The following is a 56358-nucleotide window of genomic DNA, read 5'->3' as shown; positions in this document are numbered from 1 at the left end:
TATTTCCTCACAGCTTCGATGAACCAGACATCTTTGGCGCAGCGAGCGGGACAGGACCTGCTCTGCCGCTGCGATGAGGCCGGGAGCGCCGTCGGAGATGATCAGCAGTGGCGGGCGCAGGCCGCGGGCGACGAGGTTGGTCAGGAAGTCGTGCCAGGCGTCGGTGGACTCGGATCCGGCGGCGGCCAGGCCGACGAAGACGGGCTGGCCGGCGGTGGTGATGCCCCAGGCTGCCAGGATCGGCTCGGCCCGCTGCCCGTCGTGCATCTTGAAGTGCGAGGCGTCCAGGAACAGGTAGTCCAGCTCGACGTTCGCCAGGTCGCGCCGGCACCAGGCGTCGTACTCGGCGACGATGGCCTGGCAGATCGTGGAGACCGTCGACTTGGACAGGGCGGCCTCCGGGCCGAGCGCATCAGCCAGGGCGCCCTCGACGTCGCGCACTGACAAGCCGCGGACGAAGGAGGCGATGACCAGGGTTTCCAGCGCGTGGGTGCGGGTCACCCCGGTGCCGAACAGGCGAGAGGTGAACTTCTCGGTGGTGCCGCGCAGCTTGGGGCGGGCGATGGTGATCGGCCCGGTGGTGGTCTTGACGGTGGTGGAGCAGTGGCCGTTGCGGTGGCCCTGGCGGACGACGGCCTGGTCATCGTCGGCTGCGACGGCGACGGCGCGCTGGTAGCGGGCGCGGCCGAGGAAGGCGTCCACCTCGGCCTCGACGGCGGTCTGGATGATCAGGTGGGCGCCGAGCCGGGCGACGTCCTCGATGACCTCGACCAGGTCACGGCCTTCGGTGAACAGGGCGTCGATCTCGGCGCGGATGGCCTGAACGGGCGGTAGTGTGCGTGACACGAGCGTAGGTCCTTGCGTAGTGCGAACTTTGGTCGGTTCCGCACGGCAACCTACGCTCGTTCACTTTTACACCGCATCTCGGACGCGACCCCTTCATCACCTGGTCCGTCGACATGGCCGACACAAAATCGACACCGTGGATCCGCGAACTCTTCAGCGCACCGCAGCGTCCCACCTACCGTTCGTGTTCATGTGGATTCGGAGAGGAAGCGCCATGACCCTCGTATGGATGACCGGAGCAGGCGACCGCTACCACGCCTCTCCGGACTGCTTGGCGCTGAAAGCCGGACAAGAAGGCGGCCTGGCCCAAGGTTACGAACTGCGGGATATCGACAACGTCGATCTGGACGAGGCCAGAACTCGCGGCAGGATCGCCTGCGGCACTTGTGGAGGCACAAGCATCCACGTCACGTAGCCGCCCGTAGCCGTTCGGCAGGCACAGGCGGACGATCACGCGGGTCACCTTGGACCCGTGCGGGCTCCCTACAAGGATGAACGAGAACTATCGTGACTGGTATGGAAAACCGCCCCTCGCCCATGGACTCCCCGCGGTCACATCTGCGTGCCTCGGACAGCAATAGGGAGCAGATCGCCGCCGTGCTCGGTGAAGCGATGAGCACCGGTCAGCTGAGCCATGAGGAGTACTCCGAGCGCCTGGACAAGCTCTACCAGGCCAAGACCGTGGGAGAACTCCAACTCCTCACCCATGACCTCCAGATCGACCAGCGCCACCCGGTCACCCCGAACCTGGTCTCCAACCCCTCGGCCACGAACTCCGAGCCCGAGAACATCATCGCGATCTTCAGCGGCGCCGACCGCAAGGGCCGCTGGCGAGTACGGCGCCGGACCAGGGCGCTCGCCCTTTTCGGCGGCGTACGGTTCGACCTGACCGATGCCGAGTTCGAGGCGAGGGAAGTCGAGATCAAGGTCACTGCGATCTTCGGCGGGACCGAGATCATCGTTCCCGAGGGGATGGAGGTGCGCTGCGAGGGCGTCGGCATCTTCGGCGGCTTCGACGTGCACGGCGGCCCTGACGTCGACCCGTCGGCGCCGGTGCTCGTGGTGAAGGGCCTGGCGCTGTTCGGCGGGGTGACGGGCAAGCCACGGCCCCGTCGCGAGCGCTGACCGAGACGGCAGATCACTCGTACGCGGCGAGCAGCACATCGGCCTACCGCGGGGATGCGCTACTCCTCGATGAGGATGCCCAACGCGCCGGCCAGGGCGAGAGCCAGTCCTTGCGCGTCACTGCCGGCCACGATCGCGCCCTTGAGACTGGTGACACCGCCGATCCCCAGCAGCACGCAGCCGGAGAAGTGCGCGCCGTCCATCTGCGCCTGCGAGAACTGCGCCCCGCTCAGATCGCAACGCTCGAAGCGGACTCCCCGTAGGTCGGCGTTCTGGAAGTTGGCCTCCCGCATGACGCAGTCGCGGAAGACGGCGTTCTTGAACGTCGAGAATCGAAACCCGGTCAGATCGGCGCGGCATGCGTCGAAGAGCACGTCACGGAACGTGCATTCGGTCCAGGTCATGCCGGTCAGCCGGGTCGCCGACGTCCGGGCTCGATGCATGCCCGACGTTCTGGCCGTCATGTTGGACAGGTCGCAGCGTTCCAGCTCCACGTCCACGAACCCGGCTCGACGCAACTGGGTGCCTGCGAAGCTGGTGGTGACGAACCGGCAGCCCTCGTAGTCCACCGCGTCAGCCTGGCGAGAGGTCAGGTTGCCGCCGTGGAACTCCAGGCCACGGTAGGTGCCGTCGTCCTCCAGGGCATGCCGGGGAAGTTCCGCCATGACCAGCGGCGAGGGCAGTTTGGGTGCCGCAGGTGCTTTGGGTCGCTTCGGCTGTCGGCGGGGAGATGGGGGAGACATCGGGCGGAGCCTAGCCCATGCCGCGCGCGGGGGTGTCGCTGCTCGGATCGCCACACCCAGAGACGCATGCATTTCGCATACACTTCGCCCATGGAGTCAGCTCTGGAAGAGACCATCGACGAGTGGCACACGAGCGTGAACGGCGGCGACCTGGAGCGTGCGGCGCAGGCGGTCAGCGATCCGATCGTCGTTCTGGGCCCGAAGGGCGCGGGTCCGATCACCCCCGAACAGTTCGCGGAGTGGGTCGAGCGTTCCGGGATCACGATGACCCCGCGGTCGTGGCACCCCATCAGCGACAGGCTCATGGTCGTGGAGGAGGACGCCATCTGGCCCGGGAGCGAGACCCCGACCAGGGTGGCCACGGTGTTCCGAGTGACCGGGCAGCAGGTGTCCGCCGCCCTCCGGCTGCCCGACCTCAGGTCAGCGCTCGAACTGGCCTACATCTGCCGTGAGATGGCGGCCACCGGATGAGCGGCCCGGGACAGGTCCTGTTCCAGTTCGTACGTCACTGGTCACGCAGGAGCGTGGACCATCGAGCCACTGAGCAAGGCCGGCTCGTCCTCGTCACCGAGGCGGTCCTCGCCCTCACCCGGCACGGCCGGGAAGCGACGGTCAACGCCATCGCCGACGAGATCGGCATCGACCAGAGCGGAGCGTCCAGGCTGGTGAAGAGCGCGGCAGACGCCGGATACCTTGAGATGCGGACCTCTGCGACGGACGGACGCCGACGCCATGCGACGGTGACCGCGTCAGGCCACGCGCTGCTGGAGGACGCGCACCGCTGGCAGGAGCAGGTCTTCGACCAACTGACGGACGGCTGGAGCGAGCAGCGGCGTCTCGACTTCCAACGAGCGATGACCAGCCTGATCGAACGCTCCCACGCCTTGACGCATGACACACCGACGCCCCATTGAGCGCTGAGAAGCTGGCGGAGCGGTATCAGAGACCCATCCCAGCAACCGTCTCCGGCATTGTTCGGGAAATCCTCTCCTTCCGTCGTCAGCGGAGTTAGGATTTTTCCTGAACATCGAGCGACTTGGAGAGCACCGATGGAGGCGAGATCACAGCCACAGAACGAGGTCGAAGTTCTGCGAGCCGGAATGGCTGTGCTAGGTGACCGGCTGCCACCCGGATGGGATGTCCAACCCCTGAGCCGCAGACCGCCCGATGCTCGCTTCGACGCTCTCTGGAAGGTGACAGCACCGGACGGAACCTCGGTCGTGCTGGTCGTGGAAGCCAAGCGCGTGGTGGAGAGACGTGACACCGCCACACTCCTCCAGCAGTTGAATGCCGCCGCGGACGAACATCCGGGCAGCCGTGGGGTCGTCGCCGCCCGATACCTGTCACCACCTGTGCGTAAGCGGCTCTCTGAGGCCGGCCTGTCCTACATAGACGCGACGGGGAACATCAACCTGAACGTCTCTCAGCCCGGTCTCTACATTGCCGATCGAGGGGCTGACCATGATCCGTGGCGCGGTCCTGGAAGACCGCGCGGAACGTTGAAGGGCGCTCCCGCTGCGAAAATCGTCCGTGCGCTGTTGGACCACGAAAGATCGTGGGCGATCCGTGAACTGATCGACGTCGCTGACGTATCCACCGGGTCGACCTACCGGGTGATCGAGTTTCTGGAGAGCGAGAACCTGGCAACGCGGACCAGCTCGGGTGCGGTCGTAGTTCCCGACTGGGTCCCGCTGCTGAGGCGTTGGAGTGAGGACTACGGGTTCGTACGAAGCAGTCGAGTCACACGGTGGATAGCCCCGAGAGGGCTGCCTGATCTCATGCGACGGGCGGGTGATAATCCCACCCAGTACGCCATCACCGGGACGTTGGCCGCAGCCACCTGGGCCCCCTATGCTCCAGCCCGCTCCGCCATGATCTACACGACGGATGCCGAGCACACCGCCCAGCTCTGGGACCTTCGCCCCGCTGATGCCGGAGCGAATGTGATGTTGGCCGAGCCGGAGAACGACGTCGTCTTCGTCCGTACCCTTACCGACGCTTCCGGTCTCACGATCGCCGCGCCACCCCAGGTCGCCGTCGATTTGATGACAGGCCCTGGACGCAGCCCCTCCGAAGCCGAAGAACTCATTGACTGGATGGCACGGCATGAATCCTCCTGGCGTAAGCAGTAGTGACATCCTCGTCCGATCTCGGTCCGCGCTTCTCGATGCATTGGCCGCGTTGGACGCCCATCGCGACGCAGTGATCGTGATCGGAGCACAGGCCGTCTACCTGCGGACCACACGAAGCCCTGTCGCGCTCGCCGAGACGACCAAGGACAGCGACCTCGTACTCGACCCGAGAGTCCTGGAGGACGATCCGCTTCTGGAAGAAGCCATGGGCCGCGCGGGGTTCTCCCGTGACCCCATCGGCGGACAACCCGGAGCGTGGCTGAACCCCGCGGGCATTCCTGTGGATCTGATGGTGCCCGAGGCCCTTGCAGGAGCAGGTACGAGGAACACGCGGGGAGCCCGCATCCCACCACATGATCGCCGTGCCACCCGCCGTGCTCGAGGCCTCGAAGCCGCTGTCATTGACAACACGGTGATGGACGTCACCGCCCTTGACCCGGCCGATGCCCGCGTATACGACGTCAGAGTCGCCGGACCCGCAGCCTTGCTGGTGGCCAAGGTCCACAAGATCGCCGAACGGGTTTCAGCCCCCCACCGGCTGAATGACAAGGACGCACACGACATGTACCGCATCCTTGTCGACGCCGACACCGCTGAACTGGCCGCCACGTTCAGGCTCCTAGCTCGTGACCCCATCAGCGGCGAGATCACCGAGCAGGCTGTCGAACATCTGGCGGCGCTGTTCGCGGCTGGACCGGACGCGCTCGGCTCGACGATGGCCGGACGCGCGGAAGAGGGAATCGGCGAGCCCGAGACAGTCGCTTTGGCAACGTCTCTGCTGGCCGCTGATCTCCTGCAAGCCTTGGAACGCACCAATCTCACACAGGGCTCGACCTCAACGTCGTGAGGACGACGCAGGCGCGTACTGACCACGGACCTCGCCGAGGGTGGGCGTTGTGGTCGCCTTCGACCCAACCCCCGGCGAGGCTCCTGTCTATGCCTGTCCGCGCCCGGATCTCACGCCCACGCGCGGCACTTTCAGCAAATCGCTCAGTTCACCATGAAGTCGTAGTCACGTGCCCAGCTCAAGTAGCCGCGCGCATCGATGCTCCACACCGACAGCGTGTGTGTACCGGCACTCTCGGGCGTGATGGTCACGGTGGGCGTGTCGGCGGAGGTCTGGAGCGTCTCACCGGAGTCCAGGCGGTAACCGTACGCGACGACGTCCTGTGCGCCGTTGGGCGAGAAGGTGAACTCGCCTGGCACGCCCGCGCCGCCGCCGGGTGTGTTCTCCGGGTAGACGGTCGAGACGACCGACGGCGCCGGGTTCCGCCCCGGTGTGAAGGAGTAGGCACGCTCCGGCCCGGCGTTACCGGCCCGGTCGACCGCTGCGACATACAGGGTGTGGCGGAACCAGACCGTAGGGGTGAGCGACACACTGGCCCGTCCCTCGGCATCGGCCGTCACCTGCCCGGCCAAGGGACCGCCCGGTGTGAGCCGGTACTTGTAGGACACGACGTCGGTGGAGTCACCGGGGGCAAAGGTGAACACGCCCGGCGTGCCGACCAGCCCGCCCGTCGCGTTCGCCGGATAGGTCTCGGAGGCGATCACCGGCAGCGTGGGCCGGGTCACGTCGACGGTGAACTCCTGCCAGGCCGTCCAGTCGCTGACGTCGCTGAGCATCTCCAAGGTCTCCGGCTCCTGGTAGTGATCCTCGGCGCGCACCCGCCACTGGTAGGTCTGGCCATCGACGAGTAGCCCTTCGGGGACCTCGGTGCAGTGCCTGCCCTCCTGCTGGGGATAGGAGGTCGCCGAGCCCAGAACGGTGCCGGAGGAGTCTGCCCACTCGAAGCGCGCCGACATCTGATCGCCGTGCTGCCGGTCGGCGTTGACGACTTCAGCGCCCAGGGTGGGCGTTGTGGTGGGGACGAACTTCGTCTCCGGGCGCGATCCGGGCCCGCAGAAGTCGTCGAGGCTGATGGCCGGATCCGTGGGCACCTCAGGCACGGTGTTGTACCAGAAACGCAGCGCCGGCGTGTCGAAGCGACCCCAGTACGGGTGGTTGACCTGATCGGTCTCGAAGACCCGCAGGTTGCGCGGCCCGACCTCACTGGCCGCACGCATCCCGAAGGTCAGGTGCCTCTCACCGCGTGCGACGGCATCCCGCACGAGGTCACCGATCCGCCAGCCGAAGAAGCAGGAGTCGAAGCCGTCGGCGACGGTCCCGGTGCCGAGATTCCGCTTCCAGGCCGGCTGGTTGCGCCAGGTGGTCTCCGGGCCGATCTGCCCGGTCACCCAGAGCTCGACGGTGGGGTCACAGGCGCCGCTTTTGAGATAGCCCGAAAAGGTGACGTGGAGCAGCTTCTTGCCGTGCATCGGGCTGATGTCCATGCGGAAGAAGGAGCGGAACACGCCAGGAGGCTGGACGCCCGTCCCCACGAGCGCGCCGTCCGCGCTGTTCCAGTGGGAGGCCTTCGGATCGGCCTGGGCGACGTAGGTCCAAGCGAGCTTGACAGTGCTGGTGGACGCCGACGCGTGTGCCGGCGTCGGCGGCATGATGACGAGCGTGACGAAGAAGGCACATAACAGCGCCAGGACGCGTTTCACTGTAATTCTCCCCGTTATGGTGCGTTTCCCTAGGTACGAGGGTCGCCCGGGAAGGCAACGCGGCAGGAGCCATTTCAGCGACGATCATGTAACTACGGGACCCGGAGGAACAGCGGCCTTCCCAGGCGACCCTGGCACACGGAGCAGTCTCTCTTCGACTGCTGGACAATCGAAATAATTCGTACGAGTGAGACATAACAGCTAATGCACCATACCCACAGACCCTCTCTGTAACATAGCGGCATGTCGACACATCCCCCAGTCGCCAGCTACGTCGGCAAAAGCGTGCGTTGGTATCAGATCGGAAAGAAGACGATAGAAAGGAGAAATTGGCTCAAATACCTGCGCTGGCAGGCCGTCTCCCGCGCGCTCAGCGAGGACGACACCATCCTCTCAGAGAGAGTGGGACAAGCGGCCACCGCCTTCTGCGACGCACTCGACATCACAGAATTTCCGATCGACCAGGACCGTTCCGGCGTCTTCAGGCGCATGAGCCGCTGGGCCAGAGAAAAGGTAACGTGGGGCGTTCGCTTTCCAGATTATCGCGGTCGGCTCAGTTTGACGTTCGACGACCGACTGAAAGCCTGGATAGGAGACGCCGCCGAAAGCCCCATGGGACAGAGAGCACTTGATTTCGCCCAATACCATGTGAAGGAAGAAGGACGTAGCGCGCTGTTCGCGGAAGCGGTTCTCAACGAAGCACACGGCGTGCTGATAGAAGCGCGCGAGGGGGAATCTCCAGGCGCCGCCCGATGGGAGATGGCCGCCGAGATCCACCGCTACGTCCCGGACAGCGAGATCAGACGGCGGCACCAGCGCTGGAGGAGTTCGGCGCGAGCCATCAGCGCGGGCGGCACGGCCGCGGTCACCACCCAGGTCTTCACAGACGATCTGAGCAGCTCACTCACTCTGGGCGTCGCGCTCACCGCCTTGGCCGCGATCGTGGAGTTGACCATTTCCACGCGCACGCTGACTGGTCAGCAGATCGCGGTCCGGGAGCAGGTGAGAGCGTGGCTGGAGGAAGCGCTGGTGGCACGACTATGGGCCAACCTGCAGTGGGCAGGCGGCCTGGCCAGGCAGGTCGAAGCAACGGGACGACCGCTGCCCGTCGGCGACCTCATCATGGCCATGGCCAGGAACCTGGTCACCATAAAACCTCTGGACGACGATGCCAAGGTATTCCGGGATGTCGACCGACTGAGAGAGCATGCCCTCTCTGTTTCGGACCCCGAGCTTCTCGCCTTCCTCGTACGCCTTGAAACAGCCTTACGGCACAAGCCTGACACCCTGCCACACGCGTTCCGAGCACTGATCACTTCGGTGCGAGAACGGAACACCCTCGGAGAAGTGGAACCAGGAGGCCGACAGATGATCATACGAGCGAGCGGGGACTAGCCCGCAGCGCCCATTCGGGACCTTGCCCGCCGCCTCCAAAGCGTCGAGCACTCTCCGGCGGGCTGGTCCGTGAGTCCGCGATCTACTGCACACAAGCCCCAACGCCCCTTCCGTCCAGGTCAATTCGGTCCAGCACGAAGTCGTCGGGCGACTTCACCCCGATCATCGGCGTCAGGAAGCTTCAGCCCTTCGATCAGCGGCTTGCAACCCTGAGCAGGTCACGCAGGGTGTTGCCGTACGACACGTTCGCGTCGTAGACCACCACGAATGTCATGGCTCAGATACCCAGCTCTTGCCCAAGCGCAGCGAGCTCATCGGCCGCGGTCCGGCGCTTGGCGTCATCGCGACGCTTGTATTCCTGAAGATCCTCGTACCTGATTCGGCGGTGCTTGCCGATCAATCGGAAGGGGATCTCTCCCGTCTCCAGAAGCTTGATCAAGTACGGGCGCGACACGTTCAGCATGTCCGCCGCTTGCTGTGTCGTCACCTCAGCATGCGACGGAATCACCGTGACTCCGCGCCCTTCGGCTGCTTGGGCAAGGATGAAGGCGAGCAGACTCACGGCTTCGCGAGGCAGGATCAACGGATCCTCACCCCCGTGTTCTCCGGCGACCCGGACGGTCGGCTGCTCGGGGTACCGCATGAGGTAATCCTTGATCCGGCGTACCGCGCGACCGGCTACCTCGGCATCGATGCTCCCCGGCTGAACTCGCTTGGCCTGCACGTCAGTCATGACGTCACCTCCTCTTCGCAGTATCCGCAACAAACGAAATAACGCAAGCGGAACCGCTGGCGGCTCGGTGGCACACACGGTCGAAGACGGCCATCAACGGAGCAAGCCACACCGGTCCCGCAGTACCCATACGGCACCTTGAGAAGGTGGTAGCGCTTGACTTCAGGTCATAGATGTGCCGCTCAGCAGAGCTTCGACCGGTGCTCAGCCCACATGTCGACGGCCTCTCGGAGTCATAAGCGGCGACGTTCTCGCGAGCCATCCCCCACTGTGTAGATCAGTCGGTCCGCAAGCCGATCCGGACCAGGCTCTCTAAGCGGCGTCTACTCCACACGAATGTGATCGGCGAGAGTACAAGGCGCTCGATCACCTGGCCGAGCTGGATGACCTCTGGACGGCGGGCATCCGCCTCGCGTACCCTCGCCGTCGCCTCGGCATAGACTTCCACGTCTGACACGGGTTATTCGTCGTCCGGGATGGCGGCGAGCGACTCACGGGGTGTGCCCGACTCGCTCCCCCGTATCCGTGACCGACCGAGCAAGGACAAGCGCCAAATCACGCAGATCGGGCGCAGCTCCAAATGGTCGAGCCGCCAGGCGCACAACGCCTCGCTGGGCCGCTGCGGTGACGCTCAGCTCAGTAGCATCGTGCCCGGGCTGCATCACACCACTTGCCGCCACACCGCCGGGTCCTACCCCGCGGTTCAGCTGGGCCGCCTCCCTTCGGTAACAGCGTGCTGGACGGCGCAGGTGTCCGTGAGATCCGGCAGCACGATATCCGCGCCCGCCGCTCGTAGTTCGGCGACGCTGTCGGTTCCGGTTGCGACCGCGACGATCCTGGCCCCGGCCGCGTGGGCGGTGGCGATGTCACGGAGGGTGTCGCCGATGATGACAGTGTCGGCGCCGCTGTGTCGGTGGCCGAGATGCCGCTCCGTGCGCTTGAAGGCGTGTGCCGGCAGGTCGGCGCGTTCGAAGGCGTCGCCTCCATACGCGCCGAGACGGAAGTCGATGTGTCGGTCGAGCCCGAACACTTCCAACTTCAACACCGCGAGCGAATACAGGTTGCCGGTCAGTACTGACTGACGCACTCTCGGGACGGCCCCCACAGCCGTCAGCGCATCGGCCGCACCTGGCAGCGCACGCCCGTCAGCGACCAGGTCGCCCGCACGGTCCAGGTGTTCCGCGATCAGCAGATCCGTGAAGGCGTCCAGCAGGTCGGCGTCGGGATCCAGGCCGTGAGCCCTCAGCGCATCAGTAGCGGCGGCCAGTTCGGTGCGGCCGTCGAACTGCCAGGGCTGCTCCAGCGTCAGGTTTGTCGCCTTACGGAACGCTTCGGCATAGGCCTGGCGCGCGACCGTACCGGCGTCGATCAGCGTGTGATCGATGTCCCAGAGCACCAGAAGAGGAGTCGGCGTGTCAGCTTGCATGAAAACCTCCATGATTGTCCCGCGCCCACACGATCAATCCCAAGACCATGAACACGGCGCCGGCCGCCGAGACCGCAGCCCATCCGCCGAGCCGATACGCCGCCGTGCCCGCAGCGGTGCCGGCCACGCCCCCAAGGGTGTAGGTGGTCATATATACGGAAGCGATCCGTGAACGTGCCACGCGCACAAGGCCATAGACCACGCTCATGTTCACCAGGTGTGTGCCTTGTACCGCCAGGTCCATCGCCAGGAGCCCGACGACCAGCCATACCAGCCCCTGCGTTCCGATCGCCATCACCCCGAACGAGGCCACGCCTACGATGAGGAGAATTCCGGTCAACTGGCGTTGCCATCCCCTGTCCACAGCACGACCGACCGTCCGTGCCGCGATCGCACCCGCGACGCCGACCAACGCGAACAGGCCGATCTCAGCTTCGCCGTATCGGTACGAAGGTCCTGACAGCAGGAATGCCACGGTCGCCCAGAACACCCCGAACGCGCCGAAGGTACAGGCACCGATCAGCGAGCGTCTCCTGAGCAGCGGCTCACTCACCGCCAGCTTGACGGCCGCCCGGAACTGCGCGGCGTAGCCGATCGCCATCTCGGCGGGGGCTGGCGGCAGGGTGCGTGCCAGCGCGCCGGTGAGCAGAAGCGTCACAACCGCGGCGCCCAGGAAGAGCGCACGCCAGCCGAACGCCTCGGCAGTCAGGCCGGCGATCGTCCGGGAGAGCAGAATGCCCACCAGGCCACCGCTGAGCACCATCGCGATGACGCGACCGCGCTCGTGCTCGCCGGCGAGGGCGGCGGCGTAGGGGATGAGGATGTTCACCACACTCGCACCGGCCAAGCCGATCACCGCCCCCGCGGCCAGCAGTACGGCTACGGTGGGCGCCGTGCTGGTCACGACGAGCGCCACGACGTCGACAAGCAGGAGCAGGCAGACCAGCGGGCGTCGACGGACGATGTCGCCAAGCGGCACGACCAGGACCAGCCCCAGCGCATAGCCCAGCTGCCCGACGGCAGGGAGGTACCCGACCTCCAAGGCCGAGGCGTACGACCGTGCCATGTCAGGAAGCAGTGGCTGGCAGTAATAGAGGTTGGCCATCGTCACCCCGTAGCTCACCGCCAGCAGCCACACCTGATGGCCTGGAGCGTGGACGGCCTGACCCGTACACGACGGGCGCCTCTCGATGGTCACCGTAGCGACGCTACGAGAGTATTGGGCCTGAATTAAGATCCACCAACATGTCGAATTCTTGGCCCACTTCCGGTATCGATCTGCATCTGGAACTCGACCCGGCGACCGGCCGCCGCGCCGCTCTCGAGCAGGCGTTACGGGCCGCGATCCAATCTGGACGGCTGGCACCCCATGCCCGGCTGCCTGCCAGCCGCAATCTCGCCGCCGAACTCGGGCTGTCCCGCGGAACCGTCAGGGCCGCGTACGACCAGCTCATCGCCGAGGGATACCTGACCGCCCGCCAGGGATCGGGCACGGCGGTGGCCGCGCTCCCCCAGCGCCACACGGACAGCACAGCCGGCCGGCATGACCTGGCATCGCCCGGCCCCCGGCACGATCTCCGCCCGGGCCGCCCAGATGTCTCCGCCTTCCCCACGGCGGCATGGTTGCGGTCCACCCGCCGGGCACTGGGCTCCGCCGCAGCCGACGCGTACGCCTATGACGACCCGCGCGGCCGGATCGAACTGCGTACCGCACTGGCCGAATACCTCGGACGCACCCGTGGCGTCCTCGCCCACCCAGACCTCATCATGATCACAAACGGGTACGTCCAGGCCCTGGCACTGCTCAGCCGCGTACTCAGCGAGACCGGCACGGCCACCATCGCGACGGAGGATCCGGGAGTCGCCTTCCACCGGGAGGTGATCCGTCGCAACGGCTCGGCGGTCGTCCCGCTCGCCGTGGACGAGCGCGGCGCCCGCACCGACCTACTCGGCGCCCCCGGCTTCCCGTCGGTTGACGCCGTGGAAGTGACCCCGGCCCACCAGCATCCGACAGGACACACCCTCGACCCGCGACGCCGCCGGACGCTCATCGGCTGGGCGCGTTCCAGCGGCGCTCTGATCATCGAGAATGATTACGACGGCGAGTTCCGCTACGACCGCCAACCCATCGGCGCGATCCAGGGCACCGCGCCCGACCATGTCGCCTACGTCGGAACCGTCTCCAAGGCCCTCAGTCCCGCCCTGCGTCTGGGCTGGATCGTGCTACCCCATCACCTCCTGGAGCCGCTGGTCGAAGCCAAGCGCCACAATGACCGTCACACCGAGACCATCGGCCAACTGACGCTGGCGGACTTCATCGCTTGCCATGCTTACGACCGGCACGTCCGCGCAGGCCGGTTGCGCTACCAACGCCGGCGCGACCTGCTGCTGGCCCGCCTCCACGCTCAGCCGGGCCCCCTGCCGACCGGCTTCTCCGTCCACGGGATCGCCGCCGGCCTGCACGTCCTGATCAGCTTGCCGGCTGAAGGCCCGACCGAGCAGCAGATACTCCACACCGCGGCAGCCAACGACGTGGGCGTGGGACACCTGGGCGATCACTGGCATACCCCCGGAGACCACCCGCAGGGCATCATCGTGGGCTACGGAACACCGAGCGAGCGCACCTACCCGGCCGCAGTCGACGCCCTCGCCCACGTCCTACAGGTCACGCATCGCGCATAGACAGCCCTGCTCACTCACCAGCGGGAGCAACACCCACCGGACAGGAAACCCCGGTGCCGCCGATCCCGCAGTACCCATTGGGCACTTTGTACAAATACTGCTGGTGATAATCCTCGGCGAAGTAGAACGGACCGGCCTCGGCCAGCTCCGTCGTGATCCCCCCGTACCCCGCCTGGGCCAGCACCTTCCCGTACGCGTCCCGCGAAGCCTCCGCGGCCGCCTGCTGCGACGCCCCGTGGTAGTAGATCGCCGAGCGGTACTGGGTGCCGACGTCGTTGCCCTGGCGCATGCCCTGCGTCGGGTCGTGGGACTCCCAGAAGACCTTCAGCAGCTGCTCGTACGAGATCTCGGCCGGGTTGTAGACGACCCGGACGACCTCGGTGTGCCCGGTGCGCCCGGAGCAGACCTCTTCGTAGGTGGGGTTGGGCGTGTAGCCGCCCTGGTAGCCGGCGGCGGTGGTGTAGACGCCGGGGGTCTGCCAGAACTTGCGCTCGGCGCCCCAGAAGCAGCCGAGGCCGAAGTCGGCGATCTCGTAGCCGTCGGGGTAGGGCGGGGCGAGGGGGGCGTCCAGGACCGCGTGGCGGGCCGGGACGGGGATCGGCTCCTGCCGGCCCGTCAGGGCCTCGTCGGGAGTGACCATGGTCGCCTTGGTTCCGAACAGCCAGCCCATCAGAATGCACCTCCGCAGTCCACTGTACAGACGCTGCAACGGTTAACCATCTCTACATATTTCCGTGAAGAACCGCGCATTTGTGCTCAAAGGTAGTCATGCCCGAAGATGTGGTTCATGCCTGAACTACGGCGCGGTGTCTTGTATGGCGTGGCCGCGTATGCGATGTGGGGTCTGTTCCCCCTCTACTGGCCGCTGCTCAAGCCCGCCGGGGCCGTCGAGATCCTGGCCCACCGGATGGTGTGGTCGCTGATCACCGTGGTCGCGGTGCTGGCCGTGCGCAGATACTGGTCGTGGATCAAGGAGATCGTCCGGCAGCCGCGCAAGCTGGCCCTGCTGGCCCTGGCCGCGCTGATCATCACGGTCAACTGGGGGACCTACATCTACGCGGTCAACACCGGTCACGTGGTGGAGGCCGCGCTCGGATACTTCATCAACCCGCTGGTGAGCGTGCTGTTCGGGGTGGTGCTGCTGCGGGAGCGGCTGCGGCCGCTGCAGTGGACGGCTGTGGGGTTCGGCGCGCTGGCCGTGATCGTGCTGACGACGAACTACGGCAGGCTGCCGTATCTGGCGCTGGTGCTCGCCTTCTCGTTCGGTCTGTACGGGCTGATCAAGAAGCAGGCGAACGTGGGCGCGGCCGAGAGCCTGACGGTGGAGACGCTGCTGCTGCTGGTGCCCGCGGTCGCGTACATCGGGTTCCTGGAGGCCTCGGGGCAGGGGACGTTCGTGGACCTGGGGCCGTGGCACGTGGTGCTGATGGTCGGCGCGGGGGTGATCACGGCGGTGCCGCTGCTGTGCTTCACCGCCTCGGCCATCAGGGTGCCGCTCAGCACGATCGGGCTGCTGCAGTACATCGCGCCGGTGCTGCAGTTCCTGTGTGGGGTGCTGATCGCGAAGGAGACGATGCCGCCGAGCCGGTGGATCGGGTTCTCGATCGTCTGGCTGGCGCTGGCCATCTTCACGTACGACAGCTTGCGGGCGGCGCGGGCCGCCCGCATCAGCAGGTCAGCCAGATCGCTCGACCACGTAGTCACATAGCGTCAAAAATGCGGCCTTGGCCGGGATGTCGGGAAGGCCGCTGATGTCGGCCCGAGCCCGGTCCACCCAGGCGTCCAGGTCGCCCCGGGCCCGCGCCATCGCCGGGTGGGCCCGCAGCAGCGTCAGCGCCTCGTCCAGGTCGTCCTCCGCCACCGGCCCGGAGAGCAGCTCTCCCAGCCGCGACGACGGGTCGTCGGCCAGCACGTAGAGCACCGGCAGGGTCCTGATGCCCTCGCGCAGGTCGGTGCCGGGCGTCTTGCCCGACTGCCGGGAGGACGAGGCCACGTCCAGCAGGTCGTCGCCGAGCTGCCACGCCACGCCGATGGCCTCGCAGGCCCGGCTGAGCCGCTCCTCGACGTCCGCCGGCGCGCCCGACAGCAGCGCGCCGAACCGGCCGGCCGCCGCGATGAGCGAGCCGGTCTTGTCGCCGAGCACCTGGATGTAGTGGGCGACCGCGTCGTCGCCCGCGCGCGCCCCGACGGTCTCGCGGATCTGCCCGCGCACCAGGCGGGAGAACGTCTGCGCCTGGATCCTGATCAGCTCGGGCCCGAGGTCGGCGAGCAGGTCGGAGGCCTGGGCGAACAGGTAGTCGCCGGTCAGGATCGCCACGGTGTTGTCCCACCGCGCGTTGGCCGACGGCGAGCCGCGGCGCACCCGCGCCTCGTCCATGACGTCGTCGTGGTAGAGCGAGCCGAGGTGGGTCAGCTCGATGACCACGGCGCCGGGCACCACGCCCGGCGCCGACGGGTCGCCGAACTGCGCGGCCAGCAGCACCATCAACGTGCGGAAGCGCTTGCCGCCGGCCTCGATGAGGTGCTTGGACGCCTCCGTGACGAAGGCGTCCTCGCTCTCCACCGACGAGCGCAGCAGCTTCTCGACCGCGGCCAGACCATTGGCCACGTCCTGCGCCAGCCGCTCGTCTTCGATAGGAAGGTCAACAACGGGAGGCGCGGACATATGTTTCCCCTTATCTAATGAAAAGGCTGGAAGCAGCCGTGTTGGCGAGCTGGAGCACGGGCTCCGGGAACACCCCGACTCCTACGGTAACCAGCAGCGAGAGCGTGATGACGGTCACAGTGCCCGTACTCGGCACCGCGATGGCCGGGCCGTCGGCCGCCGGCTCGTTGAAGAACATCAGCACGATCACGCGGACGTAGAAGAACGCCGCGATCGCCGAGGCGATGACGCCCACCACGACCAGCCCGGTCATCCAGGCGCCCAGCGAGTCGCCGGCCTCCTGGCCGCTCCCGATGGCCGCCGTGAACAGCGCGTACTTGCCGAAGAACCCGCTGGTGAGCGGGATCCCGGCGAAGGCCAGCAGGAAGAAGGCGAACACCCCGGACAGGATCGGCGCCCGCTTGCCCAGGCCCGCCCAGCGCGACAGGTGGTTGGCCTCGCCGCCGGGGTCGCGCACGAGCGTGACGATGGCGAACGCGCCCACGGTCGCGACACCGTACACCAGCAGGTAGAAGAGGATCGCCTGCAGCGAGACGGCGTTGCCCGCCCCGGTGTCGTACGTCGCCAGCACGCCCACCAGCAGGAAGCCGGCGTGCGCGATGGAGGAGTAGGCGAGCATCCGCTTGATGTCGGTCTGCGTGATGGCGATCACGGCGCCGACCATCATCGTCAGCGCGGCGACGACCCACAGCACCGGACGCCAGTTCCAGTCGAGGTTGCCCAGGCCGACCCAGAACACCCGCAGCAGCGCGCCGACGGCCGACACGAGCGTGCCGGAGGCCATGAGCGCGGTGATCGGCGTCGGCGCGCCCTGGTAGACGTCCGGCTTCCACGCCTGGAACGGGGCCGCACCGATCTTGAACAGCAGGCCGACGCCGAGCAGCGAGAACCCGAGCAGCAGCAGCGGGTCGAGCAGCGCGCCCTGCGCCATCGCCTGGCTGATTCCGGCGAAGGACACGGTGCCGGCGTAGCCGTAGACCATGGCGGCGCCGTACAGGAAGAACGCCGAGGAGAACGCGCCGAGCAGGAAGTACTTCATCGACGCCTCCTGCGACAGCAGGCGGCGCCGGCGGGCCAGGCCGCACAGCAGGTAGAGCGGCAGGGACATGACTTCCAGGCCGACGAACATCGTCAGCAGGTCGTTCGCGGCGGGGAACATGAGCATGCCGCCCACCGCGAACAGCGCCAGCGGGTAGACCTCGGTGTGCTCGTGGCCGGCCCGCTCGGCCCCCTCCTCGTCGGCGCTGCCCGGCACGGACGCGGCCGAGGCGACGAAGTGGCCCTCGTCGTTGATCAGCAGCACGCAGACGGCGGACAGGACGAGGATGACGCCCCAGATGAACAGCGTGGGCCCGTCGATGGCGAGCGCGCCCATGGCGACCGGCGCGGTCGGCAGGTCACCCCTGACGACCTGCACGATGACCAGCGCGAACGCGCCGATCAGGGAGAGCAGGGTGAGCGGCACCTGGAACGACTTGCGCAGGTAGCGAGGCGCGAACGCCTCCACGAGCACGCCGAGGATCGCCGCGCCGAAGACCAACAGCAGCGGCGCCAGCGTGGCGTACTCGATCGTCGGGAACTCGATGGTCGGGTTCACTGCCCGGCTCCCTTCTCAGCGACGCCCGGGTTGTGCACCTGGACGTTGACCAGGGTGGAGGTCACGGCCGGGTTGATCACGTCCAGCAGCGGCTTGGGGAAGAACCCGAAGCCGATGATCAGCGCGACGAGCGGCGCCAGGACCCACACCTCGCGGGCGTTCAGGTCCTTGAACGCCTTGACCGGCTCGGCGGTGGGGCCGTTCAGCGCCCGCTGCACCATCCACAGGATGTAGACGGCGGCCAGGATGACGGCCAGCGCGGAGACGATCGCCGCCGCGGCCAGCGCGCCGGAGCCGAACGCCTCGCTGGAGTAGGTGCCGATCATCACCATGAACTCGCTGACGAACGACGACAGCCCCGGCAGGGAGAGCCCGGCCAGACCGGCGACCAGGAAGAAGCCGGCGAGCACCGGCGTGACCTTCTGGACGCCGCCGTAGTCGGCGATGTGCGGCGAGCCGCGCCTGGCGATGAGGAACCCTGCCGCCAGGAACAGCGCCCCGGTCGCGAAGCCGTGGTTGACCATGTAGAGCGCGGCCCCGGCCTGGGCGACCTGGGACATCGCGAACACGCCCATGACGATGAACCCGAAGTGGGAGATCGACGTGTAGGCGATGAGCCGCTTCATGTCGGTCTGCCCGATGGCCACGATCGCGCCGTAGATGATGCTGATGACCGCGAGCACGATGATCGGCGTGGTGAACGCCTTGGCCGCGTCCGGGAACAGCTCCAGGCAGAAGCGGAGCATGCCGAACGTGCCCACCTTGTCGAGCACGCCGACCAGCAGCACCGCGGCGCCGGCGGGCGCCTGGGCCGCCGCGTCGGGCAGCCAGGTGTGCACCGGCCAGAGCGGCGCCTTGATGGCGAAGGCGATGAAGAACCCGGCGAACAGCCACTTCTGCGTGGCCGGGTCCTGGATGGCGCCGACGAGCTCGGGGAACATGAACGTCCCCTGGCCCGCGACCACGTACAGCCCGATGACCGCGACCAGCATGAGCAGGCCGCCGAAGAGCGAGTACAGCAGGAACTTGACGGCCGCGTAGGACCGCTGGGCCCCGCCGTACGACCCGATCATGAAGTACATCGGGATCAGCATGGCTTCGAAGAAGACGTAGAACAGGAAGACGTCGGTCGCCGCGAAGACGCCGATCATCATCGCCTCGAGCACGAGCAGCAGCGAGAAGTACGTCTTCACCGAGCGCTTGGGCGCGACCACGGTGCCGTCGGCGGCCTTGACCCCGTCGGCGTCGTGCCAGGAGGCCAGCACCACGATCGGCACCAGCACCGCAGACAGCGCGATCAGCACCAGCGCGATGCCGTCGACGCCGACGCCGAAGTGCACCCCGAAGCTCGGGATCCAGTCGTACGTGGCCTCGAACTTGAAGCGCTCGCCGGCGGCGTTCGGGAACTGGAACGCCATCACCAGCGTCAGGGCCAGCACCACCAGGGAGACCAGCAGGGTGACCTGCTTGGCCAGGGTGGTGCTGCCCTTCGGGAGCAGGGCCACCACGATGGCGCCCAGGACGGGCACCGCCATGAGTATCGGGAGCCAGAGTGACGACATCAGATGTTCCCTACGAGGAGCAGGGCGCCGGTGAGGACGGCGGCACCGAACAGGATGGACAGCGCGTAGGTTCTGGCGAAGCCCGTCTGGAGCCTGCGCAGGCGCCCGGAGCTGCCGCCGATTCCCGCGGCCAGCCCGTTGACCACGCCGTCGATGCCGCGGTTGTCGAAGAACACCGCGAGGCGGGTCAGCCACTGGCCGGGACGCATGATCAGCGACTCGTTGATCGCGTCACCGTACAGGTCGCGCCGGGCGAACGTGGTGAGGAACGAGCCGCGCGGCTGCACGGCGGGCACCTCGGCGCGCCCGTACTTGTACCAGGCGAACGCCGCGCCGACCGCGACCAGCGCCAGCGTGGCGAGGCCGGTGGTGCTGGTGAAGTGGAACTCCGGCCTCGCAGCGGGAGCGCCGACCGCGGGGGCCAGCCAGTCCATGAGCCGGTTGCTCAGGATCAGGTAGCCGCCCAGGAAGATCGACCCGATCGACAGCACGATGAGCGGCACCGTCATGACGGTCGGCGACTCGTGCGGGTGGGCGTCCTTCTCCCAGCGCTTCTCGCCGAAGAAGGTCATGAAGACCATCCGCGACATGTAGAAGCCGGTGATGCCGGCGCCGGCCACGGCCAGCCAGCCGAGGATCGGCTGCGCGTGCACCGCGGTCTCGATGATGCCTTCCTTGGTGAAGTAGCCGGAAAGCAGCGGGAACCCGATGATCGCCAGGTAGCCGATGAAGAACGTGGCGAAGGTGACCGGCATGTACGTGCGGAGCCCGCCGTACTTGCGCATGTTCACCTCGTCGTTCATGCCGTGCATGACCGAGCCGGCGCCGAGGAACAGGTCGGCCTTGAAGAAGCCGTGCGTGATCAGGTGGCCGATGGCGAAGGCGTAGCCCACCGGGCCGAGACCCGCGCCCAGCATCATGTAGCCGATCTGCGACATCGTGGAGCCGGCGAGGCCCTTCTTGATGTCGTCCTTCGCGCACCCGATGATCGCACCGGCCAGCAGCGTGGCCGCACCGACGACGGCGACGGCGAGTGCCGCGCCCGACCCCTCCGGGAAGAAGAACGCGCCGGAGCGGACCACCAGGTAGACGCCGGCGGTGACCATGGTCGCCGCGTGGATGAGGGCCGAGACCGGGGTCGGGCCCTCCATCGCGTCCAGGAGCCACGACTGCAGCGGGAGCTGGGCGGACTTGCCGCACGCGCCGAGCAGCAGGAGCAGGCCGATGGCCAGCGTGGTCGGGTTCTCCGCCGTGATGGGCTTCAGCTCGGCGAAGGCGAGCGTGCCGAACGTGGTCCAGATCAGGAACATGCCGACCAGCAGCCCGAAGTCACCCACGCGGTTGACCACGAACGCCTTCTTGGCCGCGACCGCGGCCGACGGCTTGAACTGCCAGAACCCGATCAGCAGGTAGGACGCCAGGCCGACGCCCTCCCAGCCGATGAACAGGCCGACATAGTTGTCGGCCAGCACCAGCAGGAGCATGGCCGCGACGAACAGGTTCAGGTAGGCGAAGAACCTGCGCCGGTCGGGGTCGTGCGACATGTAGCCGATCGAGTAGATGTGGATCAGCGATCCGACACCGGTGATCAGCAGCGCGAAAGCGATCGACAGGGGGTCGATGAGCAACCCCATGTCCACCATGCCCGGGATGAACTCCCACAGGTGCACCGCCTGGCGGCGCTGCGCCTCGGGGAGCCCGAGCAGTTCGACGAACGCCAGCACCGCCACGACGAACGAGGCGAGGGACATGGCCACGCCCAGCAGATGGCCCCACCGGTTGGTGTAGCGGTTGAACACCAGCAGGATGGTCGCCCCCACCAAGGGGAAGGCGATCATCAGCCAGGACAGCCCGATCACGCCACCGGTGGTGTGCTGGATGATCTCAACGGGATCCACCAGTCACCTCTTAGTACTTCAGCAGGTTCGCGTCGTCGACGGACGCGGACCTGCGGGTTCGGAAGATCGTCACGATGATGGCCAGGCCGACCACGACCTCGGCCGCGGCCACCACCATCACGAAGAACGCGACGATCTGGCCTTCCAGGTTGCCGACCTGCCTGGCGAACGTGACGAAGGCGAGGTTGCAGGCGTTGAGCATGAGCTCAATGCACATGAACACCACGATCGCGTTGCGCCGGATCAGCACGCCGACCGCGCCGATCGAGAACAGCAGGCCCGACAGGATGAGGTAATTCGTGGTCACTCGGACTCCTCCTCGGCCCGTTGCCGGATGGCCTCGGCGAACTTCGGGTCCTTAGGCAGCCGGTCCTGCTCGACGTCGTAGCGGGCGATGTACGGGTTGACCGACTCCTCGGAGACCGAGCCGTCGGGCAGCAGCGCCGGCATGTCGACCGCGTTGTTCCTGGCGTACGTGCCGGGCCCCGGCAGCGGCGTCGGCCGGTCGCCGAGGAAGCGCGCCTTGGACAGGTCCTTCTGCGTGGCCTTCTTGGCGACCCGCTCGCGGTGCGCCAGCACCATCGCGGCGAGCGCGGCGGTGATGAGCAGCGCCGAGGTGACCTCGAACGCGAACACGTACTTGGTGAACAGCAGCAGCGCGATCGAGCGGATGTATCCGCCCTGCGCGGTGGCGGCGGCGAGCCCCGCCTGCGAGCTGAAGACCGCGTTGCCGAGGGCCAGCACGATCAGCCCGGCGAAGCCGATCCCGGCGATGATCGCCCAGAACCGCTGTCCCCGCAGTGTCTCGACCAGCGAGTCGGAGGTGTCGACCCCGACCAGCATGAGCGTGAACAGGAACAGCATCATGACGGCGCCGGTGTAGACGATGATCTGCACCGCGGCCAGGAACGGCGCTTCCTGCACCGCGTACAGGACCGCCAGGCAGAGCATCACGGTGCCGAGCATCAGCGCCGAGTAGACGGCCTTCCGGTTGAAGACCACGCCGAGAGCCGCGCCGACGGACACGACGGCGAGCACCCAGAAAGTGATGGTCTCACCCATTGGTCCGTCCCAGCCGGTAGTAGTCCTCTTCCGTCTCGCCCAGGCGCATCGGGTGCGGCGGCTGCTCCATGCCCTGCGTGAGCGGGGCCAGGAGCATCTCCTTGGTGAAGATCAGTGCCTCACGGCTGCCGTCGGCGAGTTCGTACTCGTTGGTCATCGTGAGCGCCCGGGTCGGGCACGCCTCGATGCACAGCCCGCAGAGGATGCACCGCAGGTAGTTGATCTGGTACGTGCGCCCGTAACGCTCGCCCGGAGAGTAGCGCTCGTCCTCGGTGTTGTCCGCGCCTTCGACGTAGATCGCGTCGGCCGGACACGCCCAGGCGCACAGCTCGCACCCCACGCACTTCTCCAGGCCGTCGGGCCAGCGGTTGAGCTGGTGGCGACCGTGGAAGCGAGGAGCCGTCGGCTTCTTGACCTCCGGGTAGTTGGTCGTGACGGGCTTCTTGAACATCGTGTGGAAGGTGACCCCGAAGCCCTTGACGGGGTTCAGCCAATCAGTTAGTCCCACTGGGAATCTCCTTGTGCTGCGCCCCGTGGTAGTGCGGCAGATCAAGCGGCGGCACAGGGAAGCCACCGGCTGCCGGCTCCTTGGACAGTTCCTCGAACTCGGCCTCGACCTCCGCCTTCTTGGCTTCCTTGCGCCGTTGGTTGACGGTGTCGAACCGCATCCAGATCGCCAGCGCGCCGATCACGATGATCACGCCCATCCCCGCGGAGAGGTAGATGTCGCCGTCGAAGGTGCCGTTGCGGACGAAGATCACGTTGCGCACGGCCGCGACGAGCAGGATCCACGCCAGGTTGACCGGGATCAGCACCTTCCAGCCGAGCGACATCAGCTGGTCGTAGCGGATGCGCGGCAGCGAGGCCCGCACCCACACGATGAAGCAGAACACCAGGATGAACTTGATGATGAACCACAGCACCGGCAACCAGCCGACGTTGGCGCCCTCCCACAGCGAGATGGGGAACGGCGCCCGCCAGCCGCCGAGGAACAGCGTCACGGCGATGCCGGAGGCGGTGAAGGTGTGGACGTACTCGCCCATCATGATCAGCGCGAACTTCAGCGACGAGGAGTACTCCGTCTGGAAGCCGCCGACCAGCTCACCCTCACTCTCGGGCAGGTCGAACGGGATGCGGGCCGCCTCGCCGAACATGGTGACCACGTAGATCAGGAACGACGGGATGAGCAGCACCGCGAACCAGGTCTGCTGCTGCGCCGCGACGATCTCCGAGGTGGACAGCGTGCCGGCGAACAGGAAGATGGCCACGAACGACAGGCCCATCGCGATCTCGTACGAGACCACCTGGGCCGCCGAGCGCAGACCGCCGAGCAGCGCGTACGGCGAGCGCGAGGACCATCCGGCGAGCACCACGCCGTAGACCGACACGGCGCCCATGGCGAGCACGAACAGCACCGCCACCGGCAGGTCGAGCAGCTGCAGCGGCGTCTGCACGCCGAACAGGTTGACCATCGGCCCGAACGGCATGACGGAGAAGGCCAGGAAGGCCGGCACCACCATGATGATCGGGGCCATCAGGTAGAGCGCCTTGTCCACCGTCCGCGGGGTCAGGTCCTCCTTGAGCCCCATCTTCAGGCCGTCGGCGACGGACTGCAGGATGCCGAACTTGCCCGCGCGGTTCGGGCCGTAGCGGTGCTGCATCCTGGAGATCAGCTTCCGCTCGAACCAGACGCCGAGCAGGATGCCGACCATGATGAAGGCGAAGAGCATCACGGCCTTGATGATGGTGATCCAGAGCGGGTCCTTGCCGAAGTCGGCAAGGGTCGGATCGGCCGCGAGAACGTAGGTCATGAGGCGCTCCCGATCGTGACGATGTCGCCGGCCACCGCGCCCAGATCGCGGGTGACCGAGCAGCCGCCCGAGTTCGACGGCACCCAGACCACGCGGTCCGGCAGGTCGGCGATGCGGACGGGCAGCGTGACGGCGGTGGGGCCGGCCCCGCCGACGACGACCTTGTCACCGTCGGCGACGCCGATCTCCGCCGCCGTGCTCGCCGAGACCAGCGCCTCGGCCGCGCGGGCGGTGCCCGCGAGGTACGGCTCGCCGTCCTGCAGACGGCCGTCGTCGAGCAGCAGGTGCCAGGTCGCCAGCAGGGCCTGGCCCGCGGCGGGCGCGGGCAGGGCGCGGGTGGCGACGGACGGGGCGGCGACGCGGTCGCCGCGCCAGGCGCCGATCGACGTCAGCTCGCGGCGGGCGGCCTGCGCGTCGGGCAGCCCCAGGTGGACGTCCATCCGGTCGGCGAGGTTGCCGATCACGGCCAGGTCGCTCTGCATGCCGGGCACCTTGATCGGCGCCTCGAACGAGCGACCCCTGCCTTCCCAGTTGACGAACGTGCCGGCCTTCTCCTGGACGGCGGCGACCGGCAGCACCACGTCCGCCCGGTCGGTGACCGCGCTCGCGCGGATCTCCAGGCTGACGATGAACGGCATCCGCTCCAGCGCCTCCAGCGCCAGCGCCGGGTCCGGCAGGTCGTACGGGTCGACCCCGGCCACGACCAGGGCGTCGAGCTCGCCGTCACGGGCGGCGGCGAGGATGCCCGAGGTGTCGAGGCCCGGCGTCTCCGGCAGCGAGGCGACGCCCCACGCCCTGGCGACCTCGGCCCTGGCGGTGGCGTCCTCGACCGGCCGGCCGATCGGCAGCAGGTTGGGCAGCGCGCCCGCCTCGACGGCGCCGCGCTCACCGGCCCGGCGCGGGATCCAGGCGACCCTGGCCCCCGAGGCGGCCAGCCGCACCAGGGCGGACAGCGCGCCGGGGACCGTGGCCAGCCGCTCGCCGGCCAGCACGATCGTGCCCTCGGCCAGCGTGCCGGCGAGCTCGCCGAGCGCGTCGGCCTCGCCGCCGGGAGCGGTGCGGACGAGCGTGCCGCCCATCTTGGCCAGGCTCTTGGTGGCGAACGGGGCGATCGAGGTGACCGGGAGCCCCCGCTTGCGCCACGCCTTGCGCAGCCGCAGGAAGACGCTCGGCGACTCCTCCTCGGGCTCGAACCCGGCGAGCACCACGGCGGGCGCGTTCTCCAGGTCGGTGAAGGAGATCTCGATGCCGGTGCCGGCGACCGCGTGCGCGAGGAAGCGGGCCTCCTCGGCGGAGTGCGGCCGGGCACGGAAGTCGATGTCGTTGCTGCCGAGCGCGATGCGGGCGAACTTGGCGTAGGCGTAGGCGTCCTCGACCGTGAGCCGGCCGCCGAGCAGCACGCCCGCCTTGCCGCGGGCGGCGGCCAGGCCCTGCGCGGCCACGCTCAGCGCCTCCGGCCACGAGGTGGGCACGAGCACGCCCTCCTCGTCGCGGACCAGCGGCGTCCGGAGCCGGTCGGGCTGGGTGGCGTAGGTGAACGCCCAGCGGCCCTTGTCGCAGTTCCACTCCTCGTTGACCTGCGGGTCGTTGCCCGCCAGGCGGCGGGTGACCTTGCCGCGCCGGTGGTCGGTGCGCTGCGCGCAGCCGGAGGCGCAGTGTTCGCACGCGCTCGGCGTGGACACCAGGTCGAACGGGCGGGCCCGGAACCGGTAGGCGGCGCCGGTCAGCGCGCCCACCGGGCAGATCTGCACCGTGTTGCCGGAGAAGTAGGACTGGAACGGCTCGCCGTCGGCCACGCCGACCTGCTCCTTGGCGCCCCGCTCGAAGAAGTCGATGAACGGGTCGCCGGCGATCTGGTCGGAGAACCGGATGCAGCGCGCGCACTGGATGCAGCGCTCGCGGTCGAGCAGCACCTGGGTCGAGAGCGGCAGCGGCTTGGCGAAGGTCCGCTTCTTCTCCTGGAAGCGGGACTCGCCCTGGCCGTTGGACATGGCCTGGTTCTGCAGCGGGCACTCGCCGCCCTTGTCGCACATCGGGCAGTCGAGCGGGTGGTTGATGAGCAGGAACTCCATCGCCCCGCGCTGCGCCTTCTCGGCGACCGGCGAGGTGAGCTGGGTCTGCACCACCATGCCCTGGGCGACCTCGATCGCGCAGGACGGCTGCGGCTTCGGGAAGCCGCGGCCGTTGCCGGCGTCGGGGATGTCGACCAGGCACTGACGGCAGTTGGCCGCCGGGTCGAGCAGCGGGTGGTCGCAGAACCTGGGGATCTGGATGCCCAGCAGCTCGGCCGCCCGGATGATCAGCGTGCCCTTGGGGACGCTGATCTGGAACCCGTCGATCGTGCAGGTCACCAGGTTGGTCTCTACAGCGGTCGTGGTCACCGGTCACCCCACAGAGTGGACTTCTTCGGGTCGAACGGGCAGCCGCCGACCTCGAAGTGCTTGAGGTACTCCTCGCGGAAGTACTTCACAGACGAGTGGATCGGGCTGGTCGCGCCGTCGCCGAGCGCGCAGAACGAGCGGCCGAGGATGTTGTCCGCGATGTCGGTGATCGTGGACAGGTCCTCCTCGGTGCCCTGGCCGGCCTCCAGGCGCTTGAGCACCTGCTTGAGCCAGTAGGTGCCCTCGCGGCACGGCGTGCACTTGCCGCACGACTCGTGGGCGTAGAACTCCGTCCAGCGCAGCACGGTGCGGACCACGCAGGTGGTCTCGTCGAAGATCTGCAGCGCGCGGGTGCCGAGCATGGAGCCCTTCGCGCCGACGGCCTCGAAGTCCAGCGGGACGTCGAGGTGCTCGTCGGTGAAGATCGGCGTGGACGAGCCGCCGGGGGTCCAGAACTTGATCCGGTGCCCCTCGCGGATGCCGCCCGCCATGTCGAGCAGTTCGCGCAGCGTGATGCCGAGCGGCGCCTCGAACTGGCCGGGCCGCGTGACGTGGCCGCTCAGCGAGAAGATGCCGAAGCCCTTGGACTTCTCGGTGCCCATGGAGGCGAACCAGTCGGCGCCGTTGGCGATGATGCTGGGAACACTCGCCACAGACTCCACGTTGTTCACAACAGTCGGCGAGGCGTACAGCCCCGCCACCGCCGGGAACGGAGGCTTGAGACGCGGTTGACCCCTGAAGCCCTCCAGCGAGTCGAGCAGCGCGGTCTCCTCGCCGCAGATGTAGGCGCCCGCGCCGCTGTGCACGACGAGCTCCAGGTCGTAGCCGGAGCCGAAGACGTCGGTGCCGAGATAACCCTTCTCGTACGCCTCGCGCACGGCCGCGTGCAGCCGCCTGATCACGTGCAGCACCTCGCCCCGCACGTAGATGAAGGCGTGGTTGGCCCGGATCGCGTACGAGGTGATGATGACACCCTCGATCAGCGAGTGCGGGTTGGCCATCATCAGCGGGATGTCCTTGCAGGTGCCCGGCTCCGACTCGTCGGCGTTGACGACGAGATAGTGGGGCTTGCCGTCGCCCTGCGGGATGAAGCCCCACTTCATTCCGGTGGGGAAGCCAGCGCCGCCGCGGCCGCGCAGACCCGAGTCCTTGACGGCCTGGATGACGGCGTCGGGGTCCATGCCCAGCGCCTTCTTGGCGGCCTCGTACGGGCCGTAGCCGTCGATGGTGAAGGAGTCGGGCCTGTCCCAGCTCGCGGTCAGGACCGGAGTAAGGGTAGTACTCATGCCTCTGGGGCCTTCCATCCGTTGGCCTTGGCGACCTTCAGGCCTTCCAGCGAGGCGCCGGCGGCCGAGGGGCCTTCGCCCGCCTGGTCGTCGGGCAGCCCGGCCAGCACGCGCGAGGCCTCCTTGAACGAGCACAGCCGCTTCGGCCCGCGGGTCGGGCGGATGTCCTTGCCGTCGCGCAGGTCGTCGACGAGCTGCTTGGCCGACTCGGGGGTCTGGTTGTCGAAGAACTCCCAGTTGACCATCATGACCGGGGCGAAGTCGCAGGCCGCGTTGCACTCCAGGCGCTCCAGCGAGACCTTGCCGTCAGGGGTGGTCTCGTCGTGGCCGATGCCGGTGTGCTCGGTCAGCTGCTCCCAGATCTCGTCGCCGCCCATGACCGCGCAGAGCGCGTTGATGCACACGCCGACGTGGTAGTCGCCGGCCGGCTTGCGCTTGTACATCGTGTAGAACGTCGACACGCCGACGACCTCGGCCTTGCTGACGCCGAGGATCTCCGCGCAGAACTCGTGGCCGTCGTCGGAGACGTAGCCGTCTTCCGACTGCACGAGGTGGAGCAGCGGCAGCAGCGCCGAACGAGCCTTCGGGTAGCGGCCGATGATCTCCTTGGCGTCCTTCTCCAGACGCTCCCGGACTTCCGGTGCGTAGCTCACCGGTCCACACCTCCCATGACGGGGTCGATTGATGCCACCGCGGCGATCACGTCTGCGACCTGCCCGCCCTCCGACATGGCGGGGATGGCCTGCAGGTTGTTGAAGGACGGCTCGCGGAAGTGGACGCGGTAGGGGCGGGTGCCGCCGTCGCTGACGACGAGCGCGCCGAGCTCGCCCTTGGGCGACTCGATCGGCGCGTACGCCTGCCCGGCGGGCACCCGGAAGCCCTCGGTCACCAGCTTGAAGTGGTGGATGAGGGCCTCCATCGAGCTGCCCATGATGTGCGCGATGTGGTCGGGCGAGTTGCCGAGCCCGTCGGGGCCGAGCGCGAGCTGCGCCGGCCAGCCGATCTTCTTGTCCTCGATCATCACCGGGTCGCCCTTGAGCGGACCGGCGATGCGGTCCAGAGCCTGCTCGATGATCTTGAGGGACTCTTCCATCTCCTGCATGCGGACGAGGTAGCGGGAGTACACGTCGCAGCCCTTCTGGACCGCGACGTCGAACTCGTAGGTCTCGTAGCCGCAGTAGGGCTGCGTCTTGCGCAGGTCCCACGGCAGGCCCGAGGCCCGCAGGATCGGCCCGGTGATGCCGAGCGCCATGCAGCCGGTCAGGTCGAGGTAGGCCACGTCCTGGGTGCGGCGCAGGTAGACGGGGTTCTCGTCGAGGAGCTTGCGGATGTCCTTGATCCGCTTGGGCATCTCCTTGAGGAGCTCGCCGACCTTGTCCACCGCGCCCGCGGGCAGGTCGACGCTCACGCCGCCGGGCCGCACGTAGGCGTGGTTCATGCGCAGGCCGGTGATGTACTCGAACAGGTCCATGACCATCTCGCGGTCACGGTAGCCGAACAGGAAGGGCGTGGTGGCGCCCAGCTCCATGCCGAACGTGCCCATCGCGACCAGGTGAGAGGAGATGCGGTTGAGCTCCATCATCATCACGCGGATCGCCTGGGCCCGGTCGGGCACCCGGTCCTCGATGCCCAGCAGCTTCTCGACGCTCAGGCAGTAGGCCGTCTCGTTGAAGATCGGCGACAGGTAGTCCATGCGAGTGACGAACGTGGTCCCCTGGGTCCACGTGCGGTACTCCATGTTCTTCTCGATGCCGGTGTGGAGGTAGCCGATGACGCTGCGCGCCTCGGTGACCGTCTCGCCGTCGAGGGTGAGGACCAGCCGGAGCACGCCGTGGGTCGACGGGTGCTGCGGGCCCATGTTGACGACCAGGCGCTCGTCGTCGCCCTCGCGGACGCCGGTGACGACGTCGTCCCAGTCGCCCCCGGTGACCGAGTAGACCTTGCCTTCTGTCGCCTCGTCGTAGGCGGTGCTCATGAGTATGACCTCCTGTGATCCGGCGAGGGGATCGTGGCGCCGCGGTACTCGACCGGGATGCCGCCCAGCGGGTAGTCCTTGCGCTGCGGGTGGCCGTCCCAGTCGTCGGGCATCATGATCCGGGTCAGCGCGGGGTGACCGTCGTAGACGATCCCGAAGAAGTCGTACGCCTCGCGCTCGTGCCAGTCGTGGGTCGGGTAGACGCCGACGGTCGACGGGATGTGCGGGTCGGCGTCGGGGCAGCTCGTCTCGACGCGCACCCGGCGGTTGTGGGTCATCGAGCACAGGTGGATGAGGGAGTGCAGCTCCTCGCCCTCGAGGTGCGGGTAGTGCACCCCGGAGACGCCGAGCGACAGCTCGAAGCGGAGCTCCGGGTCGTCGCGGAGCTTCTGGCACACCTCGACCAGCCGCTCCCGCTTGACGTGCAGGGTCAGCTCGCCGCGGTCGACGACCACGCGCTCGATGGCGTCGTCCATGCCGAGGGCGTCGACGATCTCGTCGAAGTAGCCCCCGTACGGGCGCGGGGTGGACAGCCGCGGCTGGCGGCGGACGACCAGCCCGCCGAAGCCGGAGGTGTCGCCGGAGTCGTGGACGCCGAACATGCCGCGCCGGACGACGGGCGCCTCGACCGGCTCCGGCGCCTGTGCCTCGTCGGGCACCTTCGCGTCGGGGACCTCGGGGAGGTTGTCGGGCGAAGTCACTTGGTCGCCCCCTGGTCGATCAGCGGCAGCGTACGGAGCGCCCGCAGTTCGAGGTCCTCGATCTGCTGGGCGCGGTGCGCGCCGAACTTCATGTTCTGGATCTTGTCGTGCAGCTTGACGATCGCGTCGATGAGCATCTCCGGCCGCGGCGGGCAGCCCGGCAGGTAGATGTCGACGGGCACGACGTGGTCGACGCCCTGGACGATCGCGTAGTTGTTGAACATGCCGCCGCTGGAGGCGCACACGCCCATCGCGATGACCCACTTGGGCTCGGCCATCTGGTCGTAGATCTGCCGCAGCACCGGCGCCATCTTCTGCGACACCCGGCCGGCGACGATCATCAGGTCGGCCTGCCGCGGAGTCGCCGAAGCGCGCTCCATGCCGAAGCGCGCGAGGTCGTAGTGGGAGGCGCCGGTCGCCATCAGCTCGATGGCGCAGCAGGCGAGGCCGAACGTGGCCGGCCACACCGAGTTCTTGCGTGCCCAGCCGGCGGCCTGCTCGACCGTGCTGAGGATGAACCCGCTGGGGAGTTTCTCTTCGAGTCCCATGTCAGTCCCACTCCAGACCCTTACGGCGCCATACGTACGCGTAGGCGACCAGGACGGTGACGATGAACAGCAGCATCTCCACGAGCGCGAACACGCCCAGGCCAGAGGCGATCACCTGGCCGGCGTCGTTGGTGAGCGGCGCGAACGAGACGGCCCACGGGTAGAGAAAGATGATCTCGATGTCGAAGACGATGAAGAGCATCGCCGTGACCATGTATTTCAGCGGGAACCGTCCGCCACCGACTGGCTGGGGCGTCGGCTCGATACCGCATTCGTACGCGTCGAGCTTGGCGCGGTTCCAGCGCTTGGGACCGGTGAAGGGAGCGATGGCGACCGAGAAGATCGCGAAGCCCCCCGCGAGAACGGCGAGCACCAGGATGGGCACGTAAAGGTCCATCGCTACGCCTCCTCTTGCGCCGCCACGCGCTCGGGCGCGCGGCGAGATCTAAGTGTTTGCCGGGTGAGTGTGGGAATCATGCTCGTGGCGCGACTTTCGAGAGTGCGTTGATGATCTTGTCTGACGCATCGCCTCGCCGGTCGGTGAGATTACCAAGGAGTTTGAGCGCGAAGCGCATCAGTCTGGGGTGGGGAAGCCCATGCCTGGTGCCGAAGCTCATCACACCCGGCCTCCCGATCGCTTCGACGAACACCCTGCCCAGGGTGAAGTAGCCGCCGTAGGCGTCCTTGAGCAGGCGCGGATAGTCGCGCAGCAGGCGTTCGCGCTGCGCGGGGGTGGTGCGGGGGGCGAGCGCGCGGGCGATGACCTCGGCGGCGATCTCGCCGGTCTCCATCGCGTAGGCGATGCCCTCGCCGTTGAACGGGTTGATCGACCCGCCGGAGTCGCCGACCAGGACGAGACCGCGGGTGTAGTGGGGCTGCCGGTTGAAGGCCATCGGGAGGGCGGCGCCACGGATCGGGGCCGTCATGTTCTCCTCGGTGAAGCCCCACTCGGCGGGCATGGCCTTGCACCACCGCTTGAGCAGGTCGCGGTAGTCGATGTTGCCGAAGTGGGAGCTGGTGTTGAGCAGCCCGAGCCCCACGTTGGCGGTGCCGTCGCCGACGCCGAACACCCAGCCGTAGCCGGGCAGCAGCGTCTCCTCGTCCCACAGCTCCAGCCAGGTCTCGAGGTAGTCGTCGTCGTGGCGGGGACTCGTGAAGTAGGTGCGCACCGCCACGCCCATCGGACGGTCCTCGCGCTTGTGCAGGCCCATGCCGAGGGCCAGGCGGGTGCTGTTGCCGTCGGCGGCCACCACCACGCGGGCGCGGTAGGTCGCGCCGTCCTTGGTGGTCACGCCGGTGACGTGGCCGCTGCGGTCGTCGAGCACCGGGCCGGTGACGGTGACGCCCTGCATCAGGCGCGCGCCGGCCGCCTCCGCGTGGGCGGCGAGTATCTGGTCGAAGTCCTGGCGGGTGCGGACGAGGCCGAAGTCGGGGAAGCGCTCCAGCTGGGGCCAGTCGAGCTCGAACCGCAGGCCGCCGCCGACCACGCGCAGGCCCTTGTTCCTGACCCAGCCGGGGGCGTCGACGTCGACGCCCATGTTGAGCAGCTGCTTGACGGCGCGCGGGGTCAGGCCGTCGCCGCAGACCTTCTCCCTGGGGAACCGGGTCTTCTCCAGCACGAGCACGTCGAGGCCGGCCCGCGCGAGGTAGAAGGCGGTCGCGGAACCGGCGGGACCGGCGCCGACGACGATGACGTCGGCGTCAGCCTTGCGGGCTGCTGGCACGGTCACGGGCCTGGTCCTGTCCTACAACGGGGTGTTATCCGGGCGTGGTCCTTTGTGAACCTCTTCACAAACTTTCCGGCCCGTCAGTCTAACCCTTTTCCAGGACAAAGTGGCAGCCGGGGGGCCTTCATGACCCAGTAGATCATGTCCGTCGTCACGCTTCCGGGACGGACGGCTTGAAGCCCCGGTGAATGGCCACGATGCCGCAGGTCAGGTTGCGCCAGGCGACGCGCCCCCAGCCGGCTTCCTGAATCGTACGCGCCAGCCTCCGCTGGTCGGGCCAGTCTCTGATCGACTCCGCCAGATACTCGTAGGAGTCGTCGTTGGAGCCGAACACCTGGGCCACCTTGGGCAGCATCCTCATCAGATACTCGCGGTAGAGCAGATCCAGCACCGGCACGGTGACGTGGGAGAACTCCATGACCACCAGCCGCCCTCCCGGCCTGGTCACCCTGAGCATCTCGCGCAGCGCCTGGCCGGTGTCGTGCACGTTGCGCAGCGCGACCGAGATCGTCACCGCGTCGAACGAGTCGTCGGCGAACGGCAGCCGCATCGCGTCGCCGGCGACGAACGGGATCCCCTCGCCGGTCAGCGCGTTGCCGCCGCGGCGCCGTACGCCCACCCGGAGCATGCCGAGCGAGAAGTCGGAGGCGATCGCCCGCGCGCCCAGCCCGGTGAAGGACTCGGTGGACATGCCCGTGCCGGCTCCGAGGTCGAGCACGACCTCGCCGGGACCGGCGTCGACGGCCTGGGCCACCGCCTTGCGCCACAGCCTGACCTGCCCGAGGGAGATCACGTCGTTGACCAGGTCGTAGCGCCGGGCGGTGCGGTCGAACATCGCCGCGACCTCCCCCGGCTTCTTGTCCAGTTGAGCGCGCGTCATGGAGTCAAGCCTATGGCCAACCCGACAATTGACGGAAAGTAGCCACGAGATTACTTACCGTCTGCTAAGAATTGCTGAATGCTTGCCCGAGTCGCCCTGGCGGCGATCATCGCAGCGGCCCCCACCGCGCATTCCGGCGTGGTCTCGGCCGACCCTGTCGACAGCACCCCTCACGTGCTCGACGGCATCGTCCACTCCATCACCGTCGTCGGCGGCACCGTCGTCGTCGGCGGCTCCTTCAGCGAGGTGGCCGACGCGTCCAGGACCGTGAGGTACGCACGCGACAACCTGTTCGCCTACGACCTGCGGACCGGCCGCGTGCTGACCGACTTCTCCCCCGACGTGGGAGGAACGGTCCACAGCCTGGCCCCCGGCCCGGACGGCACGGTCTACGTGGGCGGCGACTTCTCGGTCGTCGGCGCCACCCCGGCCCGCGCCCTGGCCCGGCTCGACCTGGCCACCGGCCGGCCGGTGAAGTCCTTCAGGCCGCGCGTGTCCGGCGGCGCTGTCACCACGCTCGCGCTGCGCGGCTCCCACCTCTACGCGGGCGGCGACTTCACCCGCCCGCGTGCCGCCCTGGCCCGGCTGGACGCCGCCACCGGCGCGGTCGACGCGGACTTCGGCGTCGTCCCCGGCGAGCCGCTCACCAGGAAGGTCAGGGTGCACGCCCTGGCTCTGACCAAGGACCGGCTGGTGGTCGACGGCAACTTCACCACCCTCGACGGGCACTCGCGCCCGCAGCTCGGCGTCGTGGACGTGAGCCGCCCCGTGGCCAGGGTCGCCCCGTGGCGCACCGGCGTCTACGCTGGCACGTGCATGGAGGCGTTCCCCTGGTACGTGCGCGGCCTGGACGTCTCACCGGACGGCCGCTACTTCGTGGTCGTGACCACCGGCGGCCCGCGCCGCGGCATGTGCGACACCGCCGCCCGGTTCGAGACGTACGCGAGCGGCAAGGACCTCGAACCCACCTGGACCAACAGCACCGGCGGCGACTCGCTCTACTCGGTGTCGGTCACCGGCGCGGCCGTGTACGTGGGCGGCCACCAGCGCTGGCTGAACAATCCGCAGGGCCGCGACTCCGCAGGTCCGGGGGCGGTGCCGCGCGAGGGCATCGGGGCCATTCATCCGCGCACCGGAAAGGCGCTGAGTTGGAATCCGGGCCGGGAGCGCGGGATCGGCGTGAAGGCGTTTTACGCGCATCCCACAGGACTACTTGTCGGTAGCGACACGACGAGACTCGGTGGGGAGTACCATGCCCGGATTGGCATGTTCCCTCTGCCCTAGTCGTCCTGCGGCTTGGGGCGGTCCAGCTTGTTGCTGAGGCGGGCGCTCACCGCGTCACGCTGCTTGGACAGCAGGACGAAGCTGGCGAATCCGCTGACCAGGAACGCGCCCCCGATCAGGAGCAGGGGGTGCTGCAGCCCAGTCAGCCACAACACGCCGAAGGCAATGACGAACAGGCCGATCCGCGAGGCGGTGTAAACGAGAACGGGATGCACGGTGTCGAGATTACTCGGCCCCTCGCACCGCTCGCTCTTCGCATCGGGCGCGAGCGCTGCTACTGTTCCCAGTTAGGGTGTTTCGTAAAGAAACACCCACGAGAGCCCCAAAGAGGCTCTATCATATAACAATCGGGCAGTCAGCTGATAACAACCCGTGATCTTTGTAGAAAACCACGGATAAATCAGGCTTCGCTCGACACACTAGTTACCTGTCCGCCCGCTGGCAGGAAGCGGGATGCGAGGGGGAGAGATTGGTGGAGAGTAGCAGCGAGCGTCTGCTGACCCCTGGAGAGGTTGCCGCCCTCTTCCGGGTAGACCCAAAGACGGTTACGCGCTGGGCTGCGGCAGGCCGCATCAGCAGTATCCGCACCCCCGGAGGGCACCGGCGTTTCCGCGAGTCGGAAGTGCACGCCCTTCTCCGAGGCGAGGACGTTCTTACGGCCGACAGGCCGGCAGGTGAGTCCCCGCGCGTCTGACGTGCCGTCTGGTCGGTGATCCTGCGAGCCAGGATCACCGAGACGGGACCTCGGTCCGCGTGCTCACTGGTCCAACCCGCGGCGAGCACGGTGAAAGGCGCCAACCGCCGATCGTGGCTGGCGCCTGCCAGGCCGCCGAGCCGCCCCGCCCCGGCGAGACTTCCTGCCCACTCTCCCCACTCCGGCGGACTCAGGTCTCGTCCTGGTCCGCCTTGAACGCCAGGAACTCCCGCTCCAGCGCGTCGTTCTCCTCCACCCAGCGACGCCGGCGCTCGGCGGCCTCCTCCTCGGTCACCGACTCGGGCAGCCATTGGCCGTAGTCGGGGTCGTCCGGCCCGATCTCCACGAAGCCGTTGCCGATCAGACGCCCGTCCTCGCTGGCCAGGCTCCGCGGCACCCTCAGGGTGCCGTCAGCGAGCCGGATGACGTACATGGCCTACCACCTAGATTCCGTAGCGCCTGTTGAAGAACAGCATGACGTCGAGCGCCAGCCGCGTGTTGCCGCCGAGCATGTCCACCAGGGCCGGACGCTGGCGCGCGGCGATCGCGGCGAAGGCGTCGGCGAAGAACTCCTTGCGGCCCAGCCCGCCGCCCTGCCGGTGGAACGCGGACACCAGCAGCGGCTCCACCCGCTCGAACAGCGCCGCGAAGTCCGGCGAGTCGGAGACCCACTCGCCGAACGCCGAGTCGATGTCGTCGATGGCGTGCCCCACCTCGTGCATCATCACGTCGGGCGTCGGCGACGGCCGGTCACCCACCACGATCTTGCGCTCGCCGTACGCGCCTGCGCAGATGTCCCAGGTGGCACGGCCCGACGGCAGCGGCGCGCCACGCAGGTAGCCCATGTCGTCCAGGTCGGGAACGCCGCCGGGGCCGACGTAGATGCCTTCGAGGCCGGCGGCCAGCTTCTCCTTGAGCCGGTCGGGCAGCCTCGCCAGACTCTCCACGGCGCGGACCACCTCGGGGGGCGGCGGGCCCAGCCTGGCGTCCCACTGGCGGTGCAGGATCCGCTCCAGCTTGCCGCAGTGGCGCAGCCCGTCGCCCATCGGCGGCGCGTCGGGGCGGTTGGGCTGCGCCCGGGGTAAGGCGTCCAGGAGCTCGAAGTCGTGCCAGGTGTAGCGCGGCTCCTCGACGACCGCGGCGGACAGCCGCTCGCGTCCCTCCCAGCGGCGCGGCCGGTCCTTGTCACGGTCCTTCTCCGGACGGCGCGAGCGCTCGGGACGCTGGTCCTTCCCCGCGTGCCGGGACCGTTCCGGCTCCGCGGTGTCGCCCATGCCCGGCGGCCTGGCGTCGACCTCACGGGTACGGTTGCCGCGGCGGGCGGACCAGAACGAGCGCTCCGCCTCGGGTGGCGCCTCGGTGCGCCGGGAGAAGAGGTAGGACCCGCGCCGCCACCATCGGCCCCGCCGATGGCGTCCCTTGTCACTGGAAATGGCCATCGCACCTCTCGCCAGCCCGGGGGAACCGGGTTCCACGGTACGACGCAGATCTTCCTTAGTCATCCTGAATGGGACATCAGGTGGCACGATCGGTCTCAAGATGGCTTACAGTTCGGGCATGGCAGGTGTTCTAATCGGCCTGGCTCTTCTGGCCTTCTGGCTGTTCTCGTTGTTCGATGTCATCACGACCCCCGAGGAAGAGGTCCAGCAGTCCCCCAAAGCCGTGTGGTTGATCATCGTCGCCGCGGTCCCCATCGTCGGCGGCGTTTTCTGGATGATGCGCGGCCGTCCCAAGGCCGTCGTCGCGGCACGTCCGGTCGCCGGTGAGGCCGGGGTCATGCCCAAGGGCCCCGACGACGACCCCGACTTCCTGAAGGAGCTCGAGCGCCGCCTCCGCGGCGAGTCCGAGGCCTGACGGGCTCCCCCACACCCCCCCCGCCGACCTCCTCCGACCATAAAAGTGACACCCGGCGCCGCCACCGGGTGTCTTTCCGCTGCCCGCGGTACGCGTCAGCCGACGTCGGCGTAGCTGTGGAGCCCGGAGATGAAGATGTTCACGCCGAACAGGTTGAACAGCAGGCAGGCGAAGGCGACGAGCTGGACGATGGTCGCCTTGTTCCCGCGCCAGCCCGCCGTGACGCGGGCGTGGAGGTAGGCCGCGTAGCCGATCCAGGTGATGAACGACCAGACCTCCTTGGGGTCCCAGCCCCAGTAGCGGCCCCACGCCTTGTCCGCCCAGAGCGCGCCCGCGATGACGGCGAACGTCCACAGCGGGAAGGCCACCACGATGGCCTTGTGCGCGACCTTCTCCAGGTCGTCCTTGGACGGCAGCCGCGACAGCCCGTCACCGCGGATCAGGTAGAGGACACCCGACGCCCCGGCCAGCACGAACATGCCGCTGGCCAGGATCGCGGCCGAGACGTGGATGGCGATCCAGTAGGAGTTGAGCGCCGGCACCACCGGCCCCGCCACCGTGTAGAACTTCAGCACGGCCAGCCCGAGCCCGAGCGCGGCCGAGACCATGACGAAGGCCCCGAGGAAGCGGATGTTCTGCCGCAGGTGGGCGACCAGGAACGCGGTCACGGCGGCGAAGCAGATGGCCACCACGAACTCGTACATGTTGCCCCACGGCCACCGGTCGACGGCCAGGCCGCGCGTGGCGATGGCGGTCAGGTTGGCGGCCCAGCCGAGCCAGGCGATCACCAGGGCGACCGTGCCGGCCTTGCGCGCCCAGGCCGGCGGCTCGGGCCCTTCGGCCACGGCTCCGCCTGACGCCTCCGCGACCTCTCCCGGGTGCGGCGTGTCGCCCTCGGCGCCCACGCCCACCGGAACGCGGGCGCCGCCCCGTACCTGGCGGGTCTCGGCGCGCGCCCGGCCGAACGCGAGCTCGACGGCGAACCCGATCATGGCTGCCAGGTAGAGCAGGACGGCGGCGACCACGAACAGGTCGCTCAGCTCTGCCAGTGTCTCAGCGGACATCCTTGTCTCCTGCTAGTTCCTTGACGATCTCGTCGAACTCCTCGGCGAACCCCGCCGCGGAGCCCTCGGTGCGGGTGAGCCCACCCACGTCGGCCCTGCCGTCCTTGACCCGCACCCACACCCGGCGGCGGCGGATCACGAGCGAGAACACGATGGCGATGGTGGCCGTGCCGGCCGCCAGCAGGGCCGGGAGCCGGCCGGGGTCGTAGGCGATCTGGAGCGTGATCCACTCCTTGACGCCGGTGAACTCCAGCTTGCCCGCCCCGCCGGGCAGCTCCAGCGACTTGCCCACGGCCAGCGGGTCGCCCGCCGCCTCGCCCATCACCAGCGGGTCGAGCTTCTTCATGATCTCGGGCGGGGCGAGCTCGTACACGGACTGCGGCACACCCGAGCGCAGCCCCAGGTCGCCGCTGAACGCGCCGAGAACCTGCACCTCCGGGACGACCGCGCCGGGGAAGGACGAGGCGTGACCGCCGTCCGTGAGCGGCGTGCTGGTCGGCAGGAAACGCAGCAGGAACCCGAGCTGCGACGGCTGGGCGTCGGGCACCTTGACCACGCATCCGGAGGTGAGCGTCGGCTTGTCCTCGATGAGGCACGGCACCGGCCCCTCGAAGGCGACCTGCCCCTCGCCGTCGGTGACCCGGAACTCGGGGGCGTAGCCGTGGCCGATGAGGTAGGTCTGGGTGCCGTTGACGTCGAGCGGCTCGTTGACCTTCAGCTCGTAGTCGCGGGCGGGCGCGCCCGGCGAGTCGTTGACCTTGAGATGGGCGGAGTAGTCGAGCTCCTGGCCCGAGTTGCCGCCGCCCACCTGGTAGGTCGCCTGGAAGTCGCTCAGCTCGAACGCGAACGGCTCCAGCGACTCGGCGTTGACCCGCGGCCCCGGCATGTAGCGGTCGTAGGCGGCGACGGTGTTGGCGAACCCGTCGCCCTCGACCACGAGCACGTTGCCGCGGTAGCCGAACACGGAGCCGATGCCGACGGCCGCCAGCAGGCCGAGCAGCGCGACGTGGAAGAGCAGGTTGCCGGTCTCGCGCAGGTAGCCCTTCTCGGCGGCCACCCAGCCGTCTCCGGTGACCACCCGGAAGCGCAGTTTGCGCAGCCGCCGGGCGGCCTCCTCGACGGTCAGGTCGCTCTCGAAGGCGGCGTGGTGGGGCAGCCTGGACAGGTTGCGCGGCGCGGCGGGCGGCTTGCGGCGCAGCTCGCGCAGGTAGGTGCCGGTGCGCGGGACGATGCAGCCGATCAGCGAGGTGAACAGCAGCAGGTAGATGGCGGCGAACCAGACGGAGCTGAAGACGTCGAAGAGCTGGAACCGGTCGTACCAGACGGCCAGGCCCGGGCTCTCGTCGTAGAGGCGCGCCACCTGGTCGGGCTCGACGCCGCGCTGCGGGATCAGTGAGCCGGGGATGCTGGCCAGCGCGAACAGGAACAGCAGGAGCAGCGCCGTCTTCATCGAGGTGAGCGTGCGCCAGGACCAGCGGAGCCAGCCCGCCGGGCCCAGCCCTGCCCGCTTCGGCTCCTGCTTCCGCTCCAGGTCGGAGACCGTCATCAGATCACCGGCCTGAATCCGCCGATGAGCCCTTGCATGGTCGCGATCATCTCTCCCCACAGGCCGGTGACCAGGGCCACCCCGACGGCCACCATCATGCCGCCGCCGATCCTGGTGATCAGCCGGGAGTGCCGGCGGATGGCGCGGAACGTACGTAGCGCCTTGCTGTAGGCCAGGGCGGCGACGACGAACGGCAGCCCGAGCCCCAGCGCGTAGGCGACGGCCAGCAGCGCGCCGCGCGAGGCGCTGCCCTCGTTCAGCCCGAGCGTGAGCACCACGGCCAGGGTGGGCCCGATGCACGGCGTCCAGCCGAGCCCGAACACCACGCCGAGCAGCGGCGCCCCGGCGAGCCCCGCGGCGGGCAGCCGGTGGATGCGCACGTCGCGCATCAGCTGCGGGAAGACGCCCATGAAGGCCAGCCCGAGCAGGATCGTCAGCACACCGAGCACCCGCGTGATCAGGTCGGCGTTGACCAGCATGGCCTGGCCGAGCTGCCCGAACAGGGCGCCGCTGAGCACGAACACGGCCGCGAACCCGGCCACGAACAGCGTGGTGCCGAGCACCAGCCGCCCCCGCTTGGGATCGTCGCTCATGCCCGTCACGTACGAGAGATAGCCCGGGACCAGCGGCAGCACGCACGGCGACAGGAACGACACCAGCCCCGCCAGCAACGCGATCGGCACGGCCAGCAGCAGGGAGCCGGAGGCGACGACGTCACTCATCGCGCACCTTGAGCACCGCGTTCTTCAGGTCGGTGTAGCGGACCGCGCCGAGCGCCCTGGCCGCGATCCGGCCCTGCTTGTCGATGATGAGCGTGGACGGGATGGCGGCGGGCGGCACCGTGCCCTGGAAGGCCAGGGCGACCTTGCCCGGCTGGTCGTAGATGCTCGGGTAGCCGGTGCCCTCGGTGCGTTCGAAGGCCAGCGCGTCGGCCTTGCGGTCCTTGAAGTCGACGCCGATGAACTCCACGCCGCCGGCCTTGGTCTCGGCCGCGACCTCCTTGAGCACCGGGGCCTCGGCCCGGCAGGGCGCGCACCAGGACGCCCAGAAGTTGATCACGACGACCTTGCCCTGGTGCGCGGCCAGCGAGGCCGTGCCGCCGTCGAGGGTCGGGCCCTCGACCGCCGGCGCGGGCTTGCGGTCGGCGGCCTCGAACACCTGCATCTTCCCGTCGCCCGCGACGAATCGCGTGTCGCCCGCCTGCGGTTGCCCGCTCTGACTGCCGGCGCATCCCGTCACCAGAACGGCGAGGAGGACCAGGGAGATTGACTTGGCGCGCACGGGAGGAAGATCTCCTTGTACTACAAGCGGTAGAGCTTGCAACTCTACCGGCGCGGTCAGGCGCCCGGCACGCTGGGGCCCCTGTCGATCGACCCGGCAGGCTCGCTGTAGCCGACGCTGACGAGCCGGTCGCCCTCGAACGTGAGCGTGGTCAGGCTGGCCAGGGCGCACTGCCTGCGTCTGGGGTCGTGCCAGAGCCTGCGCCGGCCCTCCGCCGCCATCCGGACGGCCCAGATGGGCAGCTGGTGGCTGACCATGACGACCTCGTGGCCGCGCCCCGCCTCCCTGGCGTCGTCAATGGCCGTGCGCATGCGCGCGACGATCACCGGATAGGGCTCGCCCCAGGAAGGACGCATCGGGTTCCAGAAGTAGCGGTAGTTGCGCGGGCTGCGCAGGATCTGCAGCCCTTGCCCGACGGCCCGGCCTTCGAGCAGGTTGCCGGCCTCCAGCAGCCGCTCCTCGATGATCACCTCAAGCCCGTGGGCGGCGGCGACGGGGGCCGCGGTCTCGCGGGCGCGCTCCAGCGGCGAGCTGTAGACGGCCACGATGTCGCGCCCGGACACCGCCTTGGCGACGGTCTTGGCCATCAGCTCGCCCGTCTCAGACAGGTGGTAGCCCGGCAGCCTGCCGTAGAGAATGCCGCCGGGATTGTGCACCTCACCGTGGCGCAGCAGGTGGACGACGGTGGTTTCAGCCATGGTGGCCTCAGCTTATCCGCTCGGCGGTCCCTGATCGCCAGGGCTGATCGCCACCGGAGTAAAGTCGGGGCCTCCCGGAAGGAGCCGCCGATTGGATCCTCTGGCTCTGGTTCTCGTCCTGGTCGCGGCGGTCGCGCACGCGTCGTGGAACCTCCTGAGCAAGAAGGCCGCGCACGTCGACGGCCTGGTGTTCGTCTGGCTCGTGGCGGCGGCGGGCGCGGTGGTGTGGAGCCCGCTGTTCGCCGGGTTCCTGCTGGTGGCGCGGCCCCGGGTGGGGTGGGCGGACCTGGCGGTGATCGGGGTCAGCACCGCGATCCACATGACGTACTTCCTGCTGCTGCAGCGGGGGTACGGCAGCGGCGACCTGTCGATCGTCTACCCGGTGGCGCGCGGCACGGGGCCGATGCTGGCGAGCCTGGTGGCGGTGCTGTTCCTGGGCGAGCGGCCGACGCCGGTGGGGATCGCCGGGATCCTCCTGGTGGGCGCCGGGGTGTTCCTGATGAGCGGGCGCGCCGGCGGGGCGGACCTGAAAGGGCTGGCGTTCGGGCTGGCCACCGGGGTGTTCATCGCCGCCTACACGGTGTGGGACTCGCGGGTGGTGAGCACCTTCGCGGTGGCGCCGATCCTGCTCAACTACCTGGGCGAGGTGGGGCGCATGATCGTGCTGGCCCCTTTCGTGCTGCGCGGGCGGCGGCGGGCGCTGATGGCGGCGGCCTGGCGGGCGCACCGGGGCACGATCGTGACGGCGGCGGTGCTCATCTTCGTGTCCTACCTGCTGGTGCTGGTGGCGTTCACCAGGGCGCCGGTGAGCCTGGTCGCGCCGGCGCGCGAGATGAGCGTGCTGATCGCGGTCGTGCTGGGCGGGCGGCTGCTCGCCGAGGACGGGCTGCGCCACCGCCTGCTGGCCGCGGGCGTGATCGTCGGCGGCGTGGTGGCCATCGCGCTCAGCTGATCCAGCCGTCCTGCGCGGTTTCGCCCGCCCGTACGAGAGCGTCGACCGTCGCCCTGATGGCGGGGCGGCGGGCGGCGTCGCTGCGCCAGAGCGCGTAGATCCGGCGGGTCTGGCGCGGCAGCAGGGGGACCAGCCGGACGCCCGCCGGCACCGGGTCGCGGCCCAGGCGCGGCACGATCGCGCAGCCGAGCCCGGCCGCGACCAGCGCGAGCTGGGTGGGGTACTCGTCGGCCATGGAGGCGATCTCCGGCTCCAGCTCGGCGCTGCGCAGCGTGAACACCAGCCAGTCGTGGCAGATGGTGCCGGGCGAGGAGCTGATCCACCGCTCGCCGCAGAGCGCGGACAGCTGGATCTCCCGTTCGCCGGCCAGCGGGTGGTTCGCGGGGAGCGCCACGTCGGCGATGTCCTCGAGCAGCGTCTTCCTGGACAGGCCGTCGGGGATGGGCATCGGCCGGTTGAGCCAGTCCTGCACGACCACCAGGTCGAGCTCTCCCCTGGCGACCTCGCGGACCACCCGTTCAGGCTCGCGCTCGTACAGCTGCACCGACAGGTCGGGGTGGCGCTGCCGGAGCTCGGCGAGGGTGAGCGGCATCAGGCCGCGGGCGGCGGTCGGGAACGCGCCCACGTTGAGCCTGCCGACGACCTGGCCGCGCAGCGCCTCGAAGTCGGCTTCGGCGGTCTCGACCAGGGCGAGGATGCGCTCCGCGTGCTCGGCGAGCAGCCCGGCGGCGTCCGTCAGCCGCACCCCGCGCCCGTTGCGCTCGACCAGCCGCGCGCCGGTCTCCCGCTCCAGCTTGGCTATCTGCTGCGACACGGCCGAGGGGGTGACCATCAGCGCGTCGGCGGCGGCTCCGACGGAGCCGTAGACGTGCACGGCGTGGAGGGCCTTGAGCCGGTTGAGGTCCAACATGTAAGCGAGTCTAAAGCGTTAAGCGTAGAAAGTCTCGCTTGTCCTTCACTCTGTAGCGTTGGAAAATAGTTGCATGCGAATCCTTAAGCCGAAGCAGAAGTCGTTCCAGTCCACCTCGTACCTGAAGACCCTCGCCGAGCAGGCCCGCGAGCAGCGCGCCGCCCGGGTCCGCAAGGCCGCCTAGATCCCCGCATGAACCCCGGGGCCGAGCCGCGATCCACAGGATCGCCGTGAACACGCTGAGACCCCCTCATCTGGCGCTCGCCATCGGGCTGGCCGCCGTCTGGGGGGTCAACTTCGTCGTCATGCAGGTGGGGCTGGAGCACTTCCCGCCCCTGCTGTACGCGGGCCTGCGGTTCGCGATGGCGGCCTTCCCCGCCCTGCTCCTGGTCGGCCGCCCGGCCGTGCCCTGGCGCTGGATCGCCGCGGTCGCCGCCACGACCGGCGCCGGCCAGTTCGCCCTGCTGCTCGTGGGCATGCGGGCCGGCATGCCGGCCGGGCTGACCTCGCTGGTCCTGCAGATGCAGGTGCTGTTCACGATCCTGTTCGCGGTGACGCTCCTCGGCGAGCGCCTCACCGCGCGCCGGGTGACGGGCCTGGCCGTCGCGTTCGGCGGCCTGGCCCTGGTGGCGCTCGACTTCGGCGCCTCCGGCCCGATCGGCGCCTTCGCCCTGTGCGTCGCCGCCGCCGCGGCCTGGGGCCTCGGCAACATCGCCCAGCGCAAGGCCGCCCCGCCCGACTCGCTGCGCTTCATGGTCTGGGTCAGCGCCCTGTCGTCGCCGCCGCTCCTGCTCCTGTCACTCTGGCTGGAGGGCGTCCCCACCCTGACGGCCCCGCTGGAGGGCTGGCTGTCCCTCCTGTACGTGGCCTTCGTCTCGACACTCGTCGGCTTCGGCGTCTGGGGCTTCCTCCTGCGCCGCTACGACGCCTCCACCGTCGCCCCCTACACGCTCCTCGTGCCGGTCTTCGGCATGACCTCGGCCGCCCTCTTCACCGGCGAGCCCTTCACCTGGCTCCGCATCGCCGCCGCCGTCCTCATCGTCACCGGCGTCCTGTACGCGGGCACCCGCCCACGCCGTCGGATCGCGGAACCACGTGCCCGCGAACCAGGGAAAGCCACGCTCGCGAAATAGCGACTCAGGGCACGGCAGATCAGGGAAAATTCGTCCGCGGATCAGGGATTGGATCTCTGGCAGATTTGGGAGAATAGCGCTCGCAGACCGTGAATTCCCACTTCGGAGACTAGATGGATCTCGTGCCCCGGCTCGCTGCAAGCCGGCTTAAGGAGCTGCTCAACGAGCTGCGGATCGTCGTCGTCAACGGCCCACGCCAGTGCGGCAAGACGACGCTCCTGCAGTCGTGCAGGCGCTTCGGTGACGCCACTTTCGCCACTCTCGACGACCCGTCACAGCTCGCGATCGCCCGCGACGATCCCCGGACCTTCGCCCGCCAGCAGCCGCAGCCCGTCATCATCGACTAGATCCAGCGCGCCGGCGACCCCTTGGTTCTGGCCATCAAGCAGGTCGTGGACGAGGACTGGCGCCCCGGCCAGTTCGTCCTCTCCGGATCCACCCGATTCCTCAGTGTGCCCACCCTGTCGGAGTCTCTCGCGGGACGGGTGGTCTTCGTCGATCTGTGGCCATTCGCCATAGCCGAACGCACCGGCGGCACCGGCGGCTTCTGCGACCAGGTGTTCGCCGATCCAACGTCGGTAACCGAGCGGCGGTCAGCCTGGACGCGGGAGGACTACCTCCGGCTGATCTGCCAGGGCAGCTATCCCGAGGTCCTCCGCCTCAGCTCCCCCCTCGCCCTGAGTAATTGGTTCCACGGCTACCTCGACACCGTGATCTCCCGCGACATCCGGGAGTTCGCGCACGTCGGCAAGGCCGGCGCGATCCCCGATCTGATCGCGCTGGTCGCCGCCCGCGCGGGCGGGCAGCTCGTCCTGGCCCAGCTCGCCAACAGTCTCGGGCTCGACGCGGCGACCGTCCGCTCCTATCTCGCCTACCTGGAGACGGTCTTCCTCGTCGCCTCCGCCCCGGCCTGGTCGAACAACTTCTCCTCCCGGGTGACGCACGCTCCGAAGACCTATGTGACCGACAGCGGTCTGGCTTCCCATCTACTGGATGTGGACGCCGACGCCCTGCTGGCCCCAGGCCACCCGGCACTCGGCGGGCTACTCGAAACGTTCGTCTTCGCCGAGTTGCTCAAACTGACGACGTTCGCCCAGCGGCACGTCGCCCTGCGCCACTACCGAGATCGGGACAAACGCGAGGTCGACTTCATCCTGGAACGCCGGGACGGCACGGTCATCGGCATCGAGGTCAAGGCTTCGGCCACGCCGAAGCCGGACGACGCCCGGTATCTGCGCTGGCTGCGAGACAACCTGGGCGACCGCTTCCGCGCCGGGTACGTGCTCCACCTCGGCGACACGAACCTGCCGTCGGGCGACCGGATCTTCTTCACCCCGCTGTCGGCGCTCTGGGAGCATGCGGCACCAACGAGCCTCACCCCGCCGTTGCCTGCCTCACGTGTTCCGGTTAGACCCGCCTCACACTCGGGGGTGCAGGGGGCCGGGAGGCCCCTTGCCAAGGGGAGCTGGGCTCCCCGCTGAGAGGAGCCCGAGCTCGGTGGCGCGGAGCGCCTGGGGGGCGAGGACCTTGGCCGGGAGGGCCTCTGTCACGTGCGGGTCAGAGGGCCGCGGCGGCGGCCTTGGCGGCGGCCGGGAGGGCGTCGGCCACCAGGCTCAGCGCGTCGTCGTCGTGGGAGGCGGACAGGAACCACGCCTCGTACGCCGACGGCGGCAGGTAGACGCCCTGGTCCAGCATCGAGTGGAAGAACGCCTTGTAGGCCGCGGTGCTCTGGGTCTGGGCGTCGGCGAAGTCCGTGACCTGCCGGTCGGTGAAGAAGATGGAGAACAGGGTGCCCGCCGTCTGCAGCCGGTGCGGCACGCCGGCGGCCGTCAGCGCCGAGGTGGCGGCCTCGGCGACGGCGCGGGCGGCGGCGCCGACCTCGGCGTAGGCGGCGTCGTCGAGCGCGCGCAGTGTGGCCAGCCCGGCGGCGCAGGCCAGCGGGTTGCCCGACAGGGTGCCCGCCTGGTAGACGGGACCCTCGGGAGCCAGATGCGCCATGACGTCGGCGCGCCCGCCGAACGCCGCCGCCGGGAGCCCTCCGCCCATGACCTTGCCGAACGTCATCAGGTCGGCCTCGACCGGGTCCAGCCCGTACCATCCGGAGCGCGAGACGCGGAAGCCCGTCAGGACCTCGTCCACGATGAGCAGCGCCCCGTGGCGGGTGCACAGCTCGCGCAGGCGGCTGTTGAAGCCGTCGAGCGGCGGCACGATGCCCATGTTGGCCGGGCACGCCTCGGTGATGACGCAGGCGATCTCCGCCGCCTCGAAGGCCTGCTCGACCAGGTCGATCGCGTTGTAGGGCAGCACGATCGTGTCGGCAGCCGAGGCGCCGGTCACGCCAGGCGTGTCGGGCAGCCCGAACGTGGCCACCCCCGACCCGGCCGACGCCAGCAGCGCGTCGACGTGACCGTGGTAGCAGCCGGCGAACTTGACGACCTTGGACCGGCCGGTGAACCCGCGGGCCAGCCGCACCGCGCTCATCGTCGCCTCGGTGCCGGAGCTGACCAGCCGCACCTTCTCCACGGGCGCCACCCGGGCCACGATCTCCTCGGCCAGCTCGACCTCTCCCGGGGTCGCGGTCCCGTACGAGAAGCCGCGCGAGGCCGCCTCGGCCACCGCCTCCACGACCGCGGGGTGCCGGTGACCCAGGATCATCGGACCCCACGAGCACACCAGGTCGACGTAGCGGTTGCCGTCGGCGTCGGTGATGTAGGGCCCCTGGCCGGAGACCATGAAGCGCGGCGTGCCGCCGACCGCGCCGAACGCGCGGACCGGAGAGTTCACCCCGCCCGGCACGACGGCGCTGGCGCGGGCGAACAGATCGTCGGAGTTCTTTGTACGGCTCACCCGAAACAGGTTAGTCGGCGAGCCACTCCAGCACGCGGAGCGGGTCGGGGAGCGGGCGGCCGTCGGGGGTGCGCAGCCAGGAGACCGGCTGTCCGGTGGTGAGGGTGGACGGCGGGGCGAGGACGTAGCTGTCGCGGCAGTGCCAGCGCAGGCCAGGCGTGTCCTCGATGGTGGCCGGGTCGCAGTCGAGCTGGCAGGACCACCACTCGTCCTCGTCGTCGGGGTTGCCGCGGGTGGCCACATAGAACAGGACCCGGTCGCCGTTGGCGGCGACCGGGCCTGAGGGAGCTCCGGCGGCGTCGATCCTGGCGAGGGCCGACAGTCCGGTGGAGAGCGGCACGTCGAACACGTCGAACACGCGGCCGGTGGGCAGGATGACGTTGGCCTCGGGGTCGTTGCGCCACCAGCGGGTGAGCTGCGCCGTGTCGGTCGTGGCCTGCATGTTCCAGGCGGGCGACAGCGGGTGGGCGCCCGGGTCGGGACAGCCGACGCGGTCACACGAGCAGGCGCGGGGGCCGTTGCGCAGCGGATGAGCGCCCGGCACGGCCGGCCATCCCAGAGCGGCGTAGCCGAGGACGGCGTCGAGCCGCGAATGCCGCGGTTTCCTTCTGGTACGGCGAGCCAGAGGTACCCCCACCATGGTGTCTCCCGTCGAAGTCACCGTGCCTGAGGCAGTCCCGTCTCCTGGCCTGGCGCACACGCGGGACACACCAGCACGTCTTATGGCACTCTAACGCACACGTCTCAGGACATGACCCGAACCCCATGGTTAGAGGCGGCGTGCCACCTCGGTCGCCCAGTAAGTGAGGATCAGGTCGGCCCCGGCGCGCTTGATCGACACCAGCGACTCCATGATCATGCGGTCGCGGTCGACCCAGCCGTTGGCGGCGGCGGCCTCGATCATCGCGTACTCGCCGCTCACCTGGTAGGCGGCGACGGGCACGTCCACCTCGTCACGGAAGCGGCGGATGACGTCGAGGTAGGCGAGCGCGGGCTTGACCATGACGGCGTCGGCCCCTTCGGCCAGGTCGAGCCTGGCCTCGCGGAGCGCCTCCTCCAGCGGGCCCGCCGGGTCCTGCTGGTGACTGGCCCGGTCGCCGAACTGGGGCGCGCACTCGGCGGCGTCCCTGAACGGCCCGTAGAAGGCCGAGGCGTACTTGGCCGTGTAGGCGAGGATCGGGACGCCGGTGAACCCGTCGGCGTCGAGCGCCGCCCTGATGACCCCGACCTGGCCGTCCATCATGCCGCTCGGCGCCACCATCTGGGAGCCGGCCCTGACCTGCGCGACCGCGATGGACGCGTAGCGCTCCAGGGTGGCGTCGTTGTCGACCTCGCCGCTCTCGGTGAGGATGCCGCAGTGGCCGTTGTCGGTGAACTCGTCGAGGCAGGTGTCGGCCATCACCACGATGGCGTCGCCGACCTCGGCGCTCACGTCGCGCAGCGCCACCTGAAGGATGCCGTCGGGGTCGTCGGCGGCCGAGCCGCGGGCGTCCTTGACGGCGGGCACGCCGAACAGGATCAGCCCGCCGACGCCGGCCTCGGCCGCGTCGAGCGCGGCCTTCCGCAGCGAGTCGCGGCTGTGCTGGTAGACGCCGGGCATGGAGCCGACCGGGTGGGGCTCCGCGATGCCCTCCTTGACGAACAGGGGCAGGATCAGGTCGGCGGGGTGCAGGCGGGTGCCGGCCACCATCCTGCGCAGCGCCGGGGTGCGGCGCAGCCTGCGCGGGCGGGCGACGGGGAACTCGGCGCTCACTTGGCCCTCCTTCTGGCGCCCCTGCGGTTCTGGGACGGCTTGCGCGGGGTGTCGCCGGCGGAAAGCGCCGCCGACCGCTGCTTGGCGCCGAACTCCGCCAGCGCTGTCGCCAGGGCCGAGGCGGAGGGCTTGCTCGCCATGACGTCCACGCGCAGCCCGAACTCCTCGGCCGTCTTGGCCGTCTGCGGCCCGATCACGGCGATGATCGTGACGTTGTGCGGCTTGCCGGCGATGCCGACGAGGTTGCGTACGGTCGAGGACGAGGTGAACAGCACGGCGTCGAAACCGCCGCCCTTGATCGCCTCGCGGATCGGGGCGGGCGGCGGCGCGGCCCGCACGGTGCGGTAGGCGGTGACGTCGTCGCACTCCCAGCCGAGCTCGGTGAGCCCGGCGACGAGCGTGTCGGTCGAGATGTCGGCCCTGGGCAGCAGCACCCGGTTGATCGGGTCGAGCATCGAGTCGTACGGCGGCCACTCGTCCACGAGCCCTTCCGACGACTGCTCGCCGGAGGGCAGCAGGTCGGGCCGGACGCCGAACTCGATCAGCGCCCGCGCGGTGGCGTCGCCGACCGCGGCGACCTTGAGCCCGGCGAAGGCACGCGCGTCGAGCCCGTACTCCTCGAACTTCTCCCGCACCGCCTTGACGGCGTTGGCGCTGGTGAAGGCCACCCACTCGTAGCGGCCGGTGACCAGGCCCTTGATGGCGCGGTCCATCTGCTGCGGGGTGCGCGGCGGCTCGACCGAGATGGTCGGCACCTCCTCCGGCACCGCGCCGTACGAGACGAGCTGCTCGGACAGGGCCTGGGACTGCTCCCTCGTGCGCGGGACCAGCACCCGCCAGCCGAACAGCGGCTTGGTCTCGAACCACGACAGCGTGTCGCGCATGCGGACGGCCTCGCCCACCGTGATCAGGGCGGGCTCGGCCAGCGCGGCGTGCTTGAGGTCGGCCTGCAGCCTGCCGAGGGTGGACACCACGGTGTGCTGCTCGGTGGTGGTGCCTGAAGCGGTGACGGCCACCGGAGTGGTGTCGGGCTTGCCCCCGCCGATCAGCGCCTTGCCGATGGCCACGGCCTCGGGCAGGCCGTTGTAGATGACGAGCGTGCCGGGGCAGGCGGCGTGGGAGGCCCAGTCCTGCTCCCGGGCGGCGTCGACGACGCGGAACTCCGGCGTCGACATCGCGGAGGGGATGCCCGCGTAGGCGAGCACGGCGGTCGCGGACGGCACGCCGGGCACGATCTCGAAGTCCACCTCAGCCGCGGCGCAGGCCGCGACCTCCTCGGAGACCGAGGAGAACAGCATCGGGTCGCCCTCGCACAGGCGCACGACGAGCCGGCCGGCGGCGGCGTGGCCGAGGTAGTCGCCCTCGGTCACCTCCACCTCGGGCCGGCTGTGACGGAGCAGGGACCGGTGGGCCTCCACACCCGGCACGACGACGTCTGCCTTGCCGAGCAGCTCGGCGCCACGCAGCGTGAGGAGGTTGGGATCACCGGGCCCGGCGCCAACGAACGCGACGAAACCGGAGGTAGGACTATCGGAGCTCAATGGGAATGCTCCCCCATCAATCTGTCGGCCCCTTCGCGAAGCATCTCGGCCGCGAGCCGGCGACCCAGATCTTCCGCCTCCGAAGGAGAGCCGGCGGTGGACTTGCGCACCGCCTGACGGCCGTCGACAGCGACGACCGCGGCGGTCAGGTTGAGAGTCTGCCCGTCATCGAGCCCGAAAGCACCCACAGGGGCAGAGCAGCCCGCTTCGAGCGCGGCCAGGATGGCCCGCTCGGCGGCCACCGCGGAGCGGGTCCGCGGGTCGTCGAGCTGACCGAGGAACTCGACCATGTCGGCCCGGTCGGCGAGGCACTCCACGGCCAGCGAGCCCTGGCCCGGGGCGGGCAGCACCCGATCGACCTCGAAGATCTCGGCGATCTCGGCGGTCCGCCCGATCCTGGTGAGACCGGCCGAGGCGAGCACGACCGCGTCCAGCTCGCCGGCGGCGATCTTGCCGATGCGGGTCTCGGCGTTGCCGCGGATCGGCACGTACTCCAGGTCGGGACGGAGCGCGCGGAGCATGGCGACGCGGCGCGGCGAGCCCGTGCCGACGCGGGCGCCCGGCGGCAGGTCGGCGAACTTGGCCGGGCCGACGAGCGCGTCGCGGTGGTCGTGGCGGGTGGGGAGCGCGGCCAGCTCGATACGCGGGTCGGGCTTGGTCGGCAGGTCCTTCAGGGAGTGGACGGCGAAGTCGATCTCGCCTTCGAGCAGCTTGTCGCGCAGCGCGCTGACGAACACGCCGGTGCCGCCGAGCTGGGCCAGGTGGGCCTTGCTCACGTCGCCGAACGTCGTGACGCCGACGAGCTCGATGGCGCGTCCGGTGTGTTCTGTGTAGGCGTCGGCGACCATCCGCGACTGCGTCGTGGCCATCAGGCTGCGACGGGTGCCCAGCTTCAAGGGCTGCGGGGTCACAGCTCTACCTCCCTTACGGCTTCGGGCATCTTCGGATCCAGGTCGAACAGCTCGCGCAGCGCTTCCGCATAATGATCGCCTCCAGGAGAGGTGGCGAGCCGCTTGACACGCACAGTGGGCTCGTGCAGGAGCTTGTCGACGACCCTCTGCACGGTCAGGGTCACCTCGTCCCTGGTCTTCTCGTCCAGGCCGGGCACCCTCATCATCAGCCTGCCCAGCTCGGACTCGACCACCCCCGCGGCCTTGCTGCGCAGCGCCACCACCGTCGGGGTGACGCGGGAGGCACGGGCGGCGTCGAGGTAGGCGGTCAGCTCCTCGGCGAGGAGCCAGCGCGCGGAACGCACCGCGTCGCCCTCACGGTAGCCGATGCCGGACTCGTGGATGGTCTCCAGGTCGACCAGGGTGACGCCGGGGACGGCGCGCACGGCCGGGTCGATGTCGTGGGGCAGCGCCAGGTCGAGCAGGAACGCGCCGCGCGTCACCATGTCGGCGGTGATCACGTGGCGGCCGGCGCCGGTGCAGGTGATGACGAGGTCGGCGTCGGCCAGCTCGCGGCCGACCGCGCCGAACTCCACCGCCCGGCCGCCGACGGACGCGGCCAGCCGGGCGCCGCGCTCGTACGTACGGTTGGCGATGACGATGTCTGTCACCCCTGCGCGCGCGAGCGTCACGGCGGCCAGGGAGCTCATCGAGCCCGCGCCGACCACCAGCGCGCACCGTCCGGCCAGCTCGCCGGCCAGCGCCAGGCCGGCGCTCACCAGGGAGGCGCCGGCCTTGTCGATGCCGGTCTCGGTCTGGGCCCGCTTGCCGACCCGCAGCGCGTGCTGGGCCAGTTCGTTCAGGGTGGCGCCGACGGTGCCGTGCTTCTGGGCGAGCTTGAGCGCCTGGCGCACCTGGCCGAGGATCTGACCCTCGCCGACCACCATCGAGTCGAGGCCGCACACGACGGAGAACAGGTGCTCGACGGCCTGCTCCTCGTAGTGCACGTAAAGGTGCGGGGTCAGCTCGTCGACGGGCACGCCGGAGTGGCGGCTGAGCAGCCCGGTGACGGCGGAGACGGCCGCGTGGAAGCGGTCGACGGCGGTGTAGACCTCGACCCTGTTGCAGGTCGAGACCACGAAGGTCTCCGCCACGCACAGGTCTTCCTGCACGTCGTGCAGCAGCTTGGTCAGCGCGTCGCCGGTCACGGACACGCGTTCCAGCATGGCCACCGGGGCGGTCCGGTGGCTCAGGCCGATCGCCAGAACGCTCATTGCGTGTCCACTGCCATGAGTGGCCCCCCAGCCTTGCGTTGCTCGTGGAACGCCAGAATCTGCAGCTCGATGGAAAGGTCGACCTTCCGGACGTCGACGGTGTCCGGGACGGTGAGGACCACCGGAGCGAAGTTGAGGATGCTGGTGACGCCAGCCGCAACCACACGATCGCACACTTCCTGTGCCGCCGCCGCCGGTGTAGCCAGAACCACGATCGAGACTCCACGCCGCTTGATCGCGGCTTCTAGCGCATCAATATGTTCAACATTCAACCCCGCAATGGTGTCGCCCACGACTTCGGGGTCGGCGTCGAACATCGCGGCGACGCGGAAACCCCTGGAGACGAAGCCGCCGTAGTTGGCCAGCGCGCGGCCGAGGTTGCCGATGCCGACGATGGCGACGGCCCAGTCCTGGGTCAGGCCCAGCTCACGGGAGATCTGGTAGACGAGGTACTCCACGTCGTAGCCGACGCCGCGGGTGCCGTAGGAGCCCAGGTGCGACAGGTCCTTGCGGAGCTTGGCCGAGTTGACCCCGGCCGCGGAGGCGAGGTCCTCCGAGCTGACCGTCGCGATCCCCCGCTCCGCCATCAAGTGCAGCGCCCGCAGGTACAACGGCAGCCTGGCGACCGTAGCCTCGGGAATGCCGCGATCGCGGGGGTGGGACGGACTCTTCACCTGCGGGAGCTCCAGGGGAACGGGCGGCCGTGAGCCGCGTGGCGGGATGGAACCGTCTTTCAGGTTAATCCCTTTGTGAACCGATGCACAAAGTCAGCGCTCCGGCAAGGGGCGCTACGGTGGGTGACATGCATCGCATCACCCTCATCGGCAAGCCTGGCTGTCACCTGTGCGAGGACGCCCGGGAGATCATCGGCCGGGTCGCCGGCGAGCTGGGCGTACCGTGGTCCGAGGTGAACATCGAGACCTCCGACGAGCTGCGCGAGCGCTACTGGGAGATGATCCCGGTGACCCTGGTCGACGGTGTCCAGCACGACTTCTGGCGTGTCTCCGAAGACCGGCTGCGCGCGGCCCTGGCCGACTAGAACATCACCGTCTAGAACATCACTGTCTAGAACATCACCGTCTAGAACATCACCGTCTAGAACATCACCGTCGGCAGCGGCACGACCTTGGCCGCGCTGATGTCCAGCTCGATGACGTTGGTGGCGAGCACCATCGCCTGACGCTCGCTGACGAACCGCTCGACGTGCGGCTGGCGCTGGTGGTCGCGGTAGGCCACCTCGTCGCGGTAGATCTCGTAGACGATGCGCTGCAGGGGCGCCGACTTGACCGCGTGGCAGGCGTACACCAGCGTGTCGGGCTCACCCCTGCGCACCGCCTCGACGGTCTGCTCGGCCAGCCGGTCGAACGCGGCGCCGGCGCCGTCCATGAGCGTGAAGACGGTGAGCATGCCGTAGATGTTCGGCGACAGCCTCCCGGAGGAGCCCTGCCCGGCCGGCTGGGCAGCGGGCTGAGCGGGGGGCTGGGCGGAGGGCTGGAGGGTGGGCTGCGGGCCGGTCACCGGCACGCGCGGCGCGAACACGTCGGCCCCCGGGTAGAAGGCGCCGGTGGCGGGGCCGTCGGCGGCCATCGGCGAGGACTGGGGCGGCCTCGCGTGGTCCGTGCGGCCGTTCATCAGGTATCCGGTCGAGGGGCCGGCGTCGGCCGGCGGCATGCGGGCCGCGTAGCCGGTCTCGGGCGGGCCCATGCGACCGGTCTCCCCCGTGGACGGGCCGCGGTCGCCCGGCGTCATCCGGGCCGCGTAGTCGGTCTCCCCGGTCGCTCGGTACTCGGCCACCAGGTCGCCCAGCCCGGACCGGCGCGGCCGCGGCGGAACCTGGGCGTGCCCCTGCGGGCTCGCGGTGACGGGCTCCGGCTCCGTCCGCCGCCCCACCGGCCGCCGCTCCTCCAGCGGCTCGTCGTCGAAGTCGTCGTCGTCCTCGTACGGGGCCAGCGGGCGCAGCACCGTGTACCAGATCGCGGCGGCGGCGACGATCAGCAGCACGGTCGTGAACACGCCGGGCACCGAGAACCGCATCGCGCCCACCAGGGCCAGCCCGGACGGCACGACGACCAGCGACGCGTGCAGGTTGTCGGTGTCGTACTCGTCGCCGTCGCGCCACCGCAGCGCGGCGATCACCACGCCGGCCGCCATGATCAGGGCGGTCAGCACGTGCGCGCCGATCAGCAGGTAGTGGGGGAATATCGCCCAGTGGTCGCCCCCCGTGGGGAGGGTCTTGCCCATCTCGTCGGAGATGAGCGGGTCGACCATGAGGATCACCGAGGCCGTGACCGTGTAGGCGATGCCGAACAGCCACGCCACGAACCTCGGCGGCGTCTTCTCCGACAGGAGCTGAACCAGCCCGACCGCCATCCAGAGCGGCGCCACCAGCGACCCGGTCAGCTGGTAGATCCTGAACGTGGCGGCCCCGAACCCGACCAGATGTCCGATCCCGATCACGCCGAGTGACAGGCACAGCGCCGCGGCCGCGACGGTCCAGGCGATCAACCAGCCCTCTGGCTCCTCACGCAGCCGCCTGACCAGGGCGCCGGTGGCGATGGCGGCCAAGAGCGAACCTGCGAAAGCGATGACGGCGACGAGGATCTCCATGGTGTCTCCCATGCTGCCGGACAAAGCCTCCGAGCCGGTAGCCGAAGAGGGAACGGGTTGGACCACACCGTATCTGCCGCTTACTGGAAGTCATGCCATGGGCAAGTGGATTGTGCAATTTCCGGTTGATTTCTAGAGTGTTCGAGCACGCCGCACCCTTACCCGTAGGGATTCCGGATGCCTGACTCATGGCCGTTCTCCGGGTTGCTCGCGCCGGCCGTCGCCGCGCCCGCCCGGACGACCGAGCCTGACGTGCGCGAAAACCGTGACACGACCGCCGCCGACGACGACCTGCGCACCCTGGTGCT

The 56358-nt window shown here is 69.1% G+C and carries 57 protein-coding genes and 2 pseudogenes (1 of these 59 only partly in view); 18 read left to right on the top strand and 41 right to left on the bottom strand.

Annotated features, from left to right (window positions below):
- Positions 1-24: 24 nt before the first annotated feature.
- A pseudogene (locus FR742_RS46250) lies at positions 25-846 on the bottom strand (transposase); the annotation flags it as partial.
- Positions 847-1060: 214 nt separating this feature from the next.
- On the opposite strand from FR742_RS46250, the gene FR742_RS39990 reads away from it, so the two are divergent.
- The gene (locus FR742_RS39990) at positions 1061-1261 is read left to right on the top strand and encodes a hypothetical protein (protein WP_148036398.1); all 201 of its coding nucleotides are present in this window, start codon (positions 1061-1063) and stop codon (positions 1259-1261) included.
- A 101-nt stretch (positions 1262-1362) separates the two neighbouring features.
- Entirely contained in the window at positions 1363-1971 is a 609-nt protein-coding gene (locus tag FR742_RS39985) for a DUF1707 domain-containing protein (RefSeq protein WP_148036397.1), read from the top strand.
- A 59-nt stretch (positions 1972-2030) separates the two neighbouring features.
- Here FR742_RS39985 and FR742_RS39980 read toward each other — a convergent pair whose 3' ends face one another.
- A complete protein-coding gene (locus FR742_RS39980; RefSeq protein WP_187281594.1) occupies positions 2031-2636 on the bottom strand; it encodes a pentapeptide repeat-containing protein in 606 nt (201 codons plus the stop codon).
- 168 nt (positions 2637-2804) lie between these two features.
- On the opposite strand from FR742_RS39980, the gene FR742_RS39975 reads away from it, so the two are divergent.
- The 4 genes from FR742_RS39975 to FR742_RS39960 all read left to right on the top strand — a co-directional run bounded on the left by FR742_RS39975 (position 2805) and on the right by FR742_RS39960 (position 5693).
- The gene (locus FR742_RS39975) at positions 2805-3185 is read left to right on the top strand and encodes a hypothetical protein (RefSeq protein WP_148036395.1); all 381 of its coding nucleotides are present in this window, start codon (positions 2805-2807) and stop codon (positions 3183-3185) included.
- 53 nt (positions 3186-3238) lie between these two features.
- The gene (locus FR742_RS39970) at positions 3239-3628 is read left to right on the top strand and encodes a MarR family winged helix-turn-helix transcriptional regulator (RefSeq protein ID WP_261809037.1); all 390 of its coding nucleotides are present in this window, start codon (positions 3239-3241) and stop codon (positions 3626-3628) included.
- Positions 3629-3934: 306 nt separating this feature from the next.
- The gene (locus FR742_RS39965; RefSeq protein ID WP_148036393.1) at positions 3935-4846 is read left to right on the top strand and encodes a hypothetical protein; all 912 of its coding nucleotides are present in this window, start codon (positions 3935-3937) and stop codon (positions 4844-4846) included.
- Between the two features lie 49 nt (positions 4847-4895).
- Positions 4896-5693 (top strand): hypothetical protein, encoded by a 798-nt coding sequence (locus FR742_RS39960; protein ID WP_261809036.1) that lies wholly within the window; start codon positions 4896-4898, stop codon positions 5691-5693.
- 143 nt (positions 5694-5836) lie between these two features.
- On the opposite strand, the gene FR742_RS39955 is transcribed toward FR742_RS39960, so the two are convergent.
- The gene (locus FR742_RS39955) at positions 5837-7393 is read right to left on the bottom strand and encodes a hypothetical protein (RefSeq protein WP_148036391.1); all 1557 of its coding nucleotides are present in this window, start codon (positions 7391-7393) and stop codon (positions 5837-5839) included.
- A 243-nt stretch (positions 7394-7636) separates the two neighbouring features.
- On the opposite strand from FR742_RS39955, the gene FR742_RS39950 reads away from it, so the two are divergent.
- A complete protein-coding gene (locus FR742_RS39950) occupies positions 7637-8788 on the top strand; it encodes a hypothetical protein (RefSeq protein WP_148036390.1) in 1152 nt (383 codons plus the stop codon).
- A 277-nt stretch (positions 8789-9065) separates the two neighbouring features.
- On the opposite strand, the gene FR742_RS39940 is transcribed toward FR742_RS39950, so the two are convergent.
- The 3 genes from FR742_RS39940 to FR742_RS39930 all read right to left on the bottom strand — a co-directional run bounded on the left by FR742_RS39940 (position 9066) and on the right by FR742_RS39930 (position 12145).
- The gene (locus tag FR742_RS39940; protein WP_148036389.1) at positions 9066-9521 is read right to left on the bottom strand and encodes an excisionase family DNA-binding protein; all 456 of its coding nucleotides are present in this window, start codon (positions 9519-9521) and stop codon (positions 9066-9068) included.
- Positions 9522-10224: 703 nt separating this feature from the next.
- Entirely contained in the window at positions 10225-10947 is a 723-nt protein-coding gene (locus FR742_RS39935; RefSeq protein WP_187281593.1) for an HAD hydrolase-like protein, read from the bottom strand.
- The gene (locus FR742_RS39930; RefSeq protein WP_148036387.1) at positions 10937-12145 is read right to left on the bottom strand and encodes an MFS transporter; all 1209 of its coding nucleotides are present in this window, start codon (positions 12143-12145) and stop codon (positions 10937-10939) included. Before FR742_RS39930 ends, FR742_RS39935 begins: the two co-directional genes overlap by 11 nt.
- A 47-nt stretch (positions 12146-12192) precedes the next feature.
- Between FR742_RS39930 and FR742_RS39925 the strand changes: the two genes are divergently transcribed.
- On the top strand, positions 12193-13629 hold the full coding sequence (locus FR742_RS39925; protein ID WP_148036386.1) for a PLP-dependent aminotransferase family protein: 1437 nt from the start codon (positions 12193-12195) through the stop codon (positions 13627-13629).
- A gap of 10 nt (positions 13630-13639) precedes the next feature.
- On the opposite strand, the gene msrA is transcribed toward FR742_RS39925, so the two are convergent.
- Positions 13640-14299 carry a peptide-methionine (S)-S-oxide reductase MsrA gene (gene msrA, locus FR742_RS39920; protein WP_148036385.1) on the bottom strand — a complete coding sequence of 220 codons (660 nt, stop codon included), beginning with the start codon at positions 14297-14299 and terminating at the stop codon, positions 13640-13642.
- Positions 14300-14449: 150 nt separating this feature from the next.
- On the opposite strand from msrA, the gene rarD reads away from it, so the two are divergent.
- Positions 14450-15337: an EamA family transporter RarD gene (rarD, locus tag FR742_RS39915; protein WP_261809035.1), complete on the top strand. Its 888-nt coding sequence runs from the start codon at positions 14450-14452 to the stop codon at positions 15335-15337.
- On the opposite strand, the gene FR742_RS39910 is transcribed toward rarD, so the two are convergent.
- The 17 genes from FR742_RS39910 to FR742_RS39830 all read right to left on the bottom strand — a co-directional run bounded on the left by FR742_RS39910 (position 15305) and on the right by FR742_RS39830 (position 33722).
- Positions 15305-16294 (bottom strand): polyprenyl synthetase family protein, encoded by a 990-nt coding sequence (locus tag FR742_RS39910; protein WP_148036383.1) that lies wholly within the window; start codon positions 16292-16294, stop codon positions 15305-15307. The two genes, rarD and FR742_RS39910, sit on opposite strands and share 33 nt — an antisense overlap.
- A gap of 10 nt (positions 16295-16304) precedes the next feature.
- Complete coding sequence (gene nuoN, locus FR742_RS39905) at positions 16305-17891, bottom strand: NADH-quinone oxidoreductase subunit NuoN (protein ID WP_148036382.1); 1587 nt, start codon at positions 17889-17891, stop codon at positions 16305-16307.
- Positions 17888-19453 carry an NADH-quinone oxidoreductase subunit M gene (locus tag FR742_RS39900; protein WP_148036381.1) on the bottom strand — a complete coding sequence of 522 codons (1566 nt, stop codon included), beginning with the start codon at positions 19451-19453 and terminating at the stop codon, positions 17888-17890. Before FR742_RS39900 ends, nuoN begins: the two co-directional genes overlap by 4 nt.
- Positions 19453-21291 carry an NADH-quinone oxidoreductase subunit L gene (gene nuoL, locus FR742_RS39895; protein WP_187281654.1) on the bottom strand — a complete coding sequence of 613 codons (1839 nt, stop codon included), beginning with the start codon at positions 21289-21291 and terminating at the stop codon, positions 19453-19455. The genes FR742_RS39900 and nuoL overlap by 1 nt, the downstream gene beginning before the upstream one ends.
- Before the next feature lie 70 nt (positions 21292-21361).
- Positions 21362-21658, bottom strand: coding sequence for an NADH-quinone oxidoreductase subunit NuoK (gene nuoK, locus FR742_RS39890; protein ID WP_148036380.1), 297 nt, complete (start codon positions 21656-21658; stop codon positions 21362-21364).
- Positions 21655-22413 carry an NADH-quinone oxidoreductase subunit J gene (locus FR742_RS39885; protein WP_148036379.1) on the bottom strand — a complete coding sequence of 253 codons (759 nt, stop codon included), beginning with the start codon at positions 22411-22413 and terminating at the stop codon, positions 21655-21657. Before FR742_RS39885 ends, nuoK begins: the two co-directional genes overlap by 4 nt.
- Positions 22406-22921 carry an NADH-quinone oxidoreductase subunit NuoI gene (gene nuoI, locus FR742_RS39880; protein WP_148036378.1) on the bottom strand — a complete coding sequence of 172 codons (516 nt, stop codon included), beginning with the start codon at positions 22919-22921 and terminating at the stop codon, positions 22406-22408. The genes FR742_RS39885 and nuoI overlap by 8 nt, the downstream gene beginning before the upstream one ends.
- Positions 22908-24224 (bottom strand): NADH-quinone oxidoreductase subunit NuoH, encoded by a 1317-nt coding sequence (gene nuoH / locus FR742_RS39875; protein WP_148036377.1) that lies wholly within the window; start codon positions 24222-24224, stop codon positions 22908-22910. The genes nuoI and nuoH overlap by 14 nt, the downstream gene beginning before the upstream one ends.
- Entirely contained in the window at positions 24221-26605 is a 2385-nt protein-coding gene (locus FR742_RS39870; RefSeq protein ID WP_148036376.1) for an NADH-quinone oxidoreductase subunit G, read from the bottom strand. Before FR742_RS39870 ends, nuoH begins: the two co-directional genes overlap by 4 nt.
- Positions 26602-27891 carry an NADH-quinone oxidoreductase subunit NuoF gene (gene nuoF / locus FR742_RS39865; RefSeq protein WP_148036375.1) on the bottom strand — a complete coding sequence of 430 codons (1290 nt, stop codon included), beginning with the start codon at positions 27889-27891 and terminating at the stop codon, positions 26602-26604. Before nuoF ends, FR742_RS39870 begins: the two co-directional genes overlap by 4 nt.
- Positions 27888-28544, bottom strand: coding sequence for an NADH-quinone oxidoreductase subunit NuoE (gene nuoE / locus FR742_RS39860; protein ID WP_148036374.1), 657 nt, complete (start codon positions 28542-28544; stop codon positions 27888-27890). Before nuoE ends, nuoF begins: the two co-directional genes overlap by 4 nt.
- Complete coding sequence (locus FR742_RS39855; protein WP_148036373.1) at positions 28541-29866, bottom strand: NADH-quinone oxidoreductase subunit D; 1326 nt, start codon at positions 29864-29866, stop codon at positions 28541-28543. The genes nuoE and FR742_RS39855 overlap by 4 nt, the downstream gene beginning before the upstream one ends.
- The gene (locus FR742_RS39850) at positions 29863-30567 is read right to left on the bottom strand and encodes an NADH-quinone oxidoreductase subunit C (protein ID WP_148036372.1); all 705 of its coding nucleotides are present in this window, start codon (positions 30565-30567) and stop codon (positions 29863-29865) included. Before FR742_RS39850 ends, FR742_RS39855 begins: the two co-directional genes overlap by 4 nt.
- Complete coding sequence (locus tag FR742_RS39845) at positions 30564-31115, bottom strand: NADH-quinone oxidoreductase subunit B family protein (protein WP_148036371.1); 552 nt, start codon at positions 31113-31115, stop codon at positions 30564-30566. The genes FR742_RS39850 and FR742_RS39845 overlap by 4 nt, the downstream gene beginning before the upstream one ends.
- Position 31116: 1 nt before the next feature.
- Positions 31117-31512 carry an NADH-quinone oxidoreductase subunit A gene (locus FR742_RS39840; RefSeq protein ID WP_148036370.1) on the bottom strand — a complete coding sequence of 132 codons (396 nt, stop codon included), beginning with the start codon at positions 31510-31512 and terminating at the stop codon, positions 31117-31119.
- 76 nt (positions 31513-31588) lie between these two features.
- Entirely contained in the window at positions 31589-32845 is a 1257-nt protein-coding gene (locus FR742_RS39835; RefSeq protein WP_148036369.1) for a geranylgeranyl reductase family protein, read from the bottom strand.
- A gap of 148 nt (positions 32846-32993) precedes the next feature.
- Positions 32994-33722, bottom strand: coding sequence for a demethylmenaquinone methyltransferase (locus FR742_RS39830; RefSeq protein WP_148036368.1), 729 nt, complete (start codon positions 33720-33722; stop codon positions 32994-32996).
- A gap of 78 nt (positions 33723-33800) precedes the next feature.
- Between FR742_RS39830 and FR742_RS39825 the strand changes: the two genes are divergently transcribed.
- A complete protein-coding gene (locus FR742_RS39825; RefSeq protein WP_187281592.1) occupies positions 33801-35006 on the top strand; it encodes a hypothetical protein in 1206 nt (401 codons plus the stop codon).
- Here FR742_RS39825 and FR742_RS39820 read toward each other — a convergent pair.
- Complete coding sequence (locus FR742_RS39820; RefSeq protein WP_148036367.1) at positions 35003-35221, bottom strand: DUF4229 domain-containing protein; 219 nt, start codon at positions 35219-35221, stop codon at positions 35003-35005. The genes FR742_RS39825 and FR742_RS39820 overlap by 4 nt on opposite strands.
- Positions 35222-35478: 257 nt before the next feature.
- Between FR742_RS39820 and FR742_RS39815 the strand changes: the two genes are divergently transcribed.
- On the top strand, positions 35479-35700 hold the full coding sequence (locus FR742_RS39815) for a BldC family transcriptional regulator (protein WP_026214226.1): 222 nt from the start codon (positions 35479-35481) through the stop codon (positions 35698-35700).
- 190 nt (positions 35701-35890) lie between these two features.
- Here FR742_RS39815 and FR742_RS39810 read toward each other — a convergent pair whose 3' ends face one another.
- On the bottom strand, positions 35891-36133 hold the full coding sequence (locus FR742_RS39810; RefSeq protein WP_148036366.1) for a hypothetical protein: 243 nt from the start codon (positions 36131-36133) through the stop codon (positions 35891-35893).
- A 10-nt stretch (positions 36134-36143) separates the two neighbouring features.
- Positions 36144-37139, bottom strand: coding sequence for a hypothetical protein (locus tag FR742_RS39805; protein ID WP_148036365.1), 996 nt, complete (start codon positions 37137-37139; stop codon positions 36144-36146).
- A 118-nt stretch (positions 37140-37257) separates the two neighbouring features.
- Here FR742_RS39805 and FR742_RS39800 point away from each other — a divergent pair, with 118 nt between their 5' ends.
- On the top strand, positions 37258-37554 hold the full coding sequence (locus FR742_RS39800; RefSeq protein ID WP_148036364.1) for a PLD nuclease N-terminal domain-containing protein: 297 nt from the start codon (positions 37258-37260) through the stop codon (positions 37552-37554).
- 95 nt (positions 37555-37649) lie between these two features.
- Here the strand turns inward: FR742_RS39800 and ccsA are convergent, their stop codons facing one another.
- From ccsA to FR742_RS39775, 5 genes are read right to left on the bottom strand one after another with little or no spacing between them, the layout of a single operon-like run.
- A complete protein-coding gene (gene ccsA, locus FR742_RS39795; protein WP_148036363.1) occupies positions 37650-38618 on the bottom strand; it encodes a cytochrome c biogenesis protein CcsA in 969 nt (322 codons plus the stop codon).
- Positions 38608-40164: a cytochrome c biogenesis protein ResB gene (locus FR742_RS39790; RefSeq protein ID WP_148036362.1), complete on the bottom strand. Its 1557-nt coding sequence runs from the start codon at positions 40162-40164 to the stop codon at positions 38608-38610. Before FR742_RS39790 ends, ccsA begins: the two co-directional genes overlap by 11 nt.
- The gene (locus FR742_RS39785) at positions 40164-40886 is read right to left on the bottom strand and encodes a cytochrome c biogenesis CcdA family protein (RefSeq protein WP_148036361.1); all 723 of its coding nucleotides are present in this window, start codon (positions 40884-40886) and stop codon (positions 40164-40166) included. Before FR742_RS39785 ends, FR742_RS39790 begins: the two co-directional genes overlap by 1 nt.
- On the bottom strand, positions 40879-41445 hold the full coding sequence (locus tag FR742_RS39780) for a TlpA disulfide reductase family protein (protein WP_148036360.1): 567 nt from the start codon (positions 41443-41445) through the stop codon (positions 40879-40881). The genes FR742_RS39785 and FR742_RS39780 overlap by 8 nt, the downstream gene beginning before the upstream one ends.
- Positions 41446-41501: 56 nt before the next feature.
- A complete protein-coding gene (locus tag FR742_RS39775; RefSeq protein WP_148036359.1) occupies positions 41502-42143 on the bottom strand; it encodes a histidine phosphatase family protein in 642 nt (213 codons plus the stop codon).
- Positions 42144-42234: 91 nt separating this feature from the next.
- On the opposite strand from FR742_RS39775, the gene FR742_RS39770 reads away from it, so the two are divergent.
- The gene (locus FR742_RS39770; protein WP_148036358.1) at positions 42235-43095 is read left to right on the top strand and encodes a DMT family transporter; all 861 of its coding nucleotides are present in this window, start codon (positions 42235-42237) and stop codon (positions 43093-43095) included.
- Here the strand turns inward: FR742_RS39770 and FR742_RS39765 are convergent.
- A complete protein-coding gene (locus tag FR742_RS39765) occupies positions 43088-44005 on the bottom strand; it encodes a LysR family transcriptional regulator (RefSeq protein ID WP_148036357.1) in 918 nt (305 codons plus the stop codon). The genes FR742_RS39770 and FR742_RS39765 overlap by 8 nt on opposite strands.
- A 230-nt stretch (positions 44006-44235) precedes the next feature.
- Here FR742_RS39765 and FR742_RS39760 point away from each other — a divergent pair, with 230 nt between their 5' ends.
- From FR742_RS39760 to FR742_RS39755, 3 genes and pseudogenes are all read left to right on the top strand, one after another.
- Positions 44236-45138: an EamA family transporter gene (locus FR742_RS39760; protein ID WP_261809034.1), complete on the top strand. Its 903-nt coding sequence runs from the start codon at positions 44236-44238 to the stop codon at positions 45136-45138.
- Positions 45139-45251: 113 nt separating this feature from the next.
- A pseudogene (locus tag FR742_RS46695) lies at positions 45252-45650 on the top strand (AAA family ATPase); the annotation flags it as partial.
- Positions 45624-46619, top strand: a complete 996-nt coding sequence (locus FR742_RS39755; protein ID WP_396991019.1) for an ATP-binding protein — start codon at positions 45624-45626, stop codon at positions 46617-46619. The pseudogene FR742_RS46695 and the gene FR742_RS39755, both read left to right, overlap by 27 nt.
- A gap of 76 nt (positions 46620-46695) precedes the next feature.
- On the opposite strand, the gene hemL is transcribed toward FR742_RS39755, so the two are convergent.
- From hemL to FR742_RS39720, 7 genes are all read right to left on the bottom strand, one after another.
- Complete coding sequence (gene hemL / locus FR742_RS39750; RefSeq protein ID WP_148036356.1) at positions 46696-47985, bottom strand: glutamate-1-semialdehyde 2,1-aminomutase; 1290 nt, start codon at positions 47983-47985, stop codon at positions 46696-46698.
- 10 nt (positions 47986-47995) lie between these two features.
- Positions 47996-48625, bottom strand: coding sequence for a bifunctional DNA primase/polymerase (locus tag FR742_RS39745; RefSeq protein WP_148036355.1), 630 nt, complete (start codon positions 48623-48625; stop codon positions 47996-47998).
- A gap of 129 nt (positions 48626-48754) precedes the next feature.
- Positions 48755-49738, bottom strand: a complete 984-nt coding sequence (gene hemB / locus FR742_RS39740; RefSeq protein WP_148036354.1) for a porphobilinogen synthase — start codon at positions 49736-49738, stop codon at positions 48755-48757.
- Positions 49735-51279 carry a bifunctional uroporphyrinogen-III C-methyltransferase/uroporphyrinogen-III synthase gene (locus FR742_RS39735; RefSeq protein ID WP_148036353.1) on the bottom strand — a complete coding sequence of 515 codons (1545 nt, stop codon included), beginning with the start codon at positions 51277-51279 and terminating at the stop codon, positions 49735-49737. The genes hemB and FR742_RS39735 overlap by 4 nt, the downstream gene beginning before the upstream one ends.
- Complete coding sequence (gene hemC / locus FR742_RS39730) at positions 51276-52190, bottom strand: hydroxymethylbilane synthase (RefSeq protein WP_148036352.1); 915 nt, start codon at positions 52188-52190, stop codon at positions 51276-51278. The genes FR742_RS39735 and hemC overlap by 4 nt, the downstream gene beginning before the upstream one ends.
- Complete coding sequence (locus FR742_RS39725; RefSeq protein ID WP_148036351.1) at positions 52187-53443, bottom strand: glutamyl-tRNA reductase; 1257 nt, start codon at positions 53441-53443, stop codon at positions 52187-52189. Before FR742_RS39725 ends, hemC begins: the two co-directional genes overlap by 4 nt.
- Complete coding sequence (locus tag FR742_RS39720) at positions 53440-54117, bottom strand: redox-sensing transcriptional repressor Rex (protein ID WP_148036350.1); 678 nt, start codon at positions 54115-54117, stop codon at positions 53440-53442. Before FR742_RS39720 ends, FR742_RS39725 begins: the two co-directional genes overlap by 4 nt.
- Before the next feature lie 128 nt (positions 54118-54245).
- Between FR742_RS39720 and FR742_RS39715 the strand changes: the two genes are divergently transcribed.
- Entirely contained in the window at positions 54246-54482 is a 237-nt protein-coding gene (locus tag FR742_RS39715) for a glutaredoxin family protein (protein WP_148036349.1), read from the top strand.
- A 56-nt stretch (positions 54483-54538) separates the two neighbouring features.
- Here the strand turns inward: FR742_RS39715 and FR742_RS39710 are convergent, their stop codons facing one another.
- Positions 54539-56050 (bottom strand): putative quinol monooxygenase, encoded by a 1512-nt coding sequence (locus FR742_RS39710; RefSeq protein WP_148036348.1) that lies wholly within the window; start codon positions 56048-56050, stop codon positions 54539-54541.
- 177 nt (positions 56051-56227) lie between these two features.
- Here FR742_RS39710 and FR742_RS39705 point away from each other — a divergent pair, with 177 nt between their 5' ends.
- Positions 56228-56358: the 5' portion of a sigma-70 family RNA polymerase sigma factor gene (locus tag FR742_RS39705; protein ID WP_148036347.1), read on the top strand. The gene runs 523 nt beyond the window's last position; 131 of the gene's 654 nt are visible here — the first part of the coding sequence; it begins with the start codon at positions 56228-56230; its stop codon lies beyond the right edge, outside the window.

This window comes from Nonomuraea sp. C10 (assembly GCF_008017515.1).
GTDB classification, from domain to species: domain Bacteria; phylum Actinomycetota; class Actinomycetes; order Streptosporangiales; family Streptosporangiaceae; genus Nonomuraea; species Nonomuraea ferruginea.
This window is presented reverse-complemented; position numbering and strand designations above follow the sequence as displayed.

Excerpts from the sequence above, each read along its gene's own strand:
- FR742_RS39990 (WP_148036398.1), top strand. The coding sequence starts at position 1,061 with ATGACCCTCGTATGGATGACCGGAGCAGGCGACCGCTACCACGCCTCT.
- FR742_RS39985 (WP_148036397.1), top strand. The coding sequence starts at position 1,363 with ATGGAAAACCGCCCCTCGCCCATGGACTCCCCGCGGTCACATCTGCGT.
- FR742_RS39980 (WP_187281594.1), bottom strand. The coding sequence starts at position 2,636 with ATGGCGGAACTTCCCCGGCATGCCCTGGAGGACGACGGCACCTACCGT.
- FR742_RS39975 (WP_148036395.1), top strand. The coding sequence starts at position 2,805 with ATGGAGTCAGCTCTGGAAGAGACCATCGACGAGTGGCACACGAGCGTG.
- FR742_RS39950 (WP_148036390.1), top strand. The coding sequence starts at position 7,637 with ATGTCGACACATCCCCCAGTCGCCAGCTACGTCGGCAAAAGCGTGCGT.
- FR742_RS39940 (WP_148036389.1), bottom strand. The coding sequence starts at position 9,521 with ATGACTGACGTGCAGGCCAAGCGAGTTCAGCCGGGGAGCATCGATGCC.
- FR742_RS39935 (WP_187281593.1), bottom strand. The coding sequence starts at position 10,947 with ATGCAAGCTGACACGCCGACTCCTCTTCTGGTGCTCTGGGACATCGAT.
- FR742_RS39925 (WP_148036386.1), top strand. The coding sequence starts at position 12,193 with ATGTCGAATTCTTGGCCCACTTCCGGTATCGATCTGCATCTGGAACTC.
- msrA (WP_148036385.1), bottom strand. The coding sequence starts at position 14,299 with ATGGGCTGGCTGTTCGGAACCAAGGCGACCATGGTCACTCCCGACGAG.
- FR742_RS39910 (WP_148036383.1), bottom strand. The coding sequence starts at position 16,294 with ATGTCCGCGCCTCCCGTTGTTGACCTTCCTATCGAAGACGAGCGGCTG.
- FR742_RS39900 (WP_148036381.1), bottom strand. The coding sequence starts at position 19,453 with ATGTCGTCACTCTGGCTCCCGATACTCATGGCGGTGCCCGTCCTGGGC.
- nuoL (WP_187281654.1), bottom strand. The coding sequence starts at position 21,291 with ATGATCGCCTTCCCCTTGGTGGGGGCGACCATCCTGCTGGTGTTCAAC.
- FR742_RS39885 (WP_148036379.1), bottom strand. The coding sequence starts at position 22,413 with ATGGGTGAGACCATCACTTTCTGGGTGCTCGCCGTCGTGTCCGTCGGC.
- nuoH (WP_148036377.1), bottom strand. The coding sequence starts at position 24,224 with ATGACCTACGTTCTCGCGGCCGATCCGACCCTTGCCGACTTCGGCAAG.
- nuoF (WP_148036375.1), bottom strand. The coding sequence starts at position 27,891 with ATGAGTACTACCCTTACTCCGGTCCTGACCGCGAGCTGGGACAGGCCC.
- FR742_RS39855 (WP_148036373.1), bottom strand. The coding sequence starts at position 29,866 with ATGAGCACCGCCTACGACGAGGCGACAGAAGGCAAGGTCTACTCGGTC.
- FR742_RS39845 (WP_148036371.1), bottom strand. The coding sequence starts at position 31,115 with ATGGGACTCGAAGAGAAACTCCCCAGCGGGTTCATCCTCAGCACGGTC.
- FR742_RS39840 (WP_148036370.1), bottom strand. The coding sequence starts at position 31,512 with ATGGACCTTTACGTGCCCATCCTGGTGCTCGCCGTTCTCGCGGGGGGC.
- FR742_RS39830 (WP_148036368.1), bottom strand. The coding sequence starts at position 33,722 with ATGACGCGCGCTCAACTGGACAAGAAGCCGGGGGAGGTCGCGGCGATG.
- FR742_RS39825 (WP_187281592.1), top strand. The coding sequence starts at position 33,801 with ATGCTTGCCCGAGTCGCCCTGGCGGCGATCATCGCAGCGGCCCCCACC.
- FR742_RS39810 (WP_148036366.1), bottom strand. The coding sequence starts at position 36,133 with ATGTACGTCATCCGGCTCGCTGACGGCACCCTGAGGGTGCCGCGGAGC.
- FR742_RS39805 (WP_148036365.1), bottom strand. The coding sequence starts at position 37,139 with ATGGCCATTTCCAGTGACAAGGGACGCCATCGGCGGGGCCGATGGTGG.
- FR742_RS39800 (WP_148036364.1), top strand. The coding sequence starts at position 37,258 with ATGGCAGGTGTTCTAATCGGCCTGGCTCTTCTGGCCTTCTGGCTGTTC.
- ccsA (WP_148036363.1), bottom strand. The coding sequence starts at position 38,618 with ATGTCCGCTGAGACACTGGCAGAGCTGAGCGACCTGTTCGTGGTCGCC.
- FR742_RS39790 (WP_148036362.1), bottom strand. The coding sequence starts at position 40,164 with ATGACGGTCTCCGACCTGGAGCGGAAGCAGGAGCCGAAGCGGGCAGGG.
- FR742_RS39785 (WP_148036361.1), bottom strand. The coding sequence starts at position 40,886 with ATGAGTGACGTCGTCGCCTCCGGCTCCCTGCTGCTGGCCGTGCCGATC.
- FR742_RS39775 (WP_148036359.1), bottom strand. The coding sequence starts at position 42,143 with ATGGCTGAAACCACCGTCGTCCACCTGCTGCGCCACGGTGAGGTGCAC.
- FR742_RS39765 (WP_148036357.1), bottom strand. The coding sequence starts at position 44,005 with ATGTTGGACCTCAACCGGCTCAAGGCCCTCCACGCCGTGCACGTCTAC.
- FR742_RS39745 (WP_148036355.1), bottom strand. The coding sequence starts at position 48,625 with ATGGTGGGGGTACCTCTGGCTCGCCGTACCAGAAGGAAACCGCGGCAT.
- FR742_RS39725 (WP_148036351.1), bottom strand. The coding sequence starts at position 53,443 with ATGAGCGTTCTGGCGATCGGCCTGAGCCACCGGACCGCCCCGGTGGCC.
- FR742_RS39715 (WP_148036349.1), top strand. The coding sequence starts at position 54,246 with ATGCATCGCATCACCCTCATCGGCAAGCCTGGCTGTCACCTGTGCGAG.
- FR742_RS39710 (WP_148036348.1), bottom strand. The coding sequence starts at position 56,050 with ATGGAGATCCTCGTCGCCGTCATCGCTTTCGCAGGTTCGCTCTTGGCC.